General features: G+C 41.2%; 55 protein-coding genes (1 of these 55 running past the window's edge). 38 read left to right on the top strand and 17 right to left on the bottom strand.

Annotated features, from left to right (window positions below; genetic code table 11):
- Positions 1–161, bottom strand: partial view of an NAD(P)H-dependent oxidoreductase gene (locus tag Hs20B_RS02525; protein ID WP_172355305.1) — the 5' end (the start) only. The gene continues 451 nt to the left of window position 1, outside the view; the window shows 161 of its 612 coding nt (coding positions 1–161); the start codon lies at positions 159–161; the stop codon falls past the left edge of the window.
- Positions 162–240: 79 nt separating this feature from the next.
- Here Hs20B_RS02525 and Hs20B_RS02520 point away from each other — a divergent pair, with 79 nt between their 5' ends.
- Positions 241–678: a MarR family winged helix-turn-helix transcriptional regulator gene (locus tag Hs20B_RS02520; RefSeq protein ID WP_172355303.1), complete on the top strand. Its 438-nt coding sequence runs from the start codon at positions 241–243 to the stop codon at positions 676–678.
- Here Hs20B_RS02520 and Hs20B_RS02515 read toward each other — a convergent pair.
- Positions 659–2,077: an MDR family MFS transporter gene (locus Hs20B_RS02515; protein WP_172355301.1), complete on the bottom strand. Its 1,419-nt coding sequence runs from the start codon at positions 2,075–2,077 to the stop codon at positions 659–661. The genes Hs20B_RS02520 and Hs20B_RS02515 overlap by 20 nt on opposite strands.
- Before the next feature lie 129 nt (positions 2,078–2,206).
- On the opposite strand from Hs20B_RS02515, the gene Hs20B_RS02510 reads away from it, so the two are divergent.
- Positions 2,207–2,797: a TetR/AcrR family transcriptional regulator gene (locus Hs20B_RS02510; RefSeq protein WP_172355299.1), complete on the top strand. Its 591-nt coding sequence runs from the start codon at positions 2,207–2,209 to the stop codon at positions 2,795–2,797.
- A 39-nt stretch (positions 2,798–2,836) separates the two neighbouring features.
- Here the strand turns inward: Hs20B_RS02510 and rsmG are convergent, their stop codons facing one another.
- From rsmG to Hs20B_RS02480, 6 genes are all read right to left on the bottom strand, one after another.
- The gene (gene rsmG / locus Hs20B_RS02505) at positions 2,837–3,556 is read right to left on the bottom strand and encodes a 16S rRNA (guanine(527)-N(7))-methyltransferase RsmG (RefSeq protein ID WP_172355297.1); all 720 of its coding nucleotides are present in this window, start codon (positions 3,554–3,556) and stop codon (positions 2,837–2,839) included.
- Positions 3,553–4,497 carry a polyprenyl synthetase family protein gene (locus Hs20B_RS02500; RefSeq protein ID WP_172355295.1) on the bottom strand — a complete coding sequence of 315 codons (945 nt, stop codon included), beginning with the start codon at positions 4,495–4,497 and terminating at the stop codon, positions 3,553–3,555. The genes rsmG and Hs20B_RS02500 overlap by 4 nt, the downstream gene beginning before the upstream one ends.
- Positions 4,494–5,036, bottom strand: a complete 543-nt coding sequence (locus tag Hs20B_RS02495; protein WP_172355293.1) for a Gx transporter family protein — start codon at positions 5,034–5,036, stop codon at positions 4,494–4,496. The genes Hs20B_RS02500 and Hs20B_RS02495 overlap by 4 nt, the downstream gene beginning before the upstream one ends.
- Positions 5,033–5,452 (bottom strand): NusG domain II-containing protein, encoded by a 420-nt coding sequence (locus Hs20B_RS02490; protein WP_172355291.1) that lies wholly within the window; start codon positions 5,450–5,452, stop codon positions 5,033–5,035. Before Hs20B_RS02490 ends, Hs20B_RS02495 begins: the two co-directional genes overlap by 4 nt.
- Positions 5,453–5,548: 96 nt before the next feature.
- The gene (galU, locus tag Hs20B_RS02485; RefSeq protein WP_172355289.1) at positions 5,549–6,475 is read right to left on the bottom strand and encodes a UTP--glucose-1-phosphate uridylyltransferase GalU; all 927 of its coding nucleotides are present in this window, start codon (positions 6,473–6,475) and stop codon (positions 5,549–5,551) included.
- Position 6,476: 1 nt separating this feature from the next.
- Positions 6,477–7,514 carry an NAD(P)H-dependent glycerol-3-phosphate dehydrogenase gene (locus Hs20B_RS02480; RefSeq protein WP_172355287.1) on the bottom strand — a complete coding sequence of 346 codons (1,038 nt, stop codon included), beginning with the start codon at positions 7,512–7,514 and terminating at the stop codon, positions 6,477–6,479.
- A 108-nt stretch (positions 7,515–7,622) separates the two neighbouring features.
- Between Hs20B_RS02480 and Hs20B_RS02475 the strand changes: the two genes are divergently transcribed.
- The 5 genes from Hs20B_RS02475 (at position 7,623) to pyk (ending at position 13,327) form a co-directional block, all read left to right on the top strand.
- Positions 7,623–8,129, top strand: coding sequence for a 5-bromo-4-chloroindolyl phosphate hydrolysis family protein (locus tag Hs20B_RS02475; protein ID WP_172355285.1), 507 nt, complete (start codon positions 7,623–7,625; stop codon positions 8,127–8,129).
- On the top strand, positions 8,119–9,285 hold the full coding sequence (locus tag Hs20B_RS02470) for a toxic anion resistance protein (RefSeq protein WP_172355283.1): 1,167 nt from the start codon (positions 8,119–8,121) through the stop codon (positions 9,283–9,285). Before Hs20B_RS02475 ends, Hs20B_RS02470 begins: the two co-directional genes overlap by 11 nt.
- A 96-nt stretch (positions 9,286–9,381) precedes the next feature.
- On the top strand, positions 9,382–10,536 hold the full coding sequence (nagA, locus tag Hs20B_RS02465) for an N-acetylglucosamine-6-phosphate deacetylase (protein ID WP_172355281.1): 1,155 nt from the start codon (positions 9,382–9,384) through the stop codon (positions 10,534–10,536).
- 193 nt (positions 10,537–10,729) lie between these two features.
- Positions 10,730–11,731, top strand: coding sequence for a 6-phosphofructokinase (gene pfkA / locus Hs20B_RS02460; RefSeq protein WP_172355279.1), 1,002 nt, complete (start codon positions 10,730–10,732; stop codon positions 11,729–11,731).
- A 93-nt stretch (positions 11,732–11,824) separates the two neighbouring features.
- A complete protein-coding gene (gene pyk, locus Hs20B_RS02455; RefSeq protein WP_172355277.1) occupies positions 11,825–13,327 on the top strand; it encodes a pyruvate kinase in 1,503 nt (500 codons plus the stop codon).
- Positions 13,328–13,380: 53 nt separating this feature from the next.
- Here the strand turns inward: pyk and Hs20B_RS02450 are convergent, their stop codons facing one another.
- Positions 13,381–14,361, bottom strand: a complete 981-nt coding sequence (locus Hs20B_RS02450) for a hypothetical protein (protein WP_172355275.1) — start codon at positions 14,359–14,361, stop codon at positions 13,381–13,383.
- Between the two features lie 188 nt (positions 14,362–14,549).
- On the opposite strand from Hs20B_RS02450, the gene arsC reads away from it, so the two are divergent.
- Positions 14,550–14,957 carry an arsenate reductase (thioredoxin) gene (gene arsC / locus Hs20B_RS02445; protein ID WP_172355273.1) on the top strand — a complete coding sequence of 136 codons (408 nt, stop codon included), beginning with the start codon at positions 14,550–14,552 and terminating at the stop codon, positions 14,955–14,957.
- Here arsC and Hs20B_RS02440 read toward each other — a convergent pair.
- Complete coding sequence (locus Hs20B_RS02440; protein WP_172355271.1) at positions 14,931–15,881, bottom strand: glycosyltransferase; 951 nt, start codon at positions 15,879–15,881, stop codon at positions 14,931–14,933. The two genes, arsC and Hs20B_RS02440, sit on opposite strands and share 27 nt — an antisense overlap.
- Before the next feature lie 106 nt (positions 15,882–15,987).
- Between Hs20B_RS02440 and Hs20B_RS02435 the strand changes: the two genes are divergently transcribed.
- From Hs20B_RS02435 to rlmD, 17 genes are all read left to right on the top strand, one after another.
- A complete protein-coding gene (locus tag Hs20B_RS02435) occupies positions 15,988–16,503 on the top strand; it encodes a dihydrofolate reductase (RefSeq protein ID WP_172355269.1) in 516 nt (171 codons plus the stop codon).
- The gene (locus Hs20B_RS02430; RefSeq protein WP_172355267.1) at positions 16,503–16,673 is read left to right on the top strand and encodes a hypothetical protein; all 171 of its coding nucleotides are present in this window, start codon (positions 16,503–16,505) and stop codon (positions 16,671–16,673) included. Before Hs20B_RS02435 ends, Hs20B_RS02430 begins: the two co-directional genes overlap by 1 nt.
- Positions 16,674–16,729: 56 nt before the next feature.
- The gene (clpX, locus tag Hs20B_RS02425; RefSeq protein ID WP_172355265.1) at positions 16,730–17,947 is read left to right on the top strand and encodes an ATP-dependent Clp protease ATP-binding subunit ClpX; all 1,218 of its coding nucleotides are present in this window, start codon (positions 16,730–16,732) and stop codon (positions 17,945–17,947) included.
- Positions 17,948–18,019: 72 nt separating this feature from the next.
- Positions 18,020–18,610, top strand: a complete 591-nt coding sequence (gene yihA, locus Hs20B_RS02420) for a ribosome biogenesis GTP-binding protein YihA/YsxC (RefSeq protein ID WP_172355797.1) — start codon at positions 18,020–18,022, stop codon at positions 18,608–18,610.
- Between the two features lie 16 nt (positions 18,611–18,626).
- Positions 18,627–19,394 (top strand): serine hydrolase, encoded by a 768-nt coding sequence (locus Hs20B_RS02415; RefSeq protein WP_172355263.1) that lies wholly within the window; start codon positions 18,627–18,629, stop codon positions 19,392–19,394.
- Between the two features lie 83 nt (positions 19,395–19,477).
- Complete coding sequence (locus Hs20B_RS02410) at positions 19,478–20,119, top strand: deoxynucleoside kinase (RefSeq protein ID WP_172355795.1); 642 nt, start codon at positions 19,478–19,480, stop codon at positions 20,117–20,119.
- Between the two features lie 116 nt (positions 20,120–20,235).
- Positions 20,236–21,516, top strand: coding sequence for a homoserine dehydrogenase (locus Hs20B_RS02405; protein ID WP_172355261.1), 1,281 nt, complete (start codon positions 20,236–20,238; stop codon positions 21,514–21,516).
- A 7-nt stretch (positions 21,517–21,523) separates the two neighbouring features.
- Positions 21,524–22,390, top strand: a complete 867-nt coding sequence (gene thrB / locus Hs20B_RS02400; RefSeq protein ID WP_172355793.1) for a homoserine kinase — start codon at positions 21,524–21,526, stop codon at positions 22,388–22,390.
- A 36-nt stretch (positions 22,391–22,426) separates the two neighbouring features.
- A complete protein-coding gene (gene rarD, locus Hs20B_RS02395; RefSeq protein ID WP_172355259.1) occupies positions 22,427–23,314 on the top strand; it encodes an EamA family transporter RarD in 888 nt (295 codons plus the stop codon).
- Positions 23,315–23,365: 51 nt separating this feature from the next.
- Positions 23,366–24,274, top strand: a complete 909-nt coding sequence (gene murB, locus Hs20B_RS02390) for a UDP-N-acetylmuramate dehydrogenase (protein WP_172355257.1) — start codon at positions 23,366–23,368, stop codon at positions 24,272–24,274.
- A gap of 12 nt (positions 24,275–24,286) precedes the next feature.
- Complete coding sequence (locus tag Hs20B_RS02385) at positions 24,287–25,441, top strand: ABC transporter ATP-binding protein (RefSeq protein WP_172355791.1); 1,155 nt, start codon at positions 24,287–24,289, stop codon at positions 25,439–25,441.
- The gene (locus Hs20B_RS02380) at positions 25,434–26,234 is read left to right on the top strand and encodes an ABC transporter permease (RefSeq protein ID WP_172355255.1); all 801 of its coding nucleotides are present in this window, start codon (positions 25,434–25,436) and stop codon (positions 26,232–26,234) included. The genes Hs20B_RS02385 and Hs20B_RS02380 overlap by 8 nt, the downstream gene beginning before the upstream one ends.
- The gene (locus tag Hs20B_RS02375; protein ID WP_172355253.1) at positions 26,231–27,010 is read left to right on the top strand and encodes an ABC transporter permease; all 780 of its coding nucleotides are present in this window, start codon (positions 26,231–26,233) and stop codon (positions 27,008–27,010) included. The genes Hs20B_RS02380 and Hs20B_RS02375 overlap by 4 nt, the downstream gene beginning before the upstream one ends.
- Entirely contained in the window at positions 27,000–27,842 is an 843-nt protein-coding gene (locus Hs20B_RS02370) for a TPM domain-containing protein (RefSeq protein WP_172355251.1), read from the top strand. Before Hs20B_RS02375 ends, Hs20B_RS02370 begins: the two co-directional genes overlap by 11 nt.
- Positions 27,843–27,886: 44 nt before the next feature.
- Positions 27,887–28,471 (top strand): LemA family protein, encoded by a 585-nt coding sequence (locus Hs20B_RS02365; RefSeq protein WP_172355249.1) that lies wholly within the window; start codon positions 27,887–27,889, stop codon positions 28,469–28,471.
- Complete coding sequence (locus Hs20B_RS02360; protein WP_172355247.1) at positions 28,472–29,545, top strand: ABC transporter substrate-binding protein; 1,074 nt, start codon at positions 28,472–28,474, stop codon at positions 29,543–29,545.
- A gap of 35 nt (positions 29,546–29,580) precedes the next feature.
- Entirely contained in the window at positions 29,581–30,951 is a 1,371-nt protein-coding gene (gene rlmD, locus Hs20B_RS02355) for a 23S rRNA (uracil(1939)-C(5))-methyltransferase RlmD (RefSeq protein ID WP_172355245.1), read from the top strand.
- Between the two features lie 339 nt (positions 30,952–31,290).
- On the opposite strand, the gene Hs20B_RS02350 is transcribed toward rlmD, so the two are convergent.
- Entirely contained in the window at positions 31,291–32,562 is a 1,272-nt protein-coding gene (locus Hs20B_RS02350) for a hypothetical protein (protein WP_172355243.1), read from the bottom strand.
- Between the two features lie 325 nt (positions 32,563–32,887).
- Here Hs20B_RS02350 and Hs20B_RS02345 point away from each other — a divergent pair, with 325 nt between their 5' ends.
- From Hs20B_RS02345 to scrK, 3 genes are all read left to right on the top strand, one after another.
- On the top strand, positions 32,888–34,381 hold the full coding sequence (locus Hs20B_RS02345) for a peptide MFS transporter (RefSeq protein WP_172355789.1): 1,494 nt from the start codon (positions 32,888–32,890) through the stop codon (positions 34,379–34,381).
- Positions 34,382–34,589: 208 nt separating this feature from the next.
- Positions 34,590–34,979, top strand: coding sequence for a DUF1398 family protein (locus Hs20B_RS02340; protein WP_172355241.1), 390 nt, complete (start codon positions 34,590–34,592; stop codon positions 34,977–34,979).
- 208 nt (positions 34,980–35,187) lie between these two features.
- Positions 35,188–36,075, top strand: coding sequence for a fructokinase ScrK (scrK, locus tag Hs20B_RS02335; RefSeq protein WP_172355239.1), 888 nt, complete (start codon positions 35,188–35,190; stop codon positions 36,073–36,075).
- Positions 36,076–36,146: 71 nt separating this feature from the next.
- On the opposite strand, the gene ntdP is transcribed toward scrK, so the two are convergent.
- Together ntdP and Hs20B_RS02325 are read right to left on the bottom strand one after the other, a co-directional pair.
- Complete coding sequence (gene ntdP / locus Hs20B_RS02330; RefSeq protein ID WP_172355237.1) at positions 36,147–36,674, bottom strand: nucleoside tri-diphosphate phosphatase; 528 nt, start codon at positions 36,672–36,674, stop codon at positions 36,147–36,149.
- 71 nt (positions 36,675–36,745) lie between these two features.
- Positions 36,746–37,633, bottom strand: a complete 888-nt coding sequence (locus Hs20B_RS02325) for a metallophosphoesterase (RefSeq protein WP_172355235.1) — start codon at positions 37,631–37,633, stop codon at positions 36,746–36,748.
- 16 nt (positions 37,634–37,649) lie between these two features.
- Here Hs20B_RS02325 and queG point away from each other — a divergent pair, with 16 nt between their 5' ends.
- From queG to Hs20B_RS02290, 7 genes are all read left to right on the top strand, one after another.
- Positions 37,650–38,693: a tRNA epoxyqueuosine(34) reductase QueG gene (queG, locus tag Hs20B_RS02320; RefSeq protein WP_172355233.1), complete on the top strand. Its 1,044-nt coding sequence runs from the start codon at positions 37,650–37,652 to the stop codon at positions 38,691–38,693.
- A 382-nt stretch (positions 38,694–39,075) separates the two neighbouring features.
- Entirely contained in the window at positions 39,076–42,273 is a 3,198-nt protein-coding gene (locus tag Hs20B_RS02315) for a helicase-related protein (protein WP_172355231.1), read from the top strand.
- Positions 42,274–42,822 (top strand): DUF4391 domain-containing protein, encoded by a 549-nt coding sequence (locus tag Hs20B_RS02310; protein WP_172355229.1) that lies wholly within the window; start codon positions 42,274–42,276, stop codon positions 42,820–42,822.
- A gap of 127 nt (positions 42,823–42,949) precedes the next feature.
- Positions 42,950–44,845 carry a site-specific DNA-methyltransferase gene (locus Hs20B_RS02305; protein ID WP_172355227.1) on the top strand — a complete coding sequence of 632 codons (1,896 nt, stop codon included), beginning with the start codon at positions 42,950–42,952 and terminating at the stop codon, positions 44,843–44,845.
- Entirely contained in the window at positions 44,845–46,131 is a 1,287-nt protein-coding gene (locus Hs20B_RS02300) for an SIR2 family protein (RefSeq protein WP_172355225.1), read from the top strand. The genes Hs20B_RS02305 and Hs20B_RS02300 overlap by 1 nt, the downstream gene beginning before the upstream one ends.
- Positions 46,121–47,782 carry an ATP-binding protein gene (locus Hs20B_RS02295; RefSeq protein WP_172355223.1) on the top strand — a complete coding sequence of 554 codons (1,662 nt, stop codon included), beginning with the start codon at positions 46,121–46,123 and terminating at the stop codon, positions 47,780–47,782. The genes Hs20B_RS02300 and Hs20B_RS02295 overlap by 11 nt, the downstream gene beginning before the upstream one ends.
- Positions 47,783–47,799: 17 nt before the next feature.
- Entirely contained in the window at positions 47,800–50,913 is a 3,114-nt protein-coding gene (locus Hs20B_RS02290; protein WP_172355221.1) for a type III restriction-modification system endonuclease, read from the top strand.
- 80 nt (positions 50,914–50,993) lie between these two features.
- Here Hs20B_RS02290 and Hs20B_RS02285 read toward each other — a convergent pair whose 3' ends face one another.
- Entirely contained in the window at positions 50,994–51,299 is a 306-nt protein-coding gene (locus tag Hs20B_RS02285; protein ID WP_308780096.1) for a type II toxin-antitoxin system death-on-curing family toxin, read from the bottom strand.
- Between the two features lie 102 nt (positions 51,300–51,401).
- Entirely contained in the window at positions 51,402–51,614 is a 213-nt protein-coding gene (locus Hs20B_RS02280) for a hypothetical protein (RefSeq protein WP_172355219.1), read from the bottom strand.
- A 125-nt stretch (positions 51,615–51,739) separates the two neighbouring features.
- Between Hs20B_RS02280 and prfB the strand changes: the two genes are divergently transcribed.
- From prfB to ftsX, 3 genes are all read left to right on the top strand, one after another.
- The gene (gene prfB / locus Hs20B_RS02275; RefSeq protein ID WP_172355217.1) at positions 51,740–52,849 is read left to right on the top strand and encodes a peptide chain release factor 2; all 1,110 of its coding nucleotides are present in this window, start codon (positions 51,740–51,742) and stop codon (positions 52,847–52,849) included.
- Positions 52,850–52,930: 81 nt separating this feature from the next.
- A complete protein-coding gene (ftsE, locus tag Hs20B_RS02270; RefSeq protein ID WP_172355215.1) occupies positions 52,931–53,626 on the top strand; it encodes a cell division ATP-binding protein FtsE in 696 nt (231 codons plus the stop codon).
- Positions 53,619–54,554 (top strand): permease-like cell division protein FtsX, encoded by a 936-nt coding sequence (ftsX, locus tag Hs20B_RS02265; protein ID WP_172355213.1) that lies wholly within the window; start codon positions 53,619–53,621, stop codon positions 54,552–54,554. Before ftsE ends, ftsX begins: the two co-directional genes overlap by 8 nt.
- Positions 54,555–54,673: 119 nt before the next feature.
- Here the strand turns inward: ftsX and Hs20B_RS02260 are convergent, their stop codons facing one another.
- Together Hs20B_RS02260 and Hs20B_RS02255 are read right to left on the bottom strand one after the other, a co-directional pair.
- Entirely contained in the window at positions 54,674–55,654 is a 981-nt protein-coding gene (locus tag Hs20B_RS02260; protein WP_172355211.1) for an L-lactate dehydrogenase, read from the bottom strand.
- A gap of 141 nt (positions 55,655–55,795) precedes the next feature.
- A complete protein-coding gene (locus tag Hs20B_RS02255; protein ID WP_172355209.1) occupies positions 55,796–57,427 on the bottom strand; it encodes an Rqc2 family fibronectin-binding protein in 1,632 nt (543 codons plus the stop codon).
- Positions 57,428–57,671: the final 244 nt, after the last annotated feature.

The following is a 57,671-nucleotide window of genomic DNA, read 5'->3' as shown; positions in this document are numbered from 1 at the left end:
TGATCCGCATGCAAGTCTATCAGGTCAATGGTATTGCCAAGTGAGCGTGCCTTATTGCTGATGTCATGTGTGATTTTTGCACTATAGCTTCGTTCGTGTGGGATGTTCTCCCAAGATGTAGCGGTGTAAGGGTGGTCTAAAATCAATAAAATGTTTGTCATTAGTATCTTCTTTCATTTTGCGTGCATTTTGCACTTATTATGTTTATTATCTTACCGCTAATATGGTATAATGTCAAGTATGAATATGAAGAATGATATTTTTGAAAATCTGTTTCATTTGGTTAATTTTCTAAACGCTCCTGAAAATGATGCTGACTTGCTAAAGCTAGCAGGCATTGACCCTAAAAAAGATAAGCATCTTTTACCAGTCATTGTGCGGGTTGGGATGCAACCGAGCCTTACGGTTGGACAATTGGCCGAACAACTCGGACGGGATCATTCGTCTGTCAGCCGTCAGATTGCGAAGTTTGAGGGGCTTAGTTTGATTGGGACGCGTCCAAGTCGGCAGGATAAGCGGGTGCGTGAGCTGTCTCTGACCAAGTCCGGTCAGGCGATTTTTGAGCGTATAGAAAAAGCGCGTTCAGATAAGATGAACACACTTTTTTCAGAGTTGTCAGAAAGTCAGCTAGCGCAGATTTCAGACAGCATACGTTTGCTTAATCAGCTGATTTCTTGATTTTATTGGTCAGAAGAAAACTTGGTAAGATGATAACAAGACTGACAATCAAAGCAACGAGAAAGCCGTTTTGATAGGCAGTCGTCAGAAGTGGTACGCTAGGCTTCTGACCGCTCATTGAGCTTGAAACCACGGTTGCAAGGACAGCAGAGCCAAATGAGCCACCAAGGTTTTGAACAATACGTGTACCGACGCTTGCCTGTGCGATTTCAGACTTTTCAAGACCTGTGTAGGCATCCGCCATCATTGGAATAGAAATCCCACCAATACCGGCACCTCGGATAAGTAAAAAGACACCGATCAGAACAAGGTTTGATGATTTGTCAAAAAATAGAAATGGCAGCGTACCGATTACTGTGATGGCAAGACTCGTCAGAACCACAACTCTCGCGCCAATCTTATCGACTAATTTTCCGATAGTAGGTCGTGCAAGGAGCATCCCGACGCCCTGAGGAATCATGATGAGTGCTGCATTGATTACGCTAAAACCACGAACATTTTGAAAGAAAAGGGGCAGTAGCATCATAGGGCCGTTGGTCGCAATGCCCGTTAAAAACAGACCGATGGAGATACCTGTAAAACTCTTAGACTTGAACAAGGTCAGTGGCAAAATCGCTTTTTTTCCAACACGACTGGCATAAATGACATAAGTAAGCAATAAGGCAAGACCAATCCCGACAAAGCTGACAGTTGACGTATTGAAAAAGCTGGACTGTGTACTTCCTGCAGAAATCCCGTAAATAATAGCAGATGAGCTCAGGCCCAAAAGACTAATCCCAATAAAATCAAGCTTGCTATCTGGCTGAGTTGGGACAAAATCAGGCAATTTTTTGATAATCAGGTAGACCGCAATCAAACCAAATGGTAGATTGATAAAGAAAATATAGCGCCAAGTGAGTGACTGTACGATAAAACCACCGATGACAGGTCCTAAAATCGGACCAAGAACAATAGGGACACCTACAATCGCCATGATCCTACCCATGAACTCGGCACCAGCAACCTCAACAAGCAAGGTCGTGATGAGCGTGACAATCAAGCCTGAGGCAAATCCTTGAATGAGTCGAAAGGCGATCAAGCTCTCAACATTCCAAGCTAGACCAGATAAGAGCGAGCTTACCATAAATAAAATCTCAGCATAGAGAAAGATGCGTTTACCGTTGTATTTTTGGACCAGCCAGCCTGCAATTGGCACGGCAATCGCCGTTGTCAGGACAAATCCTGTGATGACCCACTGAATTGTTGACAGACTTGTTGCAAAGTCTTGATTGAGTTTTTCGATGGAAATGTTGACCATAGTAGAATCAAGCATGGGCATAATGGCGCCAATCACAAGGATCCAGGCAGTATTGATGACAGATTTTGGAATCTGTTCAGTAGATTTTTGAGGTTTAGACATAATAGGCTCCTTTAGATACAACGTGTACCTTAAACTTTGATAATGTTATTATAGACCAAAATTTGATATAATGCAAGTATAAAGTACAGTATGTTTCTTAAAATTTTAAAAATGAAATGAGGATCAGTGATGACAAGTACCAGAAAGCGTGGAGAAGCGCTAGAAGAAGAAATTTTCAGAGCAGCGCGTGATATTCTAGCCACAAAAGGTATTGAGCAAGCAACGTTTTCTGCGATTGCTAAACAGGCAAAAACGAGCAGGACGGTGCTTTACAGGCGATTTAATAGTCCGTTTGAGTTATTGATGACTGCTAAGCTTGCCGAGGTTACAGATGCGCTTGGTGTATTTAGCGATATTTTGATTGATACGGGGAGTATGCGTGGCGATTTGTTGCTGGTTTTCAACCGTTTTTTACAATCATCGCAGATCTTAGGGCGTGAGCTCATGCAGGCCATGACAATCGAGATTTCAAAAGGAAATCCCGTGATTGAAAAGCAGATTCTTGCGGTAAAAACAGGCAATCTTGCGATCATGAACAAGATTATTGAGAACGCACAAGCGCGCGGTGAGGATGTTTTAGAAGTGTCCGACTATGCTAAGCTGATTCCGTTTGAGCTGGTGCGCTATGAGATCATCGTGAATAAACATGAGATTACGACCACGTTTTTGGAACAGTTGATAGATGAGGTAGTTTTGAAACTATTGAGGCGTGAAGATTAAAAAAAGCCTGTCAATTTTCAAAATGACAGGCTTTTTAGATTATAGTGGTTTTTTATTTGGTGTGCCAGCTTGGCGCGGGTATTTTTTAGGCGTTTCTTTTTTCTTTTCGATGACAACCAGATGACGCTCATCACCGTTTGGTAGCGTATAATCCCGCGTTTCAGTAAGTTTGCCGCCAAGAACTGCGATTGCTTGCTTACTTTCAGCGATTTCATCCAGCATTTGACTGGCCTTGAGCGAGATGAGGCTACCGTCTTTTTTTAAAAATGGCAATGTCAGCTCACTTAACACATTGAGGCGCGCCACGGCGCGAGCCGTAACGAGATCAAACTGCCCTCTGTAACTCGGATTTTGACCCAAATCTTCTGCCCGACCATGTAGTAAGTTAATACTATCAGACGAAAAACCAAGCTTTTCTGAAAGTGCCGCCAAAAATTTGATGCGCTTGTTAAGCGAGTCGATAATTGTGATGTTGAGCTCAGGGAAAATGATTTTCATCGGAAAGCTAGGAAAGCCAGCCCCAGCCCCAATATCAAGCAGTCTAATGGGCTGATTGGGTACTAAATCATATAAAATCGGCGCAACTGAGTCATAAAAATGTTTGAGATAGACATCATTTTTTTCGGTGATGGCTGTCAGATTGATTTTTTCATTTTCAGTGACCAAAAAGTTGAAATACGTTTCAAATTGCTGTTTTTGGTATTCTGATAGGGTGATGTTGAAGGTTTCTAGTGTGCTGTAAAAGTCTTCTGGTGTCATAGCTGTCTTTCTAGGAGTTGTTGCGTAATCTGACGAATATCAGATTTGGCGGGATTATCAGGCAGTTTTGCGATATTTTTGAGTGCCTTTTGTGTGTAGCTTTGTGCAAGGTCATGCGTTTTTATAAGGGCATCTGACGATTTTATGATGTCAAATACCGCATCAAAGTCTTGATTTTTCAAAAGTTCAGCGACGCTTGCATCAGCAGATAGGGCAAATAAAACTGGTGCTGAATAAATCCCCTGACGAATATCTTCTAATACTGGCTTACCAAAGGTTGTTGCGTCCGCCGTATAGTCAAGATAGTCATCCATGATCTGAAAGGCAATCCCGATGTCAAGGCCGATATCATAAGCTAACTTTGCAAGGCGATTTTGCCCGTCAGCAAAAGGTGCGATAGCACAAGACTGGGCAAAAAGTTCGGCCGTTTTACCTGAGATATTGTCCAGATAGTCATCAATGGTCTGATCTGTATTAAAACGTAGGTTCATCTGACCCAGTTCACCATTGAGCAATTTTTCCATGGCATTGACCCGATGAGAAAGGTTTGAGAGGTCAAGCGCATGCTTAATCATGAGACGAAAGACCGCAACAAAGAGATAGTCGCCTGCATAGACTGCGACATCATTGCCATAAAGGTGCGAAATGGTAGGAACGCCGCGGCGTGTGGTTGCTTTATCAATCACGTCATCATGAATCAGAGTCGCAGTATGAAGAAGCTCGATAGAAGCTGCGAGTGCTACTTTTTTATCGTGGTCTAAGCTCGTAAACTCAGAAAAAAGCAATAAATAAGCAGGTCGCAGCATCTTGCCGCCAGAGTTTAGGATGTCTAAAATCGCTGCTTGGGTCTGAGGATTTTTTACTTTGATGGCTTGTGTCATCATTTTTTGTACTTGGGTCAGCTCTTTTTCAAGCTGAGGATAGGGGTGCCAAAAGGTCATGAGTGTGTCATCCAATTTTTATTTTCTGTGCTAAAGAGTTGCCTGATTGGCTTGATTTTATAGAGTAGCGAATTGCCAGCAACGCCGATAAAAAAGCCTGCTAAAAGCCCAAAGAATGCTAGCCAAGGCAGATATAAGAGGACAGCAGGAGTCTGCGCAATAAAGGCAGCCATGAGGAGCTGACCAACATTGTGGAAAAACCCGCCCGCAAGAGAAATGCCAATCAGACTAATCAACCGAGGTCCAAGAAGCTTGACCAAATACATGGCAAGCAGGGATAAAAGACCGCCTGAAGCGCTATACATAAAAACAGAAAAACCGGTGAAAAGCGCTGTTATCAAGAGTTTCAGGCACATCAAAGTCAGGACTTCTGATTTTTTGAGGGTGAAAATGGCGATCAGGATAACGAGATTGGCAAAACCAAATTTAGCACCAGGTGCAAAGGCAAACGGCGATGGAAAGAGACTCTCGACAATGCCGATAATCGTTGCAGTTGCTGTCAACAGTGCGATGTAGACTTGTCTATGTAAGCGCGTCATCCGTAATCCACCACCTTATTATCTTTATTGTCCTCTGGTTTGTTACTTGACGTCATCACTTCGATGACGAGCTTGTGTGGTAAGCAAACAATGGTCTGACCAACCTTGTCAATAAATCCTTTTCTGACGCAGATCTGATCATCACAGTTGGCATAGACAATGCCGATTTTACCATTTTTAACCGCAATATCATTGATGTCACCATCTTTTGCTTTGTAGCGATAGCTGCTGTTTTTTGACAAGTTGAAAGTCTTAATGACTTTACCATTAACCCGTAGTTGTGCGAAATTGCTTGGTGCTTGTGTACGGCTACTTAGCAATAAAAAGGGTGCAAAACTTGCCATCATCAAAATTAGAATTACTAAAAAGTCAAGCGGTTTCATCTGTAATTTTTTGACGTTTTCAAACGTTTTCATTATTATATTTTATCATTTTATGCCTTGTTTTTGTTGAAATTTACCAAATATTTTTTTAGCAAAAAAGCACTCAGAAATTGAGTACTCTGTTATTGCCTATTTTTTAGCTGCAGTGGCGGGTTTATTAGCTTTTTCAAGCTCTTTTCCCTTTTTGATGATATAGTCATGAAGGGCGTTTTTGATTTGTGGGTGATTGAGACCATATTCAATCGTTGTTTCGACAAAGCCAAATTTATCGCCGACATCATAGCGTTTGCCCGTAAATTCTTGCGCAAACACACGTTGCGTTTTATTGAGCGTTTCAATGGCGTCCGTCAGCTGAATTTCATCACCAGCACCTGGTTTTTGTGTTTCAAGAATCTCGAAAATCTCAGGTGTCAAGAGGTAACGACCGATAATTGCTAAATCACTAGGGGCGTCTGCGATAGCAGGTTTTTCGACAAAGTTTGCAACATTATACAAACCTTTTTCAACTTCGCCTTCAGGTGCGATGACACCGTATTTATCAACTTCTTCATGTGGGACTTTCATCACGGCAATGGTAGAAGCATGCGTTTTTTCGTAGTCATCGATGAGTTGTTTGGTCAATGGCACCTCAGACTCCATCAAGTCGTCACCTAACATAACAACAAATGGTTCATCACCAACGAATGCCTTAGCTTGTAAAACGGCATGCCCCAGGCCTTTCGGGTGACTTTGACGGATGAAGTGCAGGTTAATGTCAGTCGTTTCTTCGACTAATTTGAGGAGTTCCGTCTTGCCTTTTTCTTTGAGTGACATCTCAAGTTCGATATTTGAGTCAAAGTGGTCTTCGATTGGTCGTTTAGCTTTGCCCGTTACGATCAAAATATCTTCAATACCAGATTTTAAAGCTTCTTCCACGATAAATTGAATCGTTGGCTTGTCAACGATTGGTAGCATTTCTTTAGCAATCGCCTTCGTTGCAGGCAAGAAACGTGTCCCTAAACCAGCAGCAGGGATAACTGCTTTGCGAACTTTTTTGTTTTGAATTTCAATTGTCATCTTAATTTAATCCTTTTATTTCGATAATATATTCATTTTCAGGTCGAGCTTCACGTCGCATGAGCTCGACAATGCTATCACGAATGTCTTTATTATTGTAAATCACGTTGTAGATGGTGTCAACGATAGGCATATCAATCTCTAAAGTTTCAGCAAGTTCATGTGCTACTTTAGTCGTTGAAACACCTTCAATCACCATGCCCATATTTGCCTCAATATCAGCAAGTTTTTCGCCACGACCGAGGGCATCACCAGCACGCCAGTTACGCGAGTGGACAGACGTCCCTGTGACAATCAAATCTCCCACACCAGATAGGCCGATGTAAGTCATGGGACTAGCACCCATTGCCACACCGAGACGTGTGATCTCAGCAAGGCCACGAGTAATGATGGCGGCTTTGGCATTATCCCCAAAACCGAGGCCATGTAAGGCGCCAGCGCCAACAGCAATCACGTTTTTTAAAGCAGCAGCTGTTTCAACGCCAATCACATCATCATTGGTATAGAGACGGAAGTAGTCGTTAGAAAACAAGTTTTGGACAAACTTGGCGTCATCTAGGTTTTTAGAGGCAGCAGTAATGAGTGTCAAATCGCGGACAATCGTTTCCTCAGCGTGTGACGGGCCAGAGACAACAACGACTTCAGAGCGTAGATTAGCAGGAATTTCTTCTTCTAAAATGGTTGAGATACGCTCGTGTGTGCCTTGTTCCAACCCTTTTGAGGCGTGCATGACCACAACTTTGTGCTCCAATGTTTCAGCGACTTGTTTTGCGACTAAGCGCGTTACTTTTGTCGGAACCACAAACAAAACGGCATCAACGCCATCAAGGGCAGTAGTAAGGTCATCATAGCCTTTAATCTTGCTATCTAGGACAATGTCCTTAAAATAGCGTGTATTGGTGTGCTGTGTATTGATTTCAGAAATTTGCTCGGGAACATTTCCCCAGATGCGAACCTCATGACCATTGTCATTGAGTACTTGCGATAGAGCAGTGCCCCATGAACCTGGGCCAAGGACAGCAATTTTTTTTTGGGTCATAATACCTCCAATTGTATTCCGTTTTATTTTATCATATTCTTTTAGAAAAATCATTCTCTGGACTGAGAAAAGCCAAAAAAATTATGCTAAAATAGGACTATGAAGATAATGATAGTATTAATGCTAATCGTGGTGGTGCTTATTTTGTGGTTAATCAAGGCGTATAAAAAAGAGAAGAAAAATCCAAAATTGATTGATCAGTACCGCAAACAAGGTTTGGAAGAACAGGATATCGAGATTTTTCGCAAGACCATGGGTGAGGCAAAAGATCAGATTCAGACTTGGGAAAAATTTGTCAAAAAAGATGGTGATTTACAGATTATCGAAAAAGTGACGGGTGGTCTTTCGAGTGCAAAAAAACTCTTCAAATTAATCGTTCAGACACCAAATGCTGTTTTGAAAAATGATGATTTTCTCTATAAAAAATTGCCAAATATGGTAGAATTAGTCGAGCACTATGATGATTTGAAAAGTTTAGATAAGCTAGATGCTGAACTGATGACGCAAACAACGCAGCTTATCAGAAGTTTGTCAGAAAAGATTGCTAAAACTTATGAAAATCAGCTTTCTGACGACATTGAAAAGATAAAAAATGAGGTAGAAAATGGCGAATGAAATTTTAGATGACTTGATGCAAGCAGACACATTGCAAGAAACTGTGGTCGAAAATCCTCTTGCCACGCAAGCTTTATCAGACGCTAGTGCACAATCCGTTGTCTCAACGCTTACTGAAGAAGAACTCAGCAAAGCAAAAGAGCTGTCAAAATCCCTTGATGAAAATAAGTCACAAACAGTCATCGAATATGGGGCTGTTGCGCAAAAGAAAATCGGCGATTTTTCACAGTCGGTGCTCAATAAAGTACAGGCTCAGGACTTGGGAGAAGTCGGCACAGCGCTGACAGACCTGATGTTCCAACTGCAAGAGTCAAATCCCAACGACCTAGTTGCTGAAGATCCTGGCTTTTTCAAAAAAATGTTTGGCAGAGTTAAGAGATCTATTTTTGAAGTGACACAAAAATATCAAAAATTAGGTGCGGGCATTGACAAAATCTCAATCAAACTGACTCATGAATACAAGGGCTTGCTTGATGACAATAAAACACTTGAAACGCTTTACGATGAAAATTTGGATTATTTCCATGCCCTGAATGTCTATATTGCGGGTGCTGAGATGAAGATTAAAGAGTTAGATGAGACGATTATCCCGCAGGCAAAGATTGATGCTGAAAATGTTCCTGATAATGCCATCGCCATTCAAAAGATATCAGACCTTGAAAACTATAAAAATCGTCTTGATAAGCGTCAATATGACTTGAAATTGGCACGTCAGATTACCATTCAGCAAGCGCCACAGATCCGCATGATCCAAAACACCAACCAAGAATTGGCTGAAAAGATCCAAACATCTATCAATACGGCAATTCCATTGTGGAAAAATCAAGTGGCGATCGCGTTGACCTTACTCAAGCAAAAAGATGCTCTGACGAGCCAACGAATCGTGTCAACTACGACGAATGATCTTCTGACGAAGAATTCAGAAATGCTGAAACAGTCGTCAATCGAAGCGGCACGTGAAAATGAGCGCGGTGTAGTTGACGTTGAAACACTGAAAACAACGCAACAGAACTTGATTGAAACGATTCAAGAAACGATGACAATTCAACGTGAAGGGGCACAAAAACGCCGTCAGGGTGAAGTCGAATTGGCACAGCTTGAAGAAGAAATCAAGGCAAAATTATTAGCACTTTCAAATCAAGACAAGAGCGAGTGAGTTTTTCTCGCTTTTTTGTCGGAATTGGACTAGACCACTTTTGACAAAAACCTGAAAAAGTTGTAAAATAAAAACAAAGAATGAGAGGATTTTAACATGGCAACTTACTATATTAAAGCAGATAAATTTTTCTATCCCTATGAGGTTAAAGGCGCAGGGTATTTGACTGTAACCGACGGCAAATTTGGTCAACATGTCACAGCGGTACCAGAAAATGCTGAGGTGATTGACTATACTGGCAAATTTATTGCACCAGGATTAGTTGATACCCATGTCCATGGGTATGCGGGTGCAGATGTCATGGATAACGATAAAGATGGGATTGTGCACACCATGAGTGATGCACTCTTGTCAACGGGTGTGACGTCATTTTTGCCAACTGCCTTGACAGCAAGCTATGAGCAATTGCGTGATATTTGTGAGACCATTGGTGAGCATTATACAGAAGCAAGTGGTGCAAAAATTCAAGGTATTTTCTTTGAAGGTCCCTATTTCACTGAAAAGTATAAAGGGGCGCAAAATGCAGATTATATGCGCAACCCAAGCTTTGAAGAATTTCAAGGCTGGCAAGCAGCCGCAAAAGGTAAGCTTTTGAAAATCGCAGTTGCGCCTGAGCGTGACGGTGTTGAAGACTTCATCTCAAAAGTTGTTGCAACGGGTACAAAAGTAGCGCTCGGGCATTCTGATGCGACCTACGAACAAGCGGTCCGTGGCGCAGAAGCTGGCGCAAGTATCTGGGTACACGCTTATAACGGCATGCGTGGTCTGACGCACCGTGAGCTTGGTATGGTGGGTGCAGTTTATGAAATTCCGCATACCTATGCTGAGCTGATCTGTGACGGCCACCATGTTCATCCGAAGGCCTGTGACGTTCTGATGAAACAAAAAGGCCATGACCATGTTGCCATGGTGACCGATTGTATGCGCGCGGGCGGTGAGCCTGATGGCGACTACATGCTAGGTGAATATCCCGTCATCGTTGAAAATGGGACAGCACGTCTTAAAGACGGTGGTAATCTTGCTGGATCAATTCTTAAGCTCAAAGATGGTCTTAAAAACGTCGTTGAGTGGGGCATCGCATCACCAGAAGAAGCTGTCATGATGACAACGCTGATTCCTGCAAAATCTGTCGGCATTGATGATAAATGTGGACGCATCAAAGCAGGTTTTGACGCAGACTTTATCGTGTTAGAATCTGATTTGGAGTTAGCAGCAACGTATTTGAATGGAGAAAAAGTCTTTTCTGCCTAATCTTATCTCGAAAACTATCGTTATGGAAAAAATAGCGATAGTTTTTAATTGGTCGATGAGCAAGAAAACGCTTACTAGATTACTGTTTTTTCAAATATAAACTTGAAAACGATTTCTTACGTTTATGACTGACAAAATAATATAAAACATGGTATAATGACTATGATAAAAACTTTGGAGGATTAATACTTAGATGAAACGCATTGCAGTTTTAACCAGTGGTGGCGACGCTCCTGGTATGAATGCCGCAGTCCGAGCAGTTGTGCGTAAAGCTATCCATGAAGGTATGGAAGTTTACGGCATTAACCGTGGATATGCAGGTATGGTAGATGGCGATATTTTCCCACTCGACTTTGATAGCGTGAGTAATACAATTTCTCGTGGTGGTACATTCTTGTATTCTGCGCGTTACCCTGAATTTGCTCAGCTTGAGGGTCAACTGGCTGGTATTGAACAGCTGAAAAAAAATGGTATTGAAGGCGTTGTCGTTGTTGGTGGTGACGGTTCTTATCATGGCGCTATGCGCTTGACTGAACATGGCTTCCCAGCAGTCGGTCTTCCAGGTACGATTGATAATGACATCGTAGGAACTGACTATACAATCGGTTTTGATACAGCTGTGACAACAGTTGTTGATGCACTTGACAAGATCAACGACACATCACTTTCTCACAACCGGACATTTGTGGTTGAAGTAATGGGACGTAATGCAGGTGATATTGCTTTGTGGTCTGGTATTGCATCAGGTGCTGAATATGTTATCGCACCTGAGTTCGACTTCAGTTTTGATGAGATTGCAAAAGATATCGAAGCACGTTACAAAAAAGGCTACAAGAATGCTGTTATCGTACTTGCCGAAGGTGTTATGGGTGGCAATGAGTTCGCTGAAGAACTTAAAAAACATGGTAATGTCGGCGACTTGCGTGTCTCTATCTTGGGACATATTCAACGTGGTGGCTCACCAACCGTTCGTGACCGCGTACTCGCATCACGTATGGGTGTTCGCGCCGTTGAATTGCTCAAAGAAGGAATTGGTGGCGTTGCGGTCGGTATTCATAACGAAGAATTGGTCGAAACACCAATTCTTGGTGATGGCAATGCACTCTTCAGTCTTGATGGCGATAAAATTGTTGTCAACAACCCACACAAAGCAGATAAAAAATTGCTTGACGTGGCATATGATTTGGAACATTAAAAATTGTTTTAAATCATTTTATACTTGTGAACTAGCTGCATTTGCAGCATAAATATTGGCGAAAGCCGCTTATTATAGAAGGAGTTCTATCTCATGAACAAACGCGTAAAAATCGTTGCAACCCTTGGACCAGCCGTTGAAATCCGCGGTGGTAAAAAATTTGGTGATGATGGCTACTGGGGTGAAAAACTCGATGTAGAAGCATCAGCACAAAAAATTGCTGAACTCATCAATGAAGGTGCTAACGTTTTCCGCTTTAACTTCTCACATGGTGACCATGCTGAGCAAGGTGAACGTATGCAAGTTGTACGTCGTGCAGAAGAAATTGCGAACCAAAAAGTAGGTTTCTTGCTTGATACAAAAGGTCCTGAAATCCGTACTGAATTGTTTGAAGGCGACGACAAAGAATTTAGCTACTCAACAGGTGACACATTGCGTGTGGCAACTAAACAAGGCCTTAAATCTACTAAAGCAGTAATCGCTTTGAACGTTGCTGGCGGTCTTGACATTTTTGATAATGTTGAAATCGGACAAACAATCCTAATCGATGATGGGAAACTTGGTTTGACAGTTGCTGGTAAAGATGCTGCAACTCGCGAATTTGAAGTTGAAGTTCAAAATGACGGTGTCATTGCTAAACAAAAAGGTGTTAATATTCCTAACACTAAAATTCCTTTCCCAGCGCTTGCTGAACGCGATAACGCGGACATTCGTTTTGGTTTGGAACAAGGATTGAACTTTATCGCAATTTCGTTTGTACGTTCTGCTAAAGACGTTAACGAAGTTCGTGCGATCCTTGAAGAAACTGGTAATACACACGTTCAACTCTTCCCTAAAATCGAAAACCAACAAGGGATTGATAACATTGATGAAATCATCGAAGCATCAGAAGGTATCATGATTGCTCGTGGTGATATGGGTATCGAAGTACCGTTTGAAATGGTACCAGTTTACCAAAAACAAATCATCCAAAAAGTCAATGCAGCTGGTAAAGCAGTGATTACTGCAACTAACATGCTTGAAACAATGACTGACAAACCACGTGCAACACGTTCAGAAATCTCTGACGTCTTCAATGCTGTTATCGATGGTACTGATGCAACAATGCTTTCAGGTGAATCTGCTAATGGTAAATACCCAGTAGAATCAGTTCGCACAATGGCAACTGTTGATAAAAATGCACAAGGTCTTTTGAAAGAATATGGTCGTTTGTCTTCTGCCAAATTTGACCGTTCAACTGTCACTGAAGTTGTTGCTTCAGCTGTTAAAGATGCAACAAGCTCAATGGATATCAAACTTGTTGTTGCTTTGACTGAGTCAGGTTCAACTGCACGTCTTATCTCTAAATACCGTCCTGATGCTGACATCTTGGCTGTGACATTTGACGAAAAAGTTGAAAAATCACTTATGATTAACTGGGGTGTTATTCCAGTCTTGGCTGAAAAACCTTCATCAACTGATGACATGTTCGAAATTGCTGAAAAATATGCACTCGAATCAGGTCTTGTTGAATCTGGTGATAACATCGTGATCGTAGCTGGTGTACCAGTTGGTTCTGGTCGCACAAACACAATGCGTATCCGCACTGTTAAATAATCAATCACTACGATATGAAAAACCATCTCAGATAATGAGATGGTTTTTTTGTGTTAGGATAGGAGATTTGTATAGGCGTCAAGTTGTTCTTCTTTTCGCCACTCGTTTGTAAAGTCAGCGATGAGCTGATATTGTTGATTAAAGTGAGTTTCATTTGGCCTGTCAGGAAGATGGTTGTCCAGGATAAACCTGACAGAGTGCATCAACTCTTTTCGAGTCTGTGCAGCATCTTCCGGGTGACCAAGAAGATCCAGATAAATCACCTCAGCTAGTTTTTGCAAAAATGAGATATAAATCATCTGATGATCTTGTCTAACTTTTTGAAGTGACTGATAGAAGCGTTTAATGTTGAAATTATCTTTCTTATAGATTGCAGTCTCAAACAGAGAAAATCTCAAATTTGTAATAAGAGATAGCGTTGTATAGTCATCTTTAGCAACGTCGCTCAGGCTATCGAGTTTACCAGAGAGAGCCCAAAATAGCTCTAAGTCTGTAATAGCAGCAGAAGTTGATAGGATGAAAATCAGCGCAATCTCATAAGTTGTCCAAATTTCCCGCTTCACCAGATCGTTATAGATTTTTTTGAGTAGGCGCTCAATCACATCAGACTTATTTTCGTGTTCAGCAACCAGCAAGTCAATCAGATAGACAGTATTGATAAAATAAGTCTGGATGTATTTATTATGACGGATTTTGCTGAAAATCAGATAGGCTTTCGTCTCATAACTCGTGTCTGTCCGCAATTTGTGGGCAGTTTCTAGGATAATCGCCATGATAGCAGGTGAATCCCAAATATCATTTGTCGTGTCTGCTCCATCAGATAGAAAGTTATCGATAGACGCTTGATTGTAGAAGACACGCGTGCTCTCATAGGCTGATAGATTAAGAAAGAGTGAAATCGTAGTCAAATCGTCAATCGTTGGTTTCTGATCGCCATTCATCAGACGATAAAAACGCCCGCGGCTCATCTCATCAGGATCAAGTCCTGTTACTTTCAGATTTTTCATCTTCCGATAATAATCGAAGTTTTCCATTATTACGCCCCTTATGTCGTTTTATACTAGTATAGTATTTTAATTATAACATGGATAATGTGTGGAAACAATGAGAATAAGTCCTTTGTTTTAGAACAAAGGAACTCAATATGATGGATTTAATAGATAAATTAGTTGAAGATATTTCGAAATAACCTGTCACAAAAACAATATGTTATAATAAAGCAATGAAAAAGAAAATTTATTTTTTATGCACGGGCAATTCCTGTCGCAGTCAGATGGCAGAAGGATTTGCGAGACAATTTTTTGATGCAGAAAGCTGGGAAATTCGCTCTGCTGGCGTCGAGCAGCATGGTCTCAATCCGCGTGCAGTCAAGGTCATGCTTGAAAAGGGCATTGACATTTCTACGCACACATCAGATCTAATTGATATGGCTTATTTTAATACGTCAGACGTCATCATCACCCTTTGTGGTGATGCACTTGACAAGTGTCCGGTCATTCCTGCGTCCATCACGCATCAGCACTGGGATTTGACAGATCCTGCGCGCGCAACTGGCTCTGAAGAAGAGATACTGGACGCCTTTCGGCAAACGCGCGATACGATTTCAGACTTGGTCAAAGAACTGCTCTAGTTTCTGGAGTAGTTTTTTTGTTTGTTTACCAGTGCGCAAGTCCTGTCCAATTTTTTGAGCAAATGCGGAATCATAGTCAAATTTAGCAGGAAGCTCTGACAAGTCTGAGATACTTGCCCCGAGCTTGTGATCCGTGATGAAACTTGAAAATGGGGAAAAACTTGGGACGATGACAGGTAGATCAGCAGCCAGATAAAGACTGAGTTTATGTGGACTGTTTAGCATTTGATACTGCTGATACTGCGTTTCGTCAGTCATATCGCTATCCCAAACGAGACCAACCCCATCTGGTAGCCCTGTAGGTGCTGTATCCTGTGGTAATAAGTCATGAAAATGAATCTGATCTGGCAAAGTCACCTGACGCCATTTTCTAGGAATCTGACCAAAAACATCTATGGGCTGGTGAAACTGCTGTAGCCAACTCGCTTTGCTCAGCGTGCCAGCAAATATCAAGCGTTCTGACGGATGTCTTCTAGGAATTTCAGCAAGGCTCAGATAGTCAAATAAGCCTAGATAAAAAGTCGGAACGTGCGAAATATCAAGACGATCAGCCATCTCAGGTGTATGGACAACGATCCCGTCAGAACGTTGTAAAAGACCGTATTCCCGTTTTTCGTCAGGACGACCTGACAAGCGCAATGGCTCAAAATCATGGATAAAAACCACAAATTTTGCCCCAGTTTTCTGAACACTTTGTTGAAAATTTTCCTCAAATTCGAGTGGCAGATAACTTGGAAATTGGTGTATAACGAGGTCTGCCGATGTGAGATTAACTGTAAGAAGACTTGCGTCAAGCCCCTGCGTAGCACGGTCAATTTCGATAATCTGATAGCCAGTTTCCTGTGCAATGGCAGCAATATCATTTTTAGGTTTGGTGGCGCCAATCGGCATCCAGGGTTCAATCGTGTGTGTGAGATACTTCATGTCTTTATTCTAACATTTTGCATGAAATTACGGTATAATTGTATGAGGTAGTAAGAAGAAAAGTTGGGTGTTTGTTGCAAAACGCCCTGAAAAAGTGAGGTGACGTATGATTTCAGCAATTTGGGCAGAAGATGAGCAAGGCGTGATTGGTGTCGATGGTAGACTGCCTTGGTCATTGCCAGGGGAGTTAGCGCATTTCAAAAAAACAACATTTCACCAAGCTATCCTCATGGGGCGCAAGACCTTTGAAGGGATGAATAAGCGTGTTTTGCCAGGCCGCACAACGATTATCATGACACGAGACGCAGATTACAAGGTCGAAGATAATGACAATGTCCTTGTTTTCAACCATCGTGAAGCTGTCATCGACTGGTATCGCGCGCAAGACAAGATAACGGCGAAAGACCTGTATATTATCGGAGGCGCGGAGATTTTTTCTGCCTTTGATGGCTGTTTTGACAGGCTCTATCGAACGGTTGTCCATGGCAACTTTGAGGGCGATACGCATTTTCCTGAAAATATTCAGCTGGGGCAATTTTCTGAGCTATCAAGCGTTGATTATCCGAGTGATGAAGACAACGACTACGCATTTACGGTAAAGGTTTACGAGTATAAAAGATAATGGAAAGAACAATTTTTGGCGTTTTTACCGCCGTTTTAGCATGGATTTGCTTGGTTTGTGCCGTGCAATGTTTTCGTAAAAAAAAGTTTGGCTTAGCCATCGTCTTTTTCCTATGTGCTTTTACAAACTTGGTCAATACCATCCACGCTGCCTATCAAATGCTGTTTTAATTATTGAGTTACAAAGCAATAATCAGGAATAATAATAAAGGAAAAAGTTAAAAATCATGGCAAACAATACGCAAATATTTTGTTCATTTTGTGGTAAATCTCAAGATGAAGTAAAAAAAATTATCGCTGGTAGTGATGTGTTCATCTGTAATGAATGTGTTGAGCTGTCAATGGACATTCTTCGTGAAGAGTTCAAAGACGACATCAGCAGTGAGATACTAGAAACAAAAACACCAAAAGAGTTGCTTGCAGTGTTAAATGAATACGTGATTGGTCAAGATCGTGCCAAACGTGCGCTGTCCGTTGCAGTTTACAACCACTATAAACGCATCAACTTTGCTGAGAGTAAAGAAAATGACGACGTTGAGCTGCAAAAGTCAAACATTCTCATGATTGGCCCAACTGGTTCAGGCAAAACCTTTCTCGCGCAAACGCTTGCGCGTTCACTCAATGTACCATTTGCCATTGCTGATGCGACAAGTTTGACTGAAGCTGGTTATGTTGGTGAAGACGTAGAAAATATCCTGCTCAAGTTGCTGCAAGCCAGTGATTACAATGTTGAGCGTGCTGAACGTGGTATCATCTATGTGGATGAAATCGATAAAATCGCTAAAAAATCTGAAAATGTATCGATCACACGTGACGTATCAGGTGAGGGCGTGCAACAAGCGCTTTTGAAAATTATCGAAGGGACTGTTGCAAGTGTGCCACCGCAAGGCGGCCGCAAACATCCTAACCAAGAAATGATCCAGATTGATACCAAAAATATCTTGTTTATCGTTGGTGGTGCATTTGACGGCATTGAAGAAATCGTTAAACAACGTCTGGGTGAGAAAATTATCGGTTTTGGCGCCAATAACAAAGCACTCAGTGAAAATGACTCGTATATGCAGGAAATTATCGCTGAAGACATTCAAAAATTTGGTCTGATTCCTGAGTTTATCGGGCGTTTGCCGATTGTTGCAGCGCTTGAACGATTGACTGAAAATGACCTGGTTCATATCCTGACAGAGCCTAAAAATGCCCTTGTCAAGCAATATCAACAGTTGTTGAGTTTTGACAATGTTGCACTGTCCTTTGAGCCTGACGCGCTTGTCGCCATTGCCCAAAAAGCAATCGAGCGCAAGACTGGCGCCCGTGGCCTGCGTTCTATCATCGAAGAAGTTATGATGGATGTCATGTTTGAAGTGCCTAGCATGGCAAATGTAAAAGAGGTTGTCATCACGGCCGATGCTGTTCAAGGCGTTGAAGAACCGCTGATTATTGGCGCATAATTGCGAAATTTATTGTCATAAAAAAAACTAAGGAACGCGCGTCGTCGCGCTCTTTTAATGAAATGAGAAATGATGAAATTTAATATTCATAATGTCAGTATCACGACAAGTGCACCGTCGCAGGCACATTATCCGGTATCAGATCTGCCTGAGATTGCACTTGCTGGACGTTCAAATGTTGGTAAATCTAGCTTTATCAATACCATCCTAAACCGTAAAAACTTTGCACGGACATCAGGAAAGCCTGGTAAAACACAGTTGCTTAATTTTTTCAATATTGATGACACCCTGCATTTTGTAGACGTACCAGGTTATGGCTATGCCCGAGTTTCTAAAAAAGAACGTGAAAAATGGGGTGGCATGATTGAAGAATATCTGACGACGCGCCCAAATCTACGTGCAGTCATTAGCCTAGTCGATATGCGCCATGAGCCATCTGCTGATGATGTGCAAATGTACGAATTTCTAAAATACTATGATATTCCCGTGATTTTGGTGGCAACAAAAGCCGATAAAATTCCTCGCGGCAAATGGAATAAGAGTGAAAGTCTGATTAAGAAAACGCTACAATTTGATAGCAACGATGATTTTATCATCTTTTCAAGCTTTGATAAAACAGGTATCGCTGAAGCTTGGGCTGCGATTGAATCGTTTATTGACTAAGCGGCACGATATATATATGAGGAAAAAATTAAATCCAGTCTTTGTCCTGATTTTGAGTAGCCTTATTTTGCTGGGATTTATCGGCCTATCAAAGGCGACACAGCTAATTGCCACAAGTAAACCAGATGCCGCAGCTCAAGCAAAGGCAATTAAGCAAGTTTTTCAGGCAGATAAAGACGTAGAGTCGGCTGAGTATCTTGATTTGACAACTGGCAAAATAGTGAGTAAAAATCCACGGGAGCTCCGTGTTTCTGCATCAACTTATAAACTTTTTATTGCGCGTTTTATCCTGGCAGAAATTGCGAGTCACAAGTTATCTTGGACATCTCCCTATGAGAATGAGACGATTCGTGACGGCATAACGCAGATGATTGTCAACTCTGATAATAACTTTCCTGAGTGGGTGATTGCAACTTATGGCGCAGATACGATTGAAGCTTATCTGAAAAGCGTTGGCTACCAGGGGCTTTGGGCTGATCCAAATCAAGCACAGACGAGTGCCTCTGATTTGACTAAAGTACTGCAATATTACTATCTGCATCGTCAAAATGCTGATGTTAAATTTTTATTGGGCTTAATGAAAACGCAGGAATTTCGGACGGGTATTCCTGCTGGTACACCGTCAGTTGTCGCAGATAAAGTTGGTTTTATCGACTATTATAAAAATGATGCGGGCATTGTTTTTGCAAAACGCCCTTATATTCTGGTCGTGATGACCAATCATCAGACAGATTTCTCACTTGTCAAGCAGGTGACGCAAGCTGTCGAAAACAGTCGTAAGTAGAAAAAGATGCTATCTTTGTTATTTTTCATGAAATTATTTATAATATAAACTAAACAAGATAGCAGACAAAGGAGTAATTCAAAATTTTGATCGTATTAGCTGGCACAATTGGTGCAGGAAAATCTAGTTTGGCTGAGGCCTTAGGTGAGCATTTAGGGACAGATGTCTTTTATGAAGCAGTGGACAATAATCCCGTCTTAGATTTGTATTACAAAGATCCGAAAAAATACGCATTTTTATTGCAAATTTATTTTCTTAACAAGCGTTTTGAGTCGATTAAACTGGCCTATCGACAAAATAATAATGTACTGGATCGCTCAATTTTTGAAGATGAGCTGTTTTTGACGCTAAACTATAAAAATGGCAATGTCACGAAAACTGAGCTCGATATTTATAAAGAATTGCTAGCTAATATGCTAGAAGAACTTGAAGGAATGCCTAAAAAACGGCCTGATTTGTTGATTTATATTGACGTGTCATTTGAAACTATGTTGCGTCGTATTGCGACGCGTGGTCGCTCATTTGAGCAGGTAGAAACGCAGCCAGAGTTGCATGACTATTATGCACAAGTTCACGCAGAGTATCCTGACTGGTATGAGGCCTATGATGCGTCGCCCAAAATCCGTCTTGACGGTGACAAGATTGATTTTGTAAATAACCCAGAAGACTTAGCGCGTGTGCTAAAAATCGTTGACGGTGAGCTTGCGAAACTTGATTTACTATAAAAATCTAATTCTAAAGTGCTTGGGCACTTTTTTTATGACATTTTTTACATTTAAAGATAGAAATGTTCTGAAAATTCTGTTATAATAAGACCAACGATAAATTAAAGGAGTTTCACATGACAATCAAAATTGCTTTACTTGGCTTTGGGACGGTAGCAAGTGGTGTGCCATTTTTACTGCGTGAAAATGCTGAAAAAATCACGACTGCTGCGGGTTCAAACATTGAAATTGCAAAGGTTTTGGTACGAGATGACGCTGAAAAAAACAGTTTGATCGAAAAAGGACATCAGTACAATTTTGTGACGTCGATTGACGATATTTTAACAGATAGTGATATTGACATCGTCATTGAGTTGATGGGTCGCATTGAGCCTGCAAAGACTTTTATCACACAGGCACTTCAAGCTAAAAAACACGTTGTGACAGCAAACAAGGATCTGCTTGCGCTTCATGGTGCAGAACTGCTTGCTATTGCAGCTGAAAATGACGTGGCACTCTACTATGAGGCAGCAGTTGCGGGCGGCATTCCGATTTTACGGACGCTTGTTAACTCATACCAGTCTGATAAAATTACGAAGATTTTAGGTGTTGTTAATGGCACAAGTAATTTCATGATGACAAAAATGGTTGATGAAGGCTGGACTTATGATGAAGCACTTGCTGAGGCGAGCCGTCTGGGCTATGCCGAGTCTGATCCGACAAATGACGTGGACGGTATTGATGCAGCTTATAAAATGGTCTTGCTCAGTCAGTTTGCTTTTGGTATGACAATCAATTTTGATGACGTACGTCATGAAGGTATCCGAAATATCACGCCTGAAGATGTTGATTTGGCACAAAAACTCGGATTTGTCATCAAACTTGTCGGTGAAATCGTAGAACGTAAATCTGGAATTTATGCGGAAGTCGTGCCGACTTTCTTGCCAATTGAGCATCAGCTTGCAACAGTGAATGGCGTGATGAATGCTGTTTTTGTTGAGTCTATTGGGATTGGTGAAGCTATGTTTTATGGTCCTGGTGCCGGTCAAAAACCGACAGCAACTTCTGTTGTGGCTGATATCATTGCACTTAGCCAAGGCATCAACAAAGGCGAAAAACTTTTGCCATTTAACACCTTTACACGCGATACGGTTTATGCGCAAAAAGAAGACTTGCTTGACAAGTATTACTTTGCGATCGAAACTGAGGATAAGGCTGGTCAACTATTACTTTTAGCTGAGTTGTTCAATGCTGAAAAAGCGTCGTTTGAGCAAGTTTTCCAAGAAAATATCGATGAAAACCGTGCTAGCATTGCCATTATTTCGCATAAAATGGACCTCAACCAGTTTGACAGTTTAGTCGAAAAAATCGCAGCTTTGCCAGGTTTCACACTTCGCAATACAATTAAGGTAATTTAATATGACTTTGAAAATTTCAGTACCCGCGACATCTGCTAACTTGGGTCCGGGATTTGATTCGGTTGGCCTTGCAGTCTCACTTTATCTAACAATTGAGATCCTTGAACCGTCAGATATGTGGCATATTGATCATGAGCTAGGTGACGACGTGCCGTCAGATACGCGCAATTTATTACTGGAAACAGCACTTCAAGTGGCGCCAGATTTGGTACCGCATCAGATCAAGATGACAAGTGACATTCCACTTGCGAGAGGGCTTGGTTCGTCAAGCTCAGTCATTGTTGCAGGGATTGAACTTGCTAATCAGCTTGGTCAGCTTGACTTATCTGATGATAAAAAGCTTGCCATCGCCACTCAGATTGAAGGGCATCCTGACAATGTCGCACCAGCTATATTTGGCAATTTAGTTGTGGCAAGTACGCGCGATGACAAGACCTGTCATGTCATGACTTGTATGCCTGAGACGGGACTGCTTGCCTTTATTCCAAACTATGAGCTGAAAACCAGCGACTCACGACGTGTTTTGCCGTCAGAGTTTGCCTATAAAACAGCAGTGGCTGCGAGTTCAGTCGCAAATGTCGCCATTGCCGCCTTGTTTTCTGGAGACATGGTTCTTGCCGGTAAAATGCTCGAAGAAGACCTGTTCCATGAGCAATATCGTGGCAAGTTAGTGCCAGAATTTGCAGCAATTCGCAAAATCGGACATGATGAAGGCGCCTATGCGACCTATTTATCAGGTGCAGGGCCTACGGTTATGGTCATGGCTGAAAAAAATAAAATCGCACAGCTCAAACAAAAAATCTCAGCAGAACAGTTTGCTGGAGACTTAGTTGAGCTTGCGGTTGATACAACAGGTATTCATATTGGAAACTAAGGCGCTAGTCTTAGTTTTTTTAGAAAGAAATGAACTATGAAAAAAGGTTTAATGCTGGCATTTGCCTCCTATATCGCCTGGGGATTTTTATCTTTATTTTGGAAATTACTGGGCGGGGTCAACTCTTATGAGGTCTTTTCATACAGGATCTTGTCGACCTTGCTGACTATGTTGTTGTATTTTATCATAACAGGAAAAACGGGCAAACTAAAACGGGAGCTAATCGGGCTATCAAAAAGCAAAACAGAGCGGCGAAGCATGGTACTTGCGAGCTTTCTAATCTCGATTAACTGGCTGGTTTATATCTATGCGATTGCACATGGTGAGGCAACGGCGGCTAGTCTTGGCTATTATATCAATCCGCTGTTTTCCGTGGTGCTTGCGGTTGTCTTTTTGAAGGAAAAACTTGAAAATTTCACAAAAATCTCGATTATTCTTGCGAGTTTAGGTGTGATCATATTGACTGTGCAGGGTGGGCATCTGCCAATCATCTCGCTTTTATTGCCGCTATCTTTCGGGACATATGGCTTTATCAAGAAAAATGTTAGTTTATCAAGTGATGTTGCCATGTTTGTAGAAAGTCTCGTTGTCTCACCTCTGGTCTTGATTTTCATCGTCTTTTTTGCCAAGCATCGGCCGAGTGACTATACGTTATCACAGATCATTTTTTTGATTCTGTCTGGCATTATCACGGCGATTCCCTTGCTGTTATTTGCAGAGGCGCTCAAGCGGGCACCGCTCAATGTTGTTGGATTTGTGCAATATCTGAACCCAACTATTCAGCTATTGATTGCAATTTTCATCTTTCACGAGGCGTTTGAGATGAAAAATCTCTATGGCTTTGTGGCAATTTGGCTAGCTATTTTGGTCTTTATCATTGGTCAAGTTTTGCTGATAAAAAAGCCTAAAAATATGGTAAAATAGTAGTATTGTATCAGCTGATACAAGCTATTTTTTTATTGAAAAGAGCCTAACATGATTACAAAAAATGAGATACTTGACCAATTACCAGAGATTTCTGTCAAATTTGACGAAAATCTCTCAAACTATACATTTACAAAAGTGGGCGGACCAGCTGATTTTCTAGCTTTTCCGTCAGATAAATATCAGCTTCAAAAACTCATCAGACTTGCAAATAGTACTGAAACGCCATTTATCGTTCTGGGTAATGCCAGTAACCTGATCGTCAGAGACGGCGGGATTCGGGGATTTGTCATCCTGCTTGAAAAGATGAACGCTATTCGTGCAAATGGCTACGTGTTAGAGGCGCAGACAGGTGCCAGTCTGATTGAGGCGACGCATGTGGCGCTTGAAAACTCTCTGACGGGATTTGAGTTTGCTTGCGGTATTCCTGGCTCTATCGGTGGTGCTGTTTTTATGAATGCTGGCGCTTACGGTGGTGAGATTTCAAGCGTCTTATCAAGCGTCCAAGTCATGGATCAAAGCGGTGAGATTTTCACGCTAAATGCAAGTGACTTGCGATTTGGTTATCGCCATTCTCGTTTGCAAGATGATGGTTTGATTGCCTTATCTGCTAAATTTTCACTTGCAAGCGGTGACTATCAGCTCATCAAGTCTGAGATGGACAGACTTACCAAGTTGCGAGAGCTCAAGCAACCCTTGGAATATCCAAGCTGTGGCTCTGTTTTCAAACGCCCTGTCGGACATTTTGCTGGGCAATTAATCCAAGAATCTGGTGCGCAAGGTCATCAGATTGGCGGTGTGCAGGTGTCTGAAAAACACGCAGGATTCATGGTCAATATCGACAATGGCACAGCCAGTGACTATGAGGCGCTGATTGCCTACGTGATCGAAAAAGTTAAGGCAAATTCAGGCATTGAACTGGTGCCTGAGGTTCGGATTTTGGGGGAGAAACTAGCCTAGATGACAGGAAAAATGCAGCCAATCATCCAATTTAAAAATGTCAAAAAAGTCTTTGAAGACAATGGACAAGTGGTGCTAAATGACATCAATTTTGAGCTGGAATCTGGCAAATTTTATACCTTGCTTGGTGCGTCAGGCTCAGGCAAGACAACGATTTTAAATATTATTGCTGGCTTGACCGACGCTACAAGTGGCGATATTTTACTTGCCGGTGAACGCATCAATGAGGTACCGATTAACAAGCGTGATGTGCACACGGTCTTTCAAAATTATGCACTTTTGCCGCATAAAAATGTCTATGACAATATTGCTTTTCCGCTAAAGATTCGCAAAGTAGCAAAAGCTGAGATTGAAACCAGGGTTATGGAAGCACTGAAAATGGTACGCTTGACAGGCTTTGAACATAGACGCATCCAAAAATTATCAGGAGGCCAGCGTCAGCGTGTCGCCATTGCCCGTGCCATTATCAATCAGCCAAAGGTTGTTTTACTTGATGAACCGCTGAGTGCGCTTGATTTGAAACTGCGGACAGAGATGCAGTACGAGCTGCGGGCGCTTCAGCAAAAGCTAGGCATTACTTTTGTGTTTGTCACGCATGATCAGGAAGAAGCGCTTGCTATGAGTGACTGGATTTTTGTCATGAATGACGGTGAGATTGTCCAGTCTGGGACGCCTGTTGATATTTACGATGAGCCTATCAACCGTTTTGTAGCGACTTTTATCGGTGAGTCAAACATTGTCAAAGGTATCATGCACGATGACTATCTGGTTGAGTTTAATGGCAAATCTTTTGAGGCTGTGGACGGTGGAATGCGCAAAAATGAACCAGTCGAAGTGGTCATCAGACCAGAGGATCTGCGTCTGACTTTACCCGATGAGGGAAAACTTGTCGTCAGAGTTAAAACGCAGCTTTTTCGCGGTGTGCACTATGAAATCATAGCAATCGATGAACTTGGTCAGGAGTGGATGATTCACTCAACGCGTCGTGCTATTGTGGGCGAGGTGATTGGCCTAGATTTTGAGCCAGAAGACATTCACATCATGCGCCTTAATGAAACTGAAGCAGAATTTGACGCTAGAATCGAAGAATACGTCGAAGAAGAAGTCGCTGAAGCAGGGATTATCAATGCCATCCGTGAAGACGACGAAAATAATGAACATGACTAAAAAAACATCATTTACAGCTATTCCTTACTGGCTCTGGCTCTTTCTATTCGTGATTGCGCCGGTTATTTTGCTGATTTACAAGTCTTTTTTTGACATCAATGGTCATCTGACACTTAGCAATTATTCGACTTTTTTGACCAGCTGGACCTACTTGAAAATGTCGGTCAATTCCGTGATTTATGCAGGTATTATCACCTTTGTGACCTTGCTTATCAGCTATCCGACGGCTTATTTTTTGACCAAACTCAAGCACAAACAACTCTGGCTGATGTTGATTATCTTGCCGACCTGGATTAACCTATTGCTCAAAGCCTATGCTTTTATCGGCATTTTCGGGCAGTCTGGTGCGGTCAATGGTTTTCTGAACTTCATGGGCATTGGCAGTCAGCAGATTTTGTTCACTGATTTTTCCTTCATTTTCGTTGCGAGTTATATCGAGATTCCGTTTATGGTCTTGCCGATTTTTAACGCCATTGATGAGATTGATGAGAATTTGGTCAAGGCGGGCTACGACTTAGGCGCGAGTCGCGCACAAAATTTTACACAGATTATTTTACCTCTGTCTATGAACGGCGTGAGGTCGGGCGTGCAAGCGGTCTTCATTCCTAGTCTGAGTTTGTTCATGCTCACGCGCCTCATCGGCGGGAACCGTGTAATTACGCTTGGAACAGCGATAGAAGAGCATTTTCTCGTCACGCAAAATTGGGGCATGGGCGCAACGATTGGCATGGTTTTGATTCTGACGATGTTTATCGTCATGTTTCTGACCCGATCGCGAGGTGATAAAGCATGATTAGAAAATTTAGATTTGAAAATCTCTATCTGATTTTTGTTTTTGCACTTTTGTATCTGCCGATTTTTTATCTGATTATTTATGCCTTTAATAAATCCGGCAATATGAATGCTTTTACAGGCTTTACGCTGACTTATTTTCAGGAACTATTTGCAGATAAGCGGCTGATTCTGATTGTGGTACAGACTTTTTTACTTGCTTTTTTGTCATCTTTTATTGCGACGATTATCGGCACCTTTGGTGCCATTTACATCGATCAGCTCAAAAAATCACGTCAGAACATGGTTTTGTCTCTGAATAACGTGCTTCTCGTGTCACCTGATGTCATGATTGGCGCAAGTTTTCTGATATTGCTGACGTCTGTTGGCTTCAAACTGGGCTTTGCTTCGGTCTTGCTTGCGCATATCGCCTTTTCGATTCCGATTGTTGTGCTTATGGTGCTGCCACGCTTGCAAGAAATGGATGCCGATATGATTAACGCAGCTTATGACCTTGGTGCGACACGGCAGCAGGCCCTGCGTGAGGTGATATTACCATTTCTGACGCCTGGGATTATTGCTGGCTTCTTTATGGCTTTTACCTATTCGCTAGACGACTTTGCAGTGACATTTTTCGTCACGGGCAATGGTTTTTCGACTTTATCAGTTGAAATCTACTCGCGTGCGCGTCAGGGCATCTCACTTGAAATCAATGCGCTGAGTGCACTCGTCTTTATACTTTCAATTTTGCTTGTAATCGGTTATTATATGATTATGAGGCAATCAGATGAAAAATAATTTTACAAGACAGATCATCATTTTTAGCCTTGTTCTAGTCGTAGTTGCAGGATTTATCGGCTGGGGAAATAGTGTCAGTCACAAGGACAAGACGACGTCAAGTGATATTCCAAAAATCACCTGGCAGGCAAATACGCATGTCTATGACAAGGCTGACCTGCTAAATGACGCAACTAAAACAGCTGTCAATCAGGAGCTCAACCAGCTTGATCAGGCAAAAACAGCACAGGTCATCGTTCTGACAGTCAAATCGCTAAATGACCACTCGATTGAAGACTATGCTAACACCGTCTTTAACGAGACAGGAATTGGCAACAAGGATACCGATACAGGACTTTTGCTCTTGATTGCAAAGGACGAAAAACGTGTTCGGATAGAAGTCGGTCAAGGTCTTGAGGGTGATCTCAATGACGGAAAAGTAGGGCGGATTTTAGACGAGGACTTTGTGCCTTATCGTGCTAAAAATGACTATAACACTGCCGTCACACAGACGATTTCAGCAATCTTGAGCGTGCTTTCGGGTGCCACCGACCTCTCTTCAGAACCCGTAACAAGCAGTGCTAGTGCGACTGTGACGCCAAATAGTTCTGACGACAGCACATCCACAAGTAGTCCGTTAGGCGCATTAATAGTTGCAGGCATTGTTATCGCGGCTATCTTGGGCATGATTCTGACGGGGCATGGTGACATCTTGCTTTACATCATCTTGATGCTGTTTAACAGCGGCGGCGGTCGTGGTGGCGGAGGCTACGGTGGCGGATCAGGCGGCTATAGCGGTGGTGGTGGCGGATTTGGTGGTGGCAGTAGCTCAGGTGGTGGCGCCTCACGTTAATCTAAACAGACAAATCAACTTTAGAAAATAGAAAAGAGATTCTTATGAACTTTATCAAAAAAAATGCCGTTGTTATCGGTATTATTGCTGTTTTACTCATTGCCATCGTTGCCTTTTTCAGCATGGGAAATGGCATTGTCAAGGAAGAAAATACGGTTGAATCAGCTTATGCTGACATTGATACCCAACTCCAACGTCGTAATGACCTGATTCCAAACTTGGTGGAAACGGTCAAAGGTTATGCCAGTCATGAAGAAAAAATCTTTGACGACATCTCAAATGCGCAAAATGCCATGGCTAAAGCAAACTCAGTCACAGACACAGCCGCAGCAAATAATCAAATGACCTCAGCCTTAAATAGCTTGGTACGCTTGCAAGTCAGCTACCCTGACATCAAGGCTGATAAACAGTTTACCCAACTCGCCGATGAGTTAGCAGGCACTGAAAATCGCATTGCCGTAGCCCGTACAAAATACAACGCAGCAGTCAAAACTTATAATACCAAGATTTATCTATTCCCAACGTCACTCGTTGCAAGTCTGCGTGGTTCTGATAAGAAAGACTATTTCAAGGCCGACGCTGCAGCAAAAGATGCGCCAACGGTAAGTTTTGATACCAGTTCAAAATAAATGAAAAGATTAGTTTACTTTATGGGTGGCGTCCTTGTCATCATCGTTATGCTTGGCATACTATCTGTCAAGTTATCGGCGGATACAGGTAAATCCACCCTCAAAAATCAGCTGACCATTTATAACTGGGGCGACTATATTGATGATAGTCTGCTCAAAAAGTTTGAAAAAGAAACCGGCTACAAGGTTAATTACGTGACATTTGATAGCAATGAAGCCATGTACACGAAGATCAAGCAGGGTGGCACGACCTATGATATTGCCATTCCTAGCGAATACATGATTGACAAGATGATCTCTGAAAATCTCCTTGTCAAGCTTGACAAAAAAAAGCTGACCGGCTTTGATAATATTGACAAGCGATTTATTCATCAGAGTTTTGACCCTGAAAATGACTATTCGATTCCTTATTTCTGGGGGACAGTTGGCATTGTTTACAACGATAAGTTTGTCAAACAAGCGCCGCAGCACTGGGATGACCTGTGGTCAAGCGATTACCGTGACAATATCATGCTAGTCGACGGGGCAAGAGAAGTCATCGGCATGGCGCTAAACGCCCAGCATGACTCGCTGAACTCGACCGACATGGGCAAGCTAAACCTCGCCTATAACCACCTAAAAGAGCTGACGCCAAACGTCAAAGCCATCGTTGCCGACGAGATCAAACAATACATGATCAATAACGAGGCAGCAGCTGCTGTGACATTCTCAGGCGAAGCCGCGGAAATGGTGGCAGAAAACAAACATCTACACTACATGGTACCAAGTGAGGGGTCAAATCTCTGGTTTGATAATATCGTGATACCCAAAACGGCGAAAAATTATGCCGCTGCCTACGCCTTTATCAACTTCATGTTAGAGCCGAAAAATGCAGCGCAAAACGCAGAGTATGTGGGCTACGCAACGCCAAATGTCAAAGCTGAAAGCTTATTACCCGCAAAAATCCGCAATGATAAACAGTTTTATCCCGACAACCAAGTCATCAAAAATCTAGAAGTCTACAAAAATTTAGGTCCCGACTGGCTCGGCATCTACAATGACTTATTTTTACAATTTAAAATGTACCGGAAATAGCGTTTTTATAGCGCTTTTTTTGGTATAATAAAGGCATGACTAATTTTAATAAAAATGATATTTTTGAAGTAGAGATTATAGATTTGACCCACGAAGGTGCTGGCGTCGCAAAAATAGACGGATACGCGTTTTTCGTCGAAAATGCTTTACCAGGCGAAGTCATTGAGATGCGCGTAATGAAAACTGGCAAAAAATTTGGCTTTGGCAAGGTTGAGAGCTATCTTTCAACGTCAGAGCACCGTGTGACAGACATCAATGTCGACTATCTGAGAACAGGCATTGCAGACTTCGGTCATCTGGCCTACCCAGAGCAGCTTAAGTTCAAGCGCAAGCAGATTGTTGATTTGCTTGCGAAAACGGCGCACAAGCCTGATTTTCCGGTGCTTGAGCCGATTGCAAGTCCTAGCTTGAGTAAATACCGCAACAAAGCGAGCATCCCTGTTCGTACGGTCAATGGCGTGCTTGAAACTGGCTTTTTTAGAAAACATTCACATGTCCTAGTGCCAGTTGAAGATTTTTTCATCCAAGAAGACGAGATTGATACGATTGTCGTAGCAATTCGTGATTTGCTCAGGAAATACGGCCTCAAAGCCTACAATGAGCTTGAAAATACAGGATTTATTCGTAATATTGTCGTCCGCAGAGCGCATGCTACTGGTGAAATCATGGTCACATTTGTCACGAGAAAGCTCTCGTTTTTCAAAGTTGACGGCCTGATCAATGATCTGACCACACAATTTCCAGCTGTTAAGTCCATCATGCAAAATGTGAATGCTGGGACAGGCAACGGTATTTTTGGCAGCGATTGGCATATTTTGTACGGACAGGACTTTATCACTGATACCATGCTGGGTCACCAGTTTGAAATCTCAGCACCGTCATTTTACCAAGTCAACACGGCAGCAGCAGAACTCTTGTATCAGAAGGCGATTGAGCTTGCTGACTTACAGCCAAGCGACATCGTGATTGATGCCTACTCAGGTATTGGTACCATCGGGCTCTCTCTTGCAGATAAAGTCGCGCACGTCTACGGCGTCGAAGTTGTTGCTGCAGCAACCGATAACGCCATCAAAAATGCCAAACGCAACCAGATCGACAACGTGACCTATGTGACGGGAAAAGCCGAAAAAGTCATGAGCGACTGGGCACATGACGGCATCAAGCCAGACGTCATCCTAGTTGACCCGCCTAGAAAAGGGCTGGATGAAGCCTTCATCCAGTCAGCGAGCCATGTCGGCGCCCGCAGCATCGTCTACATCTCATGCAACGCCGCAACCTTCGCACGCGACGTCGTGCGCTTTGAAGCAGAAGGATACAAACTTGATAGCGTGCAACCAGTTGATTTGTTCCCACAGACGCATCATGTTGAGTTGGTGGGGTTGCTGACACGTAACGATCTGATTTAACCTAACATAAGGCTTCAGCTAATTTGAGTAAAATCACTCGAATTTGCTGAAGCCTTTTTTGTTACGATTTTTTATGAAAATAGGGGTTAGGGTTGAGTATAGGGGGAAAATAAACGGGGTGAAAGTAGGAGTAGAGTATAGGGGAGGATCTGGATGGGGTATACTTAACCGGACAAATTTTATTAGATATGTATAATACGAATAAATACCGGAGGATAAAAGATGACCAGAGTTGATTTCAGCGAAACGGAGGATGGAGTTATTCTTGTTCACTGAAGGGACATCGTTTACAAAAAAGAGATTCGCTTTAGCGAATCTCCACGTTCAAATTTATAACGCCTATTTCTTTTTCTTAATTGCTATAAAAATGCCGCTAATAACAATAATAGCAACTCCTGCAACTCCAATTAATACGACGTTCGAGTTGTTAGTTTTCTTTGTTGTACTTGTTGAACCGGAATCTTTTAATTCAGCATCTAGAGATTTCTTGGTGATGCTATAAACCACTTTTCCAGAACTGCCTGAATGCAGGCGATAAGTTGTTCCGTCAAATGATGGTAAGAAACCTAATTTCCACAAACTTGCCGCAGCCGATTTCACTCCAAAGAATGAGGCTACAAATTGTTTTTCCCCGACGGATGAACCAACTTGATCCTCTGTTAGAGAAGCAATCGACTTACCAGTTGCCTTGATTCCTTTAACAACCGTTGGTCCGGGGCATTGCCCGTAATACTCACCAAATTTTTGATTGATATAAGTTGCGACAGCTTCATAAACATCTTTATCTGCATCCGTAGGTTCTTTAAAATCTCCCTCGGTTGCATATTGTTTTAAGAGTGCAATTGCTTTAGTAGTTGCTTTTTCTGATTTCAGAGGTAAGTATTTTGTAAAATCTGTAACACCTGCTGGGAAATCGCTTTCGGAAACCTCTTTAGTTTCTGGCGCCTTTATTTCATAAGCAACAGATCCGTCAGAAATATTGTGCAAGCGATAAGTCGTGCCATCGCTTGAAACAACAAAGCCATCTTTGATTAATATAGCTGCATTTTCGTAGCCATCTTGCGAGGTTGAATCACTCAACAAAGAGCCAAGATAACCAGCAAACATTCCTTCTTGCGTGGCGCCAACATTTTTCAAACCACTTGCTTTGCTTACAACAGAACCAACGTTGGCAGTATTCATCCATTTTTTCCAGATTGTATTAGAATAACCCCAAATTTCGTTGGCAATTGTATCTCCGGCATCTGCCGTTAAAGCTTTCATAACTTGGTTGCGGGGGTTAGAACCACCACTCATCCATGCTTTAAATGCCTTGATATCCGCAGCAGTTGGTTTATGTGCCGCTGGAGCCTTGTAATCAGTAAAAGCAGTTAAATCAAAATTGTTTGCCTTCGCCCATTTTTTTGCCGCGCTAGAAAGAGTGGTAACAGCAGTTGACTGATCTCCACCAACTGCATCCGCATCGTCTGGGTGATCATCTTTTACATCTGATGTTGTACTCGAACTCTCAGCTGCATACGTCACGCTTGAAACAACTGGCGAACAAAATGCTAGGGCAAGCGTACTAATCACCAATGTTTTACTAAAAATTTTTTTGCTAAAAAATCTCATAGTTTCCTCCGAAATATTATTTAAGTTAGATTTATAAACTAAATATAGCATATCAACCTTAAATTTGCCTTTGGAACAAAATTCAAATTTGTGTTATAATATATTGAGTAAAAAATATAATTAGAATTATTCGGAGTTTTCCAATAATGTAACTCGCAAAGAGTTTAAAACGGTACTTATGTATGTGGCTAACGAAGCTAATCGCATGCAACGTAAAACTGCAGGATTAGACACAAAATAATAATATGGTAAATTGCCGTCGCAAATAATCCGTTGATAGATAGATGACAACCCTCAAGGAGAAAACATGCTAGACATAAAATCTATGCAAAATTTAAACAAAACAGGAAAAACATTTTTCGGTCAACCTCGCGGTCTATTGACACTTTTTCAGACTGAGTTCTGGGAGCGCTTTTCTTACTATGGGATGCGTGCCATTCTGGTTTATTACCTCTATGCATTGACAACTGCTGATAACGCAGGCTTAGGACTTCCTAAAGCTCAAGCAATGGCGATTGTAAGTATCTATGGTGCACTTGTCTATCTTTCAACAATTGTTGGCGGGTGGGTTGCTGACCGCTTGTTGGGCGCTTCGCGCACAATCTTCCTTGGTGGTATTTTAATCACTTTCGGACATATCGCTTTAGCAACACCATTTGGTTTATCATCACTCTTTGTGGCATTATTCTTGATTATCTTGGGAACGGGGATGCTTAAACCGAATATTTCAAATATGGTTGGACATCTTTATTCCAAAGAAGACTCACGTCGTGACACGGGATTCAATATCTTTGTTGTCGGAATTAACATGGGTTCTCTGATTGCGCCATTGATTGTCGGGACAGTTGGACAAGGTGTGAATTATCACTTAGGATTCTCGCTTGCAGCTATCGGTATGATTTTTGCATTATTTGCTTATTGGTATGGACGTCTTCGTCATTTCCCAGAAATTGGACGCGAACCTTCAAATCCAATGGATTCAAAAGCAAAACGTCATTTTCTTATTACATTAACAATTGTTGTTATTGTCGCTATTGTTGGCTTTTTCCTACTTTATCAAGCAAGTCCAGCTAATTTCATTAATAACTTCATTAATGTTTTATCAATTATCGGTATTGTTGTTCCAATTTTTTATTTCGTAATGATGTTTACCTCTAAAAAGATAGCATCAGATGAACGTCGTAAATTAACAGCATATATTCCTTTGTTCCTTTCTGCTATTGTCTTTTGGGCCATTGAAGAACAAAGTTCTACAATTATCGCGGTTTGGGGAGAATCACGTTCTAATTTGGACCCAACTTGGTTTGGCATTACTTTTCATATTGACCCTTCTTGGTACCAATTGTTAAATCCGCTCTTCATCGTTCTCCTGTCACCTATCTTTGTTCGTCTTTGGAATAAATTGGGTGAACGCCAACCTTCAACAATTGTAAAATTTGGTCTTGGTTTGATGTTGACAGGGATCTCTTATTTGATTATGACACTTCCAGGTCTCTTGAACGGAACTTCTGGTCGTGCAAGTGCGCTTTGGTTAGTATTGATGTTTGCTGTCCAAATGGCAGGTGAATTACTTGTTTCACCAGTTGGATTATCAGTTTCAACAAAATTAGCTCCAGTTGCTTTCCAATCACAAATGATGGCGATGTGGTTCTTGGCAGACTCAACTTCACAAGCAATCAATGCTCAAATTACACCACTCTTTAAAGCAGCAACAGAAGTTCCTTTCTTTGCGATTACTGGTATTATTGGTATTATCGTGGGAATTATCCTCCTTATTATCAAAAAACCTATTTTGAAATTAATGGGTGATGTTCGTTAATTAGAAAAAGGAAAACTATCCCTATCTCGAAAAATAAAATTAAGCGATAACATCAAACATATAGATGTTTCGGATGATACAGTTACTAAGCATCCTGTATTTTCAAGAAATGTAGTGCCAGAACAATTGATGCATCTCAATTTTCTTTTGGGTGTCTACAAAAAATAGCGGAAAATTGCGAAATAAAAACAAACCTCAAGGAGAAAACATGCTAGACATAAAAGCCATGCAAATGGCAATCAATCAAGAAAAAAATGCGGGTGGGTTTGCTGATCTGATGAAGCAGTTCATGATGCTTGGTGTGACGCAGTATGACTATTTGGTCTCTGACGGGATTTACCGCTTTTCTGACGGTGATGTAACAGCAGATTTTCAGATGAATGGCGTACCAAAAACAGTATCAGAACAGTCAAGCGCTGAAAAAATCACAGCAGCAGTCAGATCAGCACAAGCAGGGCAGATTTCGTTTGAAACATTTTGTGACTTAGCAGGACAGGCCGGCGTGAGTTATTGGACGAGTGACCTGACAGCGAAACGCGTGAGTTATTATGACGCGCGTGGAAAAGTCTTGCTTTCTGAGCCGATACCTGGTTTGTGAATCGTCTCGTATTGTATTGTATGATTCAACAGTTAGTCTTTCTCAAAAAGCTTGCCTGATTTCGAATTCAGGTAAGCTTTTTCATGTCATCAACCTCACAAAAAAAGATATATATATATATATATATATATCTATATATATCAATGTTTCCAACAAAATACGGTAAAATGAAATAGTAAGCGTTTTCAAAAAAGGAGGAAATAAAATAATGAGCCAATTATTTGGTAGTATCGAAGCAGGTGGGACAAAGTTTGTCTGCGCAGTTGGTAATGAAGAGCTGATCATCATCGACAGCACAGCATTTCCCACGAGCAAGCCCGAGGAGACATTGCAAAAAGCGGTCGACTATTTCAAGACTTTCGAGCCGTCGCTCGCTGCGATTTCTGTTGGGAGTATTGGGCCGATTGATATAGATGAAGCATCTGAAACTTACGGCTATGTGACGTCAACGCCAAAGCCTTACTGGGCAGATGTGGATATGATTGGCTTTCTGAAAGCGCAGCTGGACGTGCCGATGTACTTCACGACGGATGTCAATGCCTCAGCTTATGGAGAAAAAGTGCTGGACAGCTCGCTTAACAGCCTCGTTTACTATACGATTGGGACGGGGATTGGTGCTGGTGCTCTCCAGGGGGAAGACTTTATCGGTGGCGTTTCCCATGCGGAAATGGGCCATACATTTGTAAAGCGTCATCCAGATGACTTAGACTTTGCAGGTGTCTGTCCATTTCACAGGGATTGTCTGGAGGGTGTCGCTGCGGGACCATCGCTCGAAGCGCGCACTGGGGTTCGTGGCGAAAATATCCCGCTCGACTCACCCGTCTGGGACATCCAAGCCTACTATATCGCACAGGCAGCAGTGGCTGCCACATTGACCTTGCGACCTGAAAAGATCATCTTTGGCGGTGGCGTCATGGCGCAAGACCACATGATGAACCGTGTGCGCAAACAATTTTCTGAGCTGCTAAACGGTTATGTGCCTGTACCAGACTTGGCAGACTACCTACAGACACCAAAAATAGCCAATAACGCATCTGCGACAGTGGGCAATTTTGCCCTCGCAAAACGGGCTTATCTGCGTCACAATCAAGATTAATCAAATTAATTTAACCAAATAAATTTAACCAAATAAAAAAACAAGACCTCGTTAAATAAATAACTGAGGTCTTATTTTAATTGGTGATAACGATTGTACCAAATTTCAACGTATTCCTTGGAAAATGGTCCTTTGCCCTGATTGATCCAATCAACTAGAATCTTGACGTTCTCTTTTAAGACATAGTCAATGTCTTTTGGATAACGCATTTCGAGTTTGTGACGCTCGTATTCTTCGACGTCTAACAGTTTTTTTTCGCCGTCAGCGAAGACCTTAACATCAAGGTCGTAGTCGATATACTTGAGCGCCTCATTGTCAAGGGTGTAGGGGCTTGCGAGGTTACAGTAGTAACTCACGCCATTTTCGCGAATCATGGCAATGATGTTAAACCAGTATTTCTTGTGAAAGTAGACAATAGCAGGTTCGCGGGTCACCCAACGTCTGCCGTCGCTTTCGGTCACAAGAGTGTGGTCATTCACGCCAATAATCGAGTTTTCATTTGTCTTTAGCACCATCGTATCACGCCACGTACGATGCAAGCTGCCGTCATGTTTATAGCTTTGAATCGTAATAAAGTCGCCTTCTTTGGGGATTTTCATGATCCTACCAACTTTCTAACATTCAAAGTTCTCAAGAAATATTTTACCACTTTTTCACGATTTTGTCAGGTTCAAAGTTCAAAAATGACCAAAGACTTTTTAACTTCCTCTGGGAAATGTGTCAAGAGAAAAGAATCGAATTCTGCCGTTTTTTTGAGCAGATTATAGCGTTTGTGCAGATTGTAGCTATTATACTGACCATATTTTGGAAAGGCTGCGAGATAGTCATTGATCAAGTGCCATTCACGTTTATAGCCGAGTGGCTTCGCCTGATAATGCACGCCGTCAATCACTTCGTCATAGCTGCGATGATTGTGCCCAAAAACGACGTCCTTAACGCCATGTTTGATAAAAATATCATGAAATCTCTGAGCGCCTAAAAAGGCGTTAAATCTGACGAACTTGGGATGCGTCATCAGAAAGTGGTCGTTTGGCACAAAGTGCATGGCAACAATCAGCCTGTCAATCTCGCTAGAAGTCATCTCTGACAAAACGCGATCAAGCTGCGTCAGAACACGGTTAGTCACCGTCAGATCATCCGCATCACGCTTGATTTTACGGTCAAACCAAAAAGTATTTTTCGTCCGAAGATTTTGCTCAAAAGTCGTCTCAGGGCAAAAAGAATAGTCATACCAGCCAGCAAAACTCAGCAGCTTTTTCTCGCCAATCTGACGGCTGACAAAGTCATTTTCAGTGATTTCAGACTCAGTTAGCCCTAGCATGTCATGATTACCCAGGTTATAGGACACCTCAAACGCATCAGAAAGCCGCCTTAAAAAAGGCTGTGTGACCGTTTTGAAATCATTTGACATGTCGCCAGCAAGGTGGAGATCGGTGATTTTTTCATCCTGTAAAGTCTGGATGAGCAGACTCAGATAGGCAGCGCCAGTATCAGTATCAAACTGGTTGACATCTAGGTGTAGATCAGATAGAATTGCGAGTTTTTTTGTCCTTTTCATATGGTATAATATTAGCATGACTGACTTGAAACAACAAATAATTAGGTTGTCAAAATCGCTTGGCATCTCAAAAATCGGATTTACCACGGCGGATAACTTTGACTATCTAGAAAAATCCCTGCGGCTAGCACAGGAAAATGGCACAAACTCAGGCTTTGAACACAAAAATATCGACGAGCGGGTAAAGCCTGAACTTTTGCTAAAAAGCGCCAAAACGATCATTTCTGTTGCCATTGCCTATCCGAACAAACTGCCCCAAAAACCTGACAAAACAGCCTACAAACGTGGGCAGTTTTCGCCGTCCAGCTGGGGGCTTGATTATCACGATATATTGACTGAAAAAATGCAGCGCTTGGCACACGGCATTGCCGAGTTGACAGCAGGTTTTGAGCACAAAGCCATGGTGGACACGGGGGCGCTGGTTGATACGGCAGTTGCAAGGCGCGCGGGCATCGGATTCATCGGCAAAAATGGCCTCGTCATCTCAAAAGAGTTTGGCAGCTACATGTTTTTGGGCGAGCTCGTGACAAATCTCGATCTTGCGCCTGATAGTCCTGTCGACTATGGCTGTGGCAACTGCACGCACTGCGTGACGTCTTGCCCCACCCAGGCGCTAAACGGCGATAGCACGATGAATGCCAAGCGCTGTCTGAGTTTTCAGACGCAGACAACAGGTGCACTGGATGAAGCATTTCGCACAAAGATGAAAACAGTCATCTACGGCTGTGACATCTGCCAGATCAGCTGCCCCTATAACCGTGGCATCAAAAATGACGCGCAAACTGAGATAGATCCAGAGCTCGCCTATCCAGAGCTCGTGCCCTTTATCAGCATGACCAATCAAGAATTTAAAGCAAAATTCTCACAAATCGCAGGCGCGTGGCGCGGGAAAAATGTCCTGCAACGCAACGCCATCTACGCCCTTGCAAATGCCAATGACAAAACAGCGATCCCAATACTCGAGAAAATCGCAGCCAATCCCAATAACGCTATCCACCAGGAAGCAGCACAGTGGGCACTTGATAAACTGCGGTATAAGAAATCTTTGAAAGATAGATAAATGGTTGCTGGTGCTATTTTTAGCCGATTAACCACATTTTGTCTATATTTTGGTAAAATAGAGCTATCAGTTGACATAAAATAAGGAAAGTAGTAGCCTTGACAGACAGACAGACAGACAGACAGACAGACAGACAGACAGACAGACAGACAGTAATATTCTTGCCAAATGTGACAGGTGTTTTAAGCGTGTACTCGAAAGAGTAGGCGCTTTTTTGCTGTCTTTAAGGCGGATGGGATGATAGGGGGTTAACTATCTAAAATATTATCATTCGTAACCATAGGAAACATCTACATTCAAATAAATGGCCTATCAAAGATTTAAAAGCACCTCAAAAAATATAGTATTTGAGCCAAATTTCAAAAAAAGAAAAGTTTAGTAAATGAAAAATTATAATAACACCACAAATCGTGTGATTGATGACTTAAAAGATGATCTTAAATCACACAGCAAATTAAAAATAGCCGCTGCTTCGTTTTCAATATATGCTTATGAAGCGTTGAAAACGGAACTTGAAAAAGTTGATGAGCTGCAATTTTTATTTACGAGCGACTTATTCACTAAAGAACAGGCACCAAAAGAAAAACGAGAATTTTTTATTCCTCGAGTGAACCATGAACGTAAACTTTATGGTGATGATTTTGAATTGAAAATTCGCAATGAATTATCGCAAAAAGCGATTGCCAAAGAAGCGGCTAAGTGGATTAAAGAAAAGGTGCAATTCAAATCTAACATCTCTGGACAGCGCTCGGATAATTTTATGGTTGTACAAAATAAAGCTGAATCAGCGGTGTATGCGCCATTTGATGAATTCACGACTGCAGAGTTGGGAACGACTAAAGGGGATAAGCTTTTTTATAATATTACAAAGTTTGATAACGAAAATACCCAACAATTTTTGGATGCCTTTGAAAATGTCTGGAATAATCCAGACTATGTCGATGATGTTACTGACACAGTGCTCAATAATATCACCGCAGCGTATCAAGAAAACGCGCCGGAATTAATTTATTATATTGCGTTATATAACATTTTTAGTGAGTTTTTGGCTGATTTGAATGAGGACTTTATCCCTAACGAAAGAACTGGTTTCAAAGAATCAAAGATTTGGTCATTGCTATATGATTTTCAAAAAGATGCAGTGATTGGCGCGATTAGCAAACTTGAAAAACATAATGGCGTGATTTTAGCCGATTCAGTTGGATTGGGTAAAACATTTTCGGCCATTGGTGTGATTAAATATTACGAATCACGCAACAAAAACGTGCTGGTTTTGGCACCAAAACGGTTGCAAGACAACTGGAATACCTATAAGAACAATTACAAAAACAACCCGCTTGCCGAAGACCGTCTGCGTTATGATGTACTTTTTCATACAGACATGGACCGTGAACGTGGCCAGAGTAATGGCATGGATTTGGGCAAATTAAACTGGGGTAATTATGACCTCGTTGTGATTGATGAAAGCCATAATTTCCGAAATGGCGAAGGCACGACGCACCGTAAAGATGATGAGTATGAAAATCGTTATCAGCGGTTGATGAATAAAATCATTAAGTCTGGTGTGAAGACCAAAGTGCTCATGTTATCAGCTACACCAGTGAATACGGATTTTTCTGATTTGCGGAATCAACTGATGTTGGCGGCAGAAGGTGACAGCGAGAATCTGACTAAAACTTTGAAAACGAATAATTCGGTTAACGATATTTTTGGCAATGCACAGCGCGCCTTTAAAGAATGGTCGAACTTGGATCCTGACGAGCGGATCACTGAACATTTGCTTGACATGATTGACTTTGATTTCTTTGAGCTGCTTGATAGTGTCACGATTGCGCGTAGTCGTAAGCACATCGAGAAATATTATGACAAATCAGATATTGGCAGCTTTCCAACGCGACTAGCCCCAATTAATAAGAATCCAAAACTCACAGATTTAGATATCACTTACGACAATATTTTTGGTTTCATTGATCAAATGAATCTGGAAGTGTATAACCCACTGAAATATGTGCAACCGTCAAAAATTGATAAATACATCGATCCTAGCCGTCCGAACGCTGGTAGTTGGGCTAACCGTGAAAAAGGCCGTAATCAATTGATGATTACGAATTTACTGAAGCGTGCAGAAAGTTCAATTTACGCCTTTAGACTCACTGGCGAACGGATATTGAAAAACATCAATGGTAAATTAAAAACCATTGCGGATTATGAAAATCATCACACTGGCAAAATTGTTGATAGCGCAGATGAGAGTTTCGATGATGAATCCTTTACCGTGGGGCAAGATTTGAAAATTGACTTGGCGGATATGGACTATCTGTCATGGCAACAGCAATTGCTAGCTGATCAGTCAGTTTTTGAAGCCATGTTAGCGGTAGTGAATACGATTACACCAGAGCACGACACTAAAATGGCGGAGTTAAAAACATTGATTCGCTCAAAAATTGCGCAACCAATCAATGCCGGCAACAAGAAAATTTTGATTTTCACGGCTTTTGCCGATACAGCGGACTATCTTTATGATAATTTAGCAAGTGCTTTGCTGGCCAATGAACATATCAATACCGCGTTGATTTCAGGCACGCGCACCACCTCCAATGTGCCCAATGCCAATAATGACTTCAATGAGTTATTGACATTATTTAGTCCGAAATCAAAAAATCGTGATGCGCTTGGTTTAATAGGTGAAGTCGATGTTGTGATTGCAACTGATGTCATTAGTGAAGGTCAAAACTTGCAAGACGCAGACTATTTGATTAACTATGATATTCACTGGAATCCGGTGCGAATTATTCAACGTTTCGGACGAATTGATCGTATCGGGTCAAGTAATACCCAAATTCAGATGGTGAATTTCTGGCCAGATATTACGCTCGATGAGTATATTAACTTGAAAGTGCGCGTTGAAAACCGTGCAAAATTGGTGGCCATTTCATCAACAGGTGAAGACACATTGGATAACTCGGATCCTGATATGGCATATCGTAAAAAGCAGTTACAGACATTGCAACGTGAAGTGGTTGATCTAGAAGACATGTCAAGTGGCGTGAATATCATGGACTTGGGATTGAACGAATTCCATCTCGACTTGCAACAATTGCGGGCTAAGTATGGCGATTACGATGCCAAGCCTTATGGAATTCATGCGGTGACTAAAGCAGATGATCAACACCCAGCAGGCGTCATTTTCATCCTGAAAAATCATAATAATGCCATCAATATTGATAAACAGAATCGCTTACATCCATTCTATTTGGTGTATATTGCGGACAATGGTGAGATCGTATCGAATCACTTTAATCCGAAAGTGGTCTTAGATGATATGCGTTATCTGGCCAAAGATAAAGATCAACCCATGCACGACCTGACGCGTTCGTTCAACGTTGAAACGCAAGATGGCCGTGATATGAGCAAATATTCTGATTTGTTAAATCAAGCCATTGATTCAATGATGCGCGTGAAAGCTGAAAAGGATATTGATAGTTTATTTACTGCCGGCGGCACAACCGCTCTGGAAAATGATGTGAATGGCTTGGATGATTTTGAACTGATTGATTTTCTTGTGGTGCGAGGTGAATAAATGTTAATTGAGCTACCGAAACAAGCGTTGGTGAATCGTATTATTCCTAAAGATCGCTTTAATTTTAATGATCCAACTCAGATTGAGCGGATTCGTTGGGTAGGTAAATTGGCGCCAACTACGATCAACCTACCAGCGAAAAAAGTACCAGAAATTGAAATTTTTAGCATTGATATACCGGATTTTAAGGCTGATGTGGTTCAACGTATTTTAGATAAAATCCCACAAGAAATTTTGTTTTTAGTTAACGATGACTTGGCAGTCATGCGATATGATGGGCAACTGTTTACCAAAAAAATAACTGTAGCGCTTGAAATTCGTGGGCTCAATCTTGATGAAGTGCGTGATAACTTTATTCGACAGCTACTTGCCATTTCAGATATTAAGCAGCCGTTAGCGCAGCAAGTTCAGCGCGTACGTGACAGGCAGGACTTGCAACTAGAAATTGATAAATTGAATCAACAAATCACCCGCGCGGTGCAGACTAACAAGAAGCAACAACTTGCTAGAGAACGCTATGAATTAGAAATTAAATTAAAAAACGTGTGACATGCCACTCAAATGCTAGGCAATACGCAGGTCTGCCTTTGACTGCTTCGCGGTCACAGCGGAAACTTTCGCTTTGCTACACATTTGAAACTTGCGGCATGGCACACTCTAAAAAGGAGTTAAAACCATGACTGATCAACCAGAAAAAATCAACTTATCTGATGTTAATTCACGTAAAGTTGACAATGAATTATTAAACGAACTGCGTGATTTGTTCGCTAAAGCAGAAGAACAAAAAGAACGCTACGACTTTACATGGAACGGTAAAGCTAAGGCTTATTTTGAAGCAGCAACGCCAACTACGAAAACCTTGCACCCGCAACCAGAGGAATCTTATATTTACACAGATGATGACTACAAAGAACGTGTCGATACCTTTGATGATTCAGAAAATCTGTTCATCACTGGTGATAATCTAGAAGCCTTGAAGTTGTTACAGGAATCTTATCTGAATAAGATTGACATGATTTATATTGACCCACCCTACAACACAGGTAAAGACTTCGTATATCATGATAACTTCAAGCAAACTCAAAAAGAGGCGGATGCCGCTGAAGGCAGTGTTGATGAGGACGGCAACCGTCTAGTTAAAAATGAAAAATCAAATGGTCGTTATCATTCCGATTGGTTGAGTATGATGTATCCGCGCTTGAAATTAGCGCGTAATTTGTTGAGCGATACTGGTGTGATTTTTGTCAGTATCGATGACAACGAACAGGCTAATTTGAAGTTGTTGATGGATGAGGTGTTTGGGTCAGAAAATGGATTGTCACCAATGAGCTCACCGTTTATTTGGAAAAGATCCAGTTCGACAGCGGGACATATTTCAAATGCACAAGAATATATTCTGGCTTATGCAAAATCGGTAGAAGAAGTACCACTATTTCAATTGGAAGATTACGGTGATGATTCAGTAATAGAGCATTCCGCGTTAAAGAAAATTTCGAGAGCCAATCCTGCTACTACACTAACCTTAAAAGCAGGGTTGCGATTTGAAGGCGATGATGCTAAATTCTCAGGAATCATTGGGGATTCTGAAACGATGGAAATTAATGGAATCATGAATATTGAAGCAGGACGCTTAATTGAAGATGTGGAAGTGACAGCTGGGTGGGCTATGGCAAACCAAATCAAATCTTGGCAACAAGGGAAAATAACTCTTGATAGCAAGGGACAACGCGTCTTGGAATTTTTCCTCAATCCAAAGGGGTTACTGCGTTATAAAAAGGAACGAGGAGCTTTTATTCCCAAAACAATTTTGCCTGAAAATTTAGGCTCAACTAAACAGGGCGGAAAAGATGTAGAAAATTTATTGGGAACAAATTATTTTTCATTTCCCAAACCAGTAAATTTGATGAAATATTTCATATCCTTTTCGACTCATAAAAATGACCTGATTCTTGATTTTTTTGCTGGTAGTGGAACTACTGCACAAGCTGTAATGGAACAGAATGCCGAGGATGGAGGACAACGCAAGTTTATTGTTGCAACCTTAGATGAAACTACGCCTGAAGACTCCGAAGCTCGCAAAGCTGGTTATTCTACAATTGATCAAATTTCTCGCGAACGTATTCGTCGTGCTGCTGCAAAAATTGGTGAAACGAGTGGATTCCGTGCATTGAAAGTCGATAAAGTCGGTCTTAAAGAAGATGTGTTCAAAACAGCCGATAATTTAAATCAAGAATCTTTATTGCTTGATGTAGATAACCAAGCAGATGAGCGCACCGATTTTGATTTACTATATGATGTTTTAGTTGATGGTGCCTTGGAATACAATCGTCAAATTACTCGTGAGACTATTAATGATGAAGAAATCATCAAGTACGATTATTTGGGCGAATTATCTGGTGTGATTGCTTACTTTGGCGATAATCTGACTGATGAATTGACCCGCGAAATTGCCAAGCAAAAGCCACTTATTGCTGTATTTAAAGAAACGACTTTTAATAAGTCTGCTGATAAGGTCAATGTTCTAGAACAATTCCGGATTATTAGCCCTGATACGAAAGTGAAGGTGATTTGATGAGTGATGGATTGGTTTACATGAATAATCAAAATAAGTATTCTAAATCTAATGGCGGATTCAAGAAAAATGACGTTGCAATAAAAAAAGACGATAAGGCAATAGATGAAAGTGAATTTACATCATTAGTAAGATCAGAGGTTTCAAATTTTATTCACCATTCTTTTGATAATATCGTTGTTTTAGTTGGTGCTGGTGCTTCTGTTACAGATAATAATTTTGACAAAGACGAAAATGGTTTTGCGAAAGCTGGAGTTACAGTTTCTAAAATCGCTGATGAAGTCTATGAACAATTAAAATCGAAAAAATATCAATTAAAAGATTCAGAAGTAGAAGTATTTGATTTAGAAAGCCTTTCTAAATTAAGTATGTATCAAATCATTGAGAATAAAAATAATGAAAATGATCAATTTATCACTGATGAGATAATTAACGGAGAATCATTAAAACCAGAATTCAATTTAGAAGATTTCCTATCTAACTTATTTGCGTATGAAAAATTTGTTGCAAGTAACGAAAGAGACAAGTTTATAAACACAAAAAATGCAATTTTGGACATCATCAAAAAGGCTACGTCTTATGATTATGATGCAAAACTGTTTAATCATGTTGCGTTTTTAAACGTTGTTTCAAAGTTAAGCAAGTCAGGGAATAAGCTGAACATTGTCACTACGAATTATGACACTTTGATTGAAAATGCTGCCGAAAGTATGAAAGCAACAGTTTTTGATGGCTTTTCATTTTCTCAAAGTCCACAATTTGACAGTACGATGTTTGATTGGAATCTCGTTAAAGAAGTTCCAAATTTAAAAACACATGAACTAGTTTATAAACCAAAGGTTTTTAATCTTTTAAAAATTCACGGCTCTTTAACTTGGGAACATTCTAAAACGGGGAAAAATATTGTTAGAAAACCAAAACAAAACGTTGAAAATCCAATCATGGTATTTCCTAGTTCTGATAAATATGCACAAAGCTATCAGGAACCTTATTTTGATTTGTTTGCAAAATTCCAAGAGTTGTTGAAAGTTCCCAATACGTTATTTATCACATCTGGATTTAGTTTCGCTGATAACCACATTTCAAAAATGATTCTTTCAGCCATTAAAACAAATGATGGGCTAGCTACTTTAGTAACTGATTTTAATATCGAGCCCGAGAATCCTAATGATAATTGGCAAGATTTGGTCTCTATAATGAAGGAAAGGTATCAGATTGCATTTTTACAGTCAACTATGAATTCGGACTTAGATGAGTATTTAAGGGAAAAACCAAATGAAAATTGATGAGTTTTATAATGAAATTGACAAAAGCAATTTTTATCTTGGCATGATTTCAGCAGTATTTCGTGAAAATAGTTATGTACAGGTCGAAAACCTTAGTTTATTGAATCACCGGAAGTTAAGATTAGAACAATTGATTCCTAATACAATAAATTATTTTGTTGTGATTGACAGTGTGCAGGGATTGTTTATTGGCGAAATTTACCAAGCTAAAGTTAATTCGTCTGATTCCGTGCATGATGATTTGTACATGGGAAATAAAGAATCCATTTATCCTGAAATAGCAATTGACGTGATTGGGATTCTTGATGGCGATAAATTCAAATTAGCAGGTTTTAAAACAGTTGGTATTACGGATAAGGTTTATATTGCGAATCAAAAATTGGTTAGAAAATACCTAAAATCTATTGAAGTCAATGATTATCCTATCATGGATGAAAATGGGAAACAAAAGCGCGATGACGATGGCAAAAAAATGTATCAAAATGCATTATTTAATTTCGCTCAGCTTTCTAATTTTGAAAGTGAATTTATATCATTGAAACCAAATACATTGTTTGATAGACATCTGATGACAATAGGAACTACAAATTCAGGTAAATCAACTTCGGCTTTATCCATATTAGACAAATTAGTATTGTCTGGAAAAAAAGTGTTGATTATTGACCCCACGGGTGAATATAAAAATGCATTTAACGATACTGAAGCAACGAAAATCACTTTAGGAAAGAACGCATTTCTGTCAACCGGAAATGTGGACGATTCGTTCTGGATTAATTTCTTTGATGTTTCGAGTTCAGAAGAATCAGGTAAGGCCGCGGTCCTTTCTGATGCAATTTCATCATTGCGGTATCAAAATAGTATTGGAGATAAAAGTGCGTTGGTTAAGGATGGAGCGAAAGCATCTGATTTATTGTTCCAGATTGATGCAGTGACATCTAATAGGTTTGATATAAGTTTATTGATTGAACAAATAAAAAATGAAGCCGTTAAGCAAGTCCAGGAGTCGGGAATATATAAATTTAAAAGAGACGGCAATTTATACAATGCTAGTATTTGGCTCATTCAGAAAGTGTCATATTTTTTAAAGCTATCTTTGATTAATGATTTTTTTACAATGGATGATTCAAAAACAAACCTATTTTCTGAATTAGATAGTTTTATCAGTTCAACAAATGTGAAGTCTTTATATATTGATTCGTCGACTATTTCAAAAACGAATTCAGCTGGTCAAACAATCATCGACCTGATTGCTCAATATATTCTTGAAAATAAAAATTCAGCTGATGATTCATTTGTACTTTTTGTAGATGAAGTGCATCGTTTTATTGATAAATCATCAGAAGATAGCGCTCTGGTTACGATTGCTAGGGAAGGCCGCAAAAAAGGTATCTTTTTGTTCTTGACGACCCAAAACCCAAAAGATGTGCCTGATGTACTGCTTGGGCAAGTTGGGACTCTGATTATTCATCGGTTGACACATTTCGAAGAATTAAGAGCGATTCAAAATCAAGTTCAGCCAAACACTTTGTCACAAATTAGAAAGCTCAATCAGGGTGAAGCAATATTGACTAGTATCAATTTACTTCAAGACATTCATGTTAGATTTGAAAAATCAGGTCGTTCGCATGATAACGATACGCCGTTAATGTAATACGAGGAGATGAATCTATGAAACTTCAATATAAAAATCAACAATTTCAAATAGACGCCGTCAACGCGGTGACGTCCGTATTTTCAGGACAACCCAAACAAAGCGGCGTGTCGTATTTGATGGACACTGGATATGAAGAAAGTGTCACTTTGGACGTCAATAGTGGCTTCAAAAATGAAAAAATTGCCTTATCTGATGCTGACTTGTTGCAAAACATCAAGTCAACTCAAAAAGAAAATGGCATTTTAACGGATAGCAAGTTAGTAAAAATGGCCGTTGGTGGCAAAGATAAAACGACTAAAATCGACAATTCTCGTGACAGTTTAACGCTAACAGTTGAGATGGAAACTGGAACAGGGAAGACTTACACCTACATCAAAACCATGTTTGAATTGCACAAACTATACGGCTGGTCGAAGTTTATTATTGTAGTTCCTAGTATTGCGATTCGCGAAGGCGTGGCGAAAACGTTTGAATCAACCGCAGACCATTTCAAATCAGAATATGGCATCGCGATCCGACCATTCGTTTATAACTCGAGCCAATTAGATAAGATTGAAGCCTTTGCATCGGATTCGGGCATTAATGTAATGATTATAAACACGCAGGCTTTCAACGCAAAAGGCGCTGATGCAAGGCGTATTGATATGGTGCTCGATCAGTTTCGTGGTCGTCGCCCGATTGACGTGATTGCCGCGACTAACCCAATTATGATCATTGATGAACCACAATCAGTGTTAGGCGATAATGCCTCAAAGGCAGAATTAAATGCCACCCGTGTTGGGTTGGCCAAGTTTAATCCGTTGTTTTTCATCAACTATTCAGCCACGCATCGCGATAATTACAACATGGTCTATCGTTTGGATGCCGTCGATGCCTACCAGAAGCAGCTGGTTAAAAAAATCAGTGTGAAAGGCATTGAAATTTCCGGCTCCACCGCCTCAACTGGTTATTTGTACCTTGAATCAATTGTTGAAAAGCCGAATCTGAAAGCGCGAGTACAATTTGAAAAGATTGCTGCAACAGGTAAAATTGTCAAAAATTCTAGATTACTCGACCGTGGTGATAACATTTATCCACTGTCTGGTGAAGTTGAATCCTATAAGAGTGGCTTTGTGGTTTCGGAGATTAACGCCGTTGAACAATTCGTTGAATTTACCAATGGCATGAAGTTACACGCTGGTGAAGTTGTTGGAAATGCCAGCGATGACGATTTACGTCGTATTCAGATTCGCGAAACGATTCATTCACATTTGAATAAAGAAGCCAGTTTATATAAACGTGGGATTAAAACGCTTTCGTTGTTCTTTATTGATGAAGTGGTGAAGTATAAAGATTACGATGCTGTCAATGATAAAGGCGCATACGCTGCGATGTTCGAGGAGGAATACGACAACATTGTCCGCGACCGCTTAGTCGACACGCTGATGCCAGTAGACTATCGGACTTACTTAGAACGTGATATTGATACGCCTGACGCCGTTCACGCTGGCTATTTCTCGGTGGACAAGAAAGGCAAGTCCATTGATAGTAAGGTGAAGCGTGGCAGTGAAGCCAGTGATGACATTTCAGCTTATGATTTGATCATGAAAAATAAAGAACGCTTGTTATCATTTGACGAACCAGTGCGCTTTATATTCTCACATTCGGCCTTGAAAGAAGGTTGGGATAATCCTAATGTTTTCCAAATTGCCACCTTACGCCAATCATCATCTGATATTAAAAAGCGTCAAGAAATTGGGCGAGGATTACGGTTATCCGTCAATCAATATGGTGAGCGTCAAGATGCAGATGCACTTGGTGAAAATGAAGTACAACAAGTTAACGTGCTAACAGTTATCGCCAACGAAAGTTATGATACTTTTGCTCGTGACTTGCAATCAGAATTTGCGGAAGCAGTTAAGAATCGTCCAAAATATGTTGAACCCAAGTTATTTGAAGGGCGTGAGTTAGTCGTTAAGGACGAAAATGATCAAGTCGTCTCAACAATGACGGTTGACAACTCGCAAGCTGCTGAAATCTGGGCGAGTTTAAAAGGTAATGGCGTTATCACAAAAGATAAGCAGACAGCTGATAGCTATAAAGAAATGAGCGCTGACGAACAATTTGTGGCGATTTCAGATGCGTTGGGGGAAGAATACCAGCCCTATGTGGCACCAATTCAAGATCTAGTTAATAGCGTTTATGACCCAAGTGCTTTAGGAGTTGAACCTGAATGCAAGCGCGTGACTTTGAAGCTTAACAAAGAAAAATATGCCAGCGCAACCTTTAAAGAGCTATGGTCTAAAATCAATCGTAAGAGTTACTATACAGTGAACTTTAGCGATGATGAAATAATTGAGAAAGCAATCAAACTCATCAATCGTGATTTAATTGTCGCTACTCTAAAGGCTCGAATCACTCAAGGTGAAATGAGTGCAGATGGCACAGAGGCAGCGTTTTCAATTAATGAAAAGCACGAAGAATACATTGCAACACCAAGTAATCGCGTAAAATATGACTTGATTGGAGAAGTCGCACAAATTGTTGGCTTATTGCGCAAAACAGTTGGCCAAATTTTGGCGGGTATTGATCCAGCACAGTTCGCTAAGTATCGCTCGAATCCAGAGAGCTTTATTGTTCAAGTAGGTAGTATCATTAATGCGGTTAAAGCGCAGAATATTATCTCACACATTACTTACAATAAATTAGACGAAGTCTGGGATGAAGAAGCGATTTTTGCCAATAGTGATATTCAAGGCATATTGGGAGACAACGTCTGGGACGTAAAAAAACATTTATACGATCGTGTTCGTACCGATTCAAAGACAGAAAAGAAATTTGCCGATGAATTAGACGTGCAAAGTAACGTTGAAATGTATGTGAAATTGCCGGGTGGGTTTTATATCAATACACCAGTTGGTAAGTATAACCCTGATTGGGCTGTGATATTGAATGAACCAGAACAAAAGCATGTGTACTTTATTGCTGAAACAAAGGGCGTCTCAGATAACATTGACCTTAAGTTAAAAGGCGTTGAAAACGCTAAAATTGAATCAGCGCGTAAGCATTTTGCACTGATTTCAAACAGTGAAGTTAAGTATGATGTTGTAGATAGTTATGAAAAGATGATGGATAAATTGATAAAATAGATTCAGTTATTGATTTGTCTCGATTGTATATTAAAAACGCACTAAATCTGAGTTTAGTGCGTTTTCATTTGTTTCAGTATTCAGTAGATTAGCTTTGTGTGTACCATTTCAAACCATTTAGCGACTTGCAACATCGTTTCCTCGTTATCAGGTGAATTAGTGATTGACAAAACGAATTCTTCTGATTGGTTGATGAAATCTTTATCGACCGGATCATAGACGTTGATGTGCAAGAAGGACAGCGCCGCTTGGATGGCGGTTCGCTTGTTACCATCTGAAAAAGCGTGTTTCTTAGTTATTTTTTGCAGAATAAAGGCCGCTTTTATCCAGACGGTCGGGTAAAGTTCTTGTCCGAACGCAATTTGTTTAGGTTGTTCGACAATCATATCTAAGCTCGATTATATTGTACACTAAACGTGACACCGCCGACCATGGTGACAGCGTATCTGTTGATTTCGATATACTCAATTTTTCTCAGATACTCCATGTCAACGATCCTTCAATTTTTCCATTAAAGGTGCATATTGATCCATGAATTGGTGGATTTCCCTGACACGTGGTTGTGTGATCCCTTTTTCTGCGATATAAGCGCTGACAGCCTCCTCGACAAATGATGAGACTGACTGGCCGTTTAAGGTCGTATAATCCACCATTTCTTGATACAAATTATCGTTGAAACGAATTGAAGTAGCTTTTGACATGTTTTTTCTCCTGCATTTTTGATAAATACAGCATAACACATAAAGGTATTCAAGTGTGAATACAAAGTAGGTAAATATTAAGTAATCATTGAAAAAAGTCATAAAAGATGGTAAAATAAGCTGATATGGAAATTAGTGAAATTCGCAATAAAATTGCTGAGAATATAGAGAAAATGGCGTCATTTCGAGAAAATCTTGATTTGGATCGCTTAGAAGAAGAAATCGCGCTTTTGGACAATGATATGGCGGATCCGTCTTTTTGGGATGACAACATTGCCGCCCAAAAGGTAGTAGAGCAGTCAAATCAGCTCAAGGCCAAGTATCAGACTTTCATGGATATGCAGGCGATGCTGGACGATCAGGAAGTCATGCTTGAGATGCTTGAAGAAGAAGCTGACGATGAAGATGATGAGATGCGTACTGAGCTTGAAACCGAGTTAGAAAAACTTGGCGCAAAGATGCAGACTTATGAGCTTGAGATGCTACTCAATCAGCCCTATGACCACATGAATGCTCTGCTTGAGATTCATCCTGGATCAGGCGGGACAGAGTCGCAGGACTGGGGCAGCATGCTCATGCGCATGTACGAGCGCTGGGGCAATGCGCACAACTTTAAGGTTGAGGTTGTGGACTACCAAGATGGTGATGTGGCGGGGCTCAAGTCTGCCACGCTCAAGTTTACAGGCAACAACGCCTATGGGTTCTTGCGCTCTGAAAAAGGCGTGCACCGCTTGGTGCGGATTTCGCCCTTTGACTCGCAAAACCGTCGCCACACGTCATTTACATCGGTCGACGTCATGCCAGAGCTTGACGACTCAATCGAAGTCGACGTGCGCGATGCCGACATCAAGATGGACACTTTCCGCTCAGGCGGCGCGGGTGGGCAAAATGTCAACAAGGTATCGACAGGGGTGCGCTTGACTCACACGCCGACAGGCATCGTCGTCTCATCAACCATGGATAGAACCCAGTACGGTAACAGAGATTTGGCGATGAAGATGCTCAAGTCAAAACTCTACCAACTAGAAGTTGAGAAAAAACAAGCAGAAGTAGACGAGCTAAAAGGAGATCAAGCCGATATTTCATGGGGATCGCAGATCCGATCTTATGTGTTTATGCCCTATCAGCTGGTTAAGGACACACGCTCAGGCTTTGAAACCAGCCAAATCGACAACGTCATGGACGGTGATTTGGACGGCTTCATCGATGCCTATCTCAAATGGAAAATGTTGTAAGCTTGTCACATATGCGTAATAAAATACGAGTTTAATCTGTTATAATTGAGAAGTTGACAAAAAAAGAGAGAGAACAAAAATATGAGCAGTATTATCAAACTAAATAATGCGACAAAAAAATATAACAATGGGACAACAGCGCTTCGAAATATCTCAGTCGATATTGAAGCGGGCGAATTCGCCTATGTCGTTGGCCCGTCAGGTGCTGGTAAGTCGACCTTTATCCGTCTTTTGTATCGTGAAGTAAAACTTGACAAGGGCGAAGGGATTGTCGCAGGATATAACCTCGGGAAAATCAAAAAACGTGATGTGCCAATGCTACGTCGCTCGATTGGCGTTGTTTTCCAAGACTACAAACTCTTGCAAAAGAAAACAGTCTATGAAAATATCGCCTATGCCATGGAAGTTATCGGCAAACGGCCGCGTGAGATTAAAAAACGTGTCATGGAAGTGCTTGATCTTGTTGGTCTCAAACATAAGGTTCGGTCATTTCCAAATGAACTCTCAGGTGGTGAGCAGCAGCGTGTTGCGATTGCACGTTCTATCGCCAATGCGCCTAAAGTTTTGATTGCGGATGAACCGACAGGAAACTTGGACCCCGAAAATTCGTGGGAAATCATGAATTTGCTTGAAAAAATCAATATCCAAGGGACAACGATTCTCATGGCAACGCACAATTCGCAGATTGTAAACACGCTGCGTCACCGCGTGATTGCGATTGAAAACGGCAGAATTGTCCGCGACCAAATGGAAGGAGACTATGGCTACGATGATTAGAACATTTTTTAAACACCTGTGGCAGTCGATTAAAAATCTCCGCCGAAATGGCTGGATGACAGTTGCTGCAATATCCTCTGTTACCATTACCCTGGTTCTCGTAGGAACTTTTCTAGCCGTCATCCTAAACACGACTAAACTGGCTGGTGATCTTGAAAATAACGTGAGAATTTCGACCTATCTCAAGCTCAGTGTGCATGACAATGATAAAGAAATCGCTGATCCAAACGATAAATCGAAAATGATTGCGAATCCCGATTATCAAAAAGTTTACAAGGCAATCGAAAAAGTACCAGATGTGAAAAAAATCACTTATTCGAGTAAGGAAAATGAGCTTAATAAGTTGACGAAGTCGCTCGGTAATACTTGGAAGATGTTCCAAGGCGATAGCAATCCGCTTTATGATGTTTATATCGTTGAAGCGGATAAGCCTGAGGATGTGAAAGCAGTCGCAAAGGCGATTGGTAAGATTGACGGTGTTGAACGTGCTGACTACGGTGGGGCAAATACTGAGAAAATATTTGGTATGTCAAATGTCATCCGGACTTGGGGACTTGGTGGTGCAGCATTGCTTTTGTTTGTTGCGGTATTCTTGATTTCAAATACGATTCGGATTACAATCTTGTCGCGTCAACGCGAGATTCAGATCATGCGTCTCGTTGGTGCCAAAAATGGTTATATCCGCTGGCCTTTCTTCTTAGAAGGTGCTTGGGTTGGTTTGCTTGGTGCCATCGTGCCAAGTTTCCTGATTGCCTTTGTCTATCGCATCGGCTATGTCGGTTTGCAAAAACCATTGGCACAACAAGAACTTTACCTCTTGCACCCAAGTACATTTATCCCTGAAATCATCATCTTGATGGTTGTGATTGGGGTAGCGATTGGGTCAGTCGGCTCTATCATCTCAATGAGACGTTTCTTGAAGATCTAAGTTTAAAAGGTTATAATGACGAAAGTCCGCTGATTTGGCGGACTTTTTTTGTTTTGAAAGTAATGTGAAAGGGTAATAAAAAAAACGCCCAAGGCGCTTTTTGTGATGAACTACGTTGCTTATTGTTTAGCAGCAGCTTTGAATTCTTCTTGTGAGAAGGCTTCATCGATGATTGCTTTCAATTCTTTAGCAGAAGCATCCATTTTTTGTTGTTCAGCATCATTCAAAGGAATGTTGACTGGACGCACGATACCGTGTGCCCCAACGATTGCTGGTTGACCGATGAAGACGTCTGAGATACCGTATTGACCTTCTTGGAAGACTGACAATGGCAAAACAGCATTTTCATCATCAAGGATTGCTTTAGTAATACGCGCAAGAGCTACGGCGATACCGTAGAATGTTGCACCTTTTTTGTTGATGATAGAGTAGGCAGCATCACGAACGCTGATGAAGAGGTCAACAAGACCTTGTTCGTCGATGTCGCGGTTGTCTTGCAACCATTGTTCAAGTTTTACGCCGGCAACGTTTGCATGTGACCAAACGGCAAACTCAGAGTCACCGTGTTCACCCATGATGTAGGCATGGACTGAACGGGCATCAACGCCGATTTTTTCAGCAAGTGCTTGACGGAAACGTGCTGAGTCAAGTGATGTACCTGAACCGATAACGCGTTCTTTAGGGAAACCAGAGAATTTCCATGTTGAGTAAGTCAAGATGTCAACTGGGTTAGCAGCGACAAGGAAGATACCGTTGAAACCAGATTCAACGATTTGTGTGACAACATCTTTGTTGATACGGAGGTTCTTTTGAACCAAGTCAAGACGTGTTTCACCTGGTTTTTGTGGCGCACCAGCTGTCAAGACAACCAAATCAGCATCATGAGCATCAGCATATGATGCTGAGTAGATGTTTTTTGGTGAAGTAAATGCAAGCGCATGGCTCAAATCTTCTGCGTCACCTTCAGTTTTTTCTTTGAAAATGTCGACGATTCCAAGTTCTTGAGCGATACCTTGGTTGACAAGGGCGAAAGCGTAAGATGAACCTACGGCGCCATCACCAACGAGGATTACTTTTTTGTGCAATTTTACATCAGTCATTAGATGAATTCCTTTCAAATTCTTGGCTTAACCAAGTTTTTCAAACAGTTAAATTATATCATTTTATCAATAGTTTGTCAGTTATTAAGTGAAATATTTTTCAATAAATTTTCTGTAAGCGCTTTCTAGCGTACTTTCCTGTTAGTTCAATCGCATTTGTCGTATTTTTGCTTCATCTGCTGTTACACGTAGCGTTTTTTGACCGACATAAGTGACAAATCCTGGCGGTGTTCCTGTTGGTTTATGCAGTTTTTTGACGTCTATCATATCGACCTGAACCAGATTTGACAGGCGTGCTTTTGAAAAGTAAGCAGCAAGCTCGGCTGCTTCAGTGATGGTCTCGTCAGAGGGGGAAGCATTGCCCGTGATAATCACGTGTGAGCCTGGGATGTCCTTGGCGTGGAACCACAAGTCGCCCTTGCGCGACAATTTAAAGCTGACCTGTTCATTTTGCAGATTATTTTTACCAACAAGGATAATCGTGCCGTCGCTTGCCTGATATTTTTCAGGTGGCAGGAGTTTCTGTTTTTTGTTATTGCGGTGCTTTTGCTTGATAAAGCCAGTCTGTATCAGTTCTTCTTTGATGTCAGATATTTCCGTGACAGTTGCCTGTTCGAGTGCATTTTCCACAGATTCCAGATAGGTGATGGTTTGTTTGGTGTTGTCGATTTGTTCTCCTAAAAACTTGACAGCTTGTTTGAGTTTGGAATATTTATGAAAATATTTTTGTGCATTTTGATTAGGAGATAGTGCGAGATTTAGTGCGATTTCGAGTGGTTCATTGGTGTAGTAGTTGTCTAGTGTGACACTTGGTTTGTCATTTGGCACATCATGCAAAAAAGTTGTGAGTAGCTCACCTTTCTGACGGAAAATCTCAGCATTATCCGTCGCCTTTAGCTCACGCAATTGCTTTTTTAACTTCTTGCGATTTTTATCAAGCTCGCCTGATACCTTGCGGATGACCTCGCTTGCGACCTGACGTACCCGGTCACGCTCGGCTTTATTTTGATAATAATGGTCAAGCATGGCTGATAAAGTCTCGAAAGCCGTAAAATCAGCAGATAACTGGATCGCTGAAAAGGTATCATTGGGGTAGATTGACGGGATGACAGTTGTCAGACGTGTTTTGAAATCCGTCAGACTCATGTCTTGCAAAGCTTGTGCGCTATCACGCCCAAGTCCTTGAAAAATCTGCTGCAGATTGTCCCCACGTTGCAAGGCCGTGAAAATCACTTCGTCAGAAGCGGTGAAAGGATCACGTTTGTCCGTATCAATAGGTGGAGCGATATAAGTCGAGCCAGGCAAAATCGTGCGGAAGTGATTTTGCGAAAACCCGACGTGTTTGATGGACTCGAGAATTTTATCAGACTCACGGTCAATCAGCATGATATTACTGTGTTTACCCATGATTTCAGCGATAAGAGCAATTTTCATGCTATCGCCAATTTCATTTTTAGATGAAATTTCAAAGACAATCTGACGGTCATTGCCAACTTGATAAATCTTTTCGATGAAAGCGCCACTCAGATATTTTCTGAGTATCATGGTGAAAGTCGTGGGCGTCTTGGGACTTTCAAAAACAGTTTCTGTCAGCTGTACCCGGCCAAAGGTTGGATGTGCTGTGAGGAGCAATTTGTGTGATTTTTGATTGCTACGCACTTGCAAAACAAGCTCGTGATCAAAAACTTGATTGATTTTCTGGATGCGTCCGCCTGTCAGGTTATCAGACAGCTCGCGGGTCATATGGTGGAGAAAAATACCGTCGAAACTCATAGGTCTCCTATCTTGTTATTTATTGGCATAACAGGCTTGATTTGCCGATTATTTGCTACTATTCTACCATTTTATCAGATTTTTTTGATAAAAGCCCGTTTTTCAGTTATAATAGATAAATGAAGTTTAAAACCCGCTTGACCCCTTATTTTAAGCGGTTTGTTGACTCAAAAACACGATTTAACTACCCTTTTAACTACCCCGCAACATTTTTTACAATGCTTTTAAGATACTTCCGAACTTT

Origin of the sequence: Pseudolactococcus insecticola (assembly GCF_011170065.1) — a bacterium.
GTDB lineage: Bacteria > Bacillota > Bacilli > Lactobacillales > Streptococcaceae > Pseudolactococcus > Pseudolactococcus insecticola.
This window is presented reverse-complemented; position numbering and strand designations above follow the sequence as displayed.

Coding starts and splice junctions, on each gene's coding strand:
- Hs20B_RS02520 (WP_172355303.1), top strand. CDS start 241: ATGAATATGAAGAATGATATTTTTGAAAATCTGTTTCATTTGGTTAAT.
- Hs20B_RS02515 (WP_172355301.1), bottom strand. CDS start 2,077: ATGTCTAAACCTCAAAAATCTACTGAACAGATTCCAAAATCTGTCATC.
- Hs20B_RS02510 (WP_172355299.1), top strand. CDS start 2,207: ATGACAAGTACCAGAAAGCGTGGAGAAGCGCTAGAAGAAGAAATTTTC.
- rsmG (WP_172355297.1), bottom strand. CDS start 3,556: ATGACACCAGAAGACTTTTACAGCACACTAGAAACCTTCAACATCACC.
- Hs20B_RS02500 (WP_172355295.1), bottom strand. CDS start 4,497: ATGACCTTTTGGCACCCCTATCCTCAGCTTGAAAAAGAGCTGACCCAA.
- Hs20B_RS02495 (WP_172355293.1), bottom strand. CDS start 5,036: ATGACGCGCTTACATAGACAAGTCTACATCGCACTGTTGACAGCAACT.
- Hs20B_RS02490 (WP_172355291.1), bottom strand. CDS start 5,452: ATGAAAACGTTTGAAAACGTCAAAAAATTACAGATGAAACCGCTTGAC.
- galU (WP_172355289.1), bottom strand. CDS start 6,475: ATGACAATTGAAATTCAAAACAAAAAAGTTCGCAAAGCAGTTATCCCT.
- Hs20B_RS02480 (WP_172355287.1), bottom strand. CDS start 7,514: ATGACCCAAAAAAAAATTGCTGTCCTTGGCCCAGGTTCATGGGGCACT.
- Hs20B_RS02475 (WP_172355285.1), top strand. CDS start 7,623: ATGATAGTATTAATGCTAATCGTGGTGGTGCTTATTTTGTGGTTAATC.
- Hs20B_RS02470 (WP_172355283.1), top strand. CDS start 8,119: ATGGCGAATGAAATTTTAGATGACTTGATGCAAGCAGACACATTGCAA.
- nagA (WP_172355281.1), top strand. CDS start 9,382: ATGGCAACTTACTATATTAAAGCAGATAAATTTTTCTATCCCTATGAG.
- pfkA (WP_172355279.1), top strand. CDS start 10,730: ATGAAACGCATTGCAGTTTTAACCAGTGGTGGCGACGCTCCTGGTATG.
- pyk (WP_172355277.1), top strand. CDS start 11,825: ATGAACAAACGCGTAAAAATCGTTGCAACCCTTGGACCAGCCGTTGAA.
- Hs20B_RS02450 (WP_172355275.1), bottom strand. CDS start 14,361: ATGGAAAACTTCGATTATTATCGGAAGATGAAAAATCTGAAAGTAACA.
- arsC (WP_172355273.1), top strand. CDS start 14,550: ATGAAAAAGAAAATTTATTTTTTATGCACGGGCAATTCCTGTCGCAGT.
- Hs20B_RS02440 (WP_172355271.1), bottom strand. CDS start 15,881: ATGAAGTATCTCACACACACGATTGAACCCTGGATGCCGATTGGCGCC.
- Hs20B_RS02435 (WP_172355269.1), top strand. CDS start 15,988: ATGATTTCAGCAATTTGGGCAGAAGATGAGCAAGGCGTGATTGGTGTC.
- Hs20B_RS02430 (WP_172355267.1), top strand. CDS start 16,503: ATGGAAAGAACAATTTTTGGCGTTTTTACCGCCGTTTTAGCATGGATT.
- clpX (WP_172355265.1), top strand. CDS start 16,730: ATGGCAAACAATACGCAAATATTTTGTTCATTTTGTGGTAAATCTCAA.
- yihA (WP_172355797.1), top strand. CDS start 18,020: ATGAAATTTAATATTCATAATGTCAGTATCACGACAAGTGCACCGTCG.
- Hs20B_RS02415 (WP_172355263.1), top strand. CDS start 18,627: ATGAGGAAAAAATTAAATCCAGTCTTTGTCCTGATTTTGAGTAGCCTT.
- Hs20B_RS02405 (WP_172355261.1), top strand. CDS start 20,236: ATGACAATCAAAATTGCTTTACTTGGCTTTGGGACGGTAGCAAGTGGT.
- rarD (WP_172355259.1), top strand. CDS start 22,427: ATGAAAAAAGGTTTAATGCTGGCATTTGCCTCCTATATCGCCTGGGGA.
- murB (WP_172355257.1), top strand. CDS start 23,366: ATGATTACAAAAAATGAGATACTTGACCAATTACCAGAGATTTCTGTC.
- Hs20B_RS02385 (WP_172355791.1), top strand. CDS start 24,287: ATGCAGCCAATCATCCAATTTAAAAATGTCAAAAAAGTCTTTGAAGAC.
- Hs20B_RS02380 (WP_172355255.1), top strand. CDS start 25,434: ATGACTAAAAAAACATCATTTACAGCTATTCCTTACTGGCTCTGGCTC.
- Hs20B_RS02375 (WP_172355253.1), top strand. CDS start 26,231: ATGATTAGAAAATTTAGATTTGAAAATCTCTATCTGATTTTTGTTTTT.
- Hs20B_RS02370 (WP_172355251.1), top strand. CDS start 27,000: ATGAAAAATAATTTTACAAGACAGATCATCATTTTTAGCCTTGTTCTA.
- Hs20B_RS02365 (WP_172355249.1), top strand. CDS start 27,887: ATGAACTTTATCAAAAAAAATGCCGTTGTTATCGGTATTATTGCTGTT.
- Hs20B_RS02360 (WP_172355247.1), top strand. CDS start 28,472: ATGAAAAGATTAGTTTACTTTATGGGTGGCGTCCTTGTCATCATCGTT.
- rlmD (WP_172355245.1), top strand. CDS start 29,581: ATGACTAATTTTAATAAAAATGATATTTTTGAAGTAGAGATTATAGAT.
- Hs20B_RS02350 (WP_172355243.1), bottom strand. CDS start 32,562: ATGAGATTTTTTAGCAAAAAAATTTTTAGTAAAACATTGGTGATTAGT.
- Hs20B_RS02345 (WP_172355789.1), top strand. CDS start 32,888: ATGCAAAATTTAAACAAAACAGGAAAAACATTTTTCGGTCAACCTCGC.
- Hs20B_RS02340 (WP_172355241.1), top strand. CDS start 34,590: ATGCTAGACATAAAAGCCATGCAAATGGCAATCAATCAAGAAAAAAAT.
- scrK (WP_172355239.1), top strand. CDS start 35,188: ATGAGCCAATTATTTGGTAGTATCGAAGCAGGTGGGACAAAGTTTGTC.
- ntdP (WP_172355237.1), bottom strand. CDS start 36,674: ATGAAAATCCCCAAAGAAGGCGACTTTATTACGATTCAAAGCTATAAA.
- Hs20B_RS02325 (WP_172355235.1), bottom strand. CDS start 37,633: ATGAAAAGGACAAAAAAACTCGCAATTCTATCTGATCTACACCTAGAT.
- queG (WP_172355233.1), top strand. CDS start 37,650: ATGACTGACTTGAAACAACAAATAATTAGGTTGTCAAAATCGCTTGGC.
- Hs20B_RS02315 (WP_172355231.1), top strand. CDS start 39,076: ATGAAAAATTATAATAACACCACAAATCGTGTGATTGATGACTTAAAA.
- Hs20B_RS02310 (WP_172355229.1), top strand. CDS start 42,274: ATGTTAATTGAGCTACCGAAACAAGCGTTGGTGAATCGTATTATTCCT.
- Hs20B_RS02305 (WP_172355227.1), top strand. CDS start 42,950: ATGACTGATCAACCAGAAAAAATCAACTTATCTGATGTTAATTCACGT.
- Hs20B_RS02300 (WP_172355225.1), top strand. CDS start 44,845: ATGAGTGATGGATTGGTTTACATGAATAATCAAAATAAGTATTCTAAA.
- Hs20B_RS02295 (WP_172355223.1), top strand. CDS start 46,121: ATGAAAATTGATGAGTTTTATAATGAAATTGACAAAAGCAATTTTTAT.
- Hs20B_RS02290 (WP_172355221.1), top strand. CDS start 47,800: ATGAAACTTCAATATAAAAATCAACAATTTCAAATAGACGCCGTCAAC.
- Hs20B_RS02285 (WP_308780096.1), bottom strand. CDS start 51,299: ATGATTGTCGAACAACCTAAACAAATTGCGTTCGGACAAGAACTTTAC.
- Hs20B_RS02280 (WP_172355219.1), bottom strand. CDS start 51,614: ATGTCAAAAGCTACTTCAATTCGTTTCAACGATAATTTGTATCAAGAA.
- prfB (WP_172355217.1), top strand. CDS start 51,740: ATGGAAATTAGTGAAATTCGCAATAAAATTGCTGAGAATATAGAGAAA.
- ftsE (WP_172355215.1), top strand. CDS start 52,931: ATGAGCAGTATTATCAAACTAAATAATGCGACAAAAAAATATAACAAT.
- ftsX (WP_172355213.1), top strand. CDS start 53,619: ATGATTAGAACATTTTTTAAACACCTGTGGCAGTCGATTAAAAATCTC.
- Hs20B_RS02260 (WP_172355211.1), bottom strand. CDS start 55,654: ATGACTGATGTAAAATTGCACAAAAAAGTAATCCTCGTTGGTGATGGC.
- Hs20B_RS02255 (WP_172355209.1), bottom strand. CDS start 57,427: ATGAGTTTCGACGGTATTTTTCTCCACCATATGACCCGCGAGCTGTCT.